65 protein-coding genes, 3 tRNA genes and 1 pseudogene (2 of these 69 only partly in view) are annotated in these 53770 nt (G+C 58.3%); 23 read left to right on the top strand and 46 right to left on the bottom strand.

The window, feature by feature from the left end; translation table 11 throughout:
* Positions 1–592: the 3' portion of a sugar kinase gene (locus ACYZTM_RS02025; protein ID WP_461986717.1), read on the top strand. It extends 344 nt beyond the left edge of the window; 592 of the gene's 936 nt are visible here — the last part of the coding sequence; the start codon falls outside the window, past its left edge; the stop codon is at positions 590–592.
* A 142-nt stretch (positions 593–734) separates the two neighbouring features.
* On the opposite strand, the gene ACYZTM_RS02020 is transcribed toward ACYZTM_RS02025, so the two are convergent.
* Entirely contained in the window at positions 735–1010 is a 276-nt protein-coding gene (locus ACYZTM_RS02020; RefSeq protein ID WP_007898282.1) for a peptidylprolyl isomerase, read from the bottom strand.
* Positions 1011–1076: 66 nt separating this feature from the next.
* Positions 1077–3614, bottom strand: a complete 2538-nt coding sequence (locus tag ACYZTM_RS02015; RefSeq protein ID WP_461986715.1) for a hybrid sensor histidine kinase/response regulator — start codon at positions 3612–3614, stop codon at positions 1077–1079.
* 120 nt (positions 3615–3734) lie between these two features.
* Between ACYZTM_RS02015 and ACYZTM_RS02010 the strand changes: the two genes are divergently transcribed.
* Positions 3735–4844 (top strand): PilT/PilU family type 4a pilus ATPase, encoded by a 1110-nt coding sequence (locus tag ACYZTM_RS02010; RefSeq protein WP_131058743.1) that lies wholly within the window; start codon positions 3735–3737, stop codon positions 4842–4844.
* A 117-nt stretch (positions 4845–4961) separates the two neighbouring features.
* On the opposite strand, the gene ACYZTM_RS02005 is transcribed toward ACYZTM_RS02010, so the two are convergent.
* A complete protein-coding gene (locus tag ACYZTM_RS02005) occupies positions 4962–6917 on the bottom strand; it encodes an acetoacetate--CoA ligase (RefSeq protein ID WP_461986713.1) in 1956 nt (651 codons plus the stop codon).
* Positions 6918–7011: 94 nt separating this feature from the next.
* On the opposite strand from ACYZTM_RS02005, the gene ACYZTM_RS02000 reads away from it, so the two are divergent.
* Complete coding sequence (locus ACYZTM_RS02000) at positions 7012–8394, top strand: IS4 family transposase (RefSeq protein ID WP_461986711.1); 1383 nt, start codon at positions 7012–7014, stop codon at positions 8392–8394.
* Positions 8395–8502: 108 nt separating this feature from the next.
* On the opposite strand, the gene ACYZTM_RS01995 is transcribed toward ACYZTM_RS02000, so the two are convergent.
* From ACYZTM_RS01995 to ACYZTM_RS01950, 10 genes are all read right to left on the bottom strand, one after another.
* Positions 8503–9288, bottom strand: coding sequence for a 3-hydroxybutyrate dehydrogenase (locus ACYZTM_RS01995; protein ID WP_461986709.1), 786 nt, complete (start codon positions 9286–9288; stop codon positions 8503–8505).
* A gap of 7 nt (positions 9289–9295) precedes the next feature.
* Positions 9296–10687 (bottom strand): GntP family permease, encoded by a 1392-nt coding sequence (locus tag ACYZTM_RS01990; RefSeq protein WP_461986707.1) that lies wholly within the window; start codon positions 10685–10687, stop codon positions 9296–9298.
* A gap of 297 nt (positions 10688–10984) precedes the next feature.
* A complete protein-coding gene (locus tag ACYZTM_RS01985; RefSeq protein ID WP_461986705.1) occupies positions 10985–12400 on the bottom strand; it encodes a sigma-54 interaction domain-containing protein in 1416 nt (471 codons plus the stop codon).
* Between the two features lie 169 nt (positions 12401–12569).
* Positions 12570–14144, bottom strand: coding sequence for an ABC transporter ATP-binding protein (locus ACYZTM_RS01980; protein ID WP_461986703.1), 1575 nt, complete (start codon positions 14142–14144; stop codon positions 12570–12572).
* Between the two features lie 27 nt (positions 14145–14171).
* Positions 14172–15194 carry an ABC transporter permease gene (locus ACYZTM_RS01975; RefSeq protein ID WP_131058723.1) on the bottom strand — a complete coding sequence of 341 codons (1023 nt, stop codon included), beginning with the start codon at positions 15192–15194 and terminating at the stop codon, positions 14172–14174.
* On the bottom strand, positions 15194–16255 hold the full coding sequence (locus ACYZTM_RS01970) for a microcin C ABC transporter permease YejB (RefSeq protein WP_131058722.1): 1062 nt from the start codon (positions 16253–16255) through the stop codon (positions 15194–15196). Before ACYZTM_RS01970 ends, ACYZTM_RS01975 begins: the two co-directional genes overlap by 1 nt.
* A complete protein-coding gene (locus ACYZTM_RS01965; RefSeq protein ID WP_461986700.1) occupies positions 16255–18123 on the bottom strand; it encodes an extracellular solute-binding protein in 1869 nt (622 codons plus the stop codon). The genes ACYZTM_RS01970 and ACYZTM_RS01965 overlap by 1 nt, the downstream gene beginning before the upstream one ends.
* 135 nt (positions 18124–18258) lie before the next feature.
* Positions 18259–18540, bottom strand: a complete 282-nt coding sequence (locus tag ACYZTM_RS01960; RefSeq protein ID WP_131058720.1) for a peptidylprolyl isomerase — start codon at positions 18538–18540, stop codon at positions 18259–18261.
* A gap of 83 nt (positions 18541–18623) precedes the next feature.
* Positions 18624–19505: a lipase family alpha/beta hydrolase gene (locus tag ACYZTM_RS01955; RefSeq protein WP_131058719.1), complete on the bottom strand. Its 882-nt coding sequence runs from the start codon at positions 19503–19505 to the stop codon at positions 18624–18626.
* Between the two features lie 289 nt (positions 19506–19794).
* Positions 19795–20883 (bottom strand): 3-deoxy-7-phosphoheptulonate synthase, encoded by a 1089-nt coding sequence (locus ACYZTM_RS01950; RefSeq protein WP_131058718.1) that lies wholly within the window; start codon positions 20881–20883, stop codon positions 19795–19797.
* Between the two features lie 626 nt (positions 20884–21509).
* On the opposite strand from ACYZTM_RS01950, the gene ACYZTM_RS01945 reads away from it, so the two are divergent.
* The 8 genes from ACYZTM_RS01945 to ACYZTM_RS01910 all read left to right on the top strand — a co-directional run bounded on the left by ACYZTM_RS01945 (position 21510) and on the right by ACYZTM_RS01910 (position 26406).
* The gene (locus ACYZTM_RS01945) at positions 21510–22268 is read left to right on the top strand and encodes a carbon-nitrogen hydrolase family protein (protein ID WP_461986697.1); all 759 of its coding nucleotides are present in this window, start codon (positions 21510–21512) and stop codon (positions 22266–22268) included.
* Positions 22268–22711, top strand: a complete 444-nt coding sequence (locus ACYZTM_RS01940; RefSeq protein WP_131058716.1) for a GNAT family N-acetyltransferase — start codon at positions 22268–22270, stop codon at positions 22709–22711. The genes ACYZTM_RS01945 and ACYZTM_RS01940 overlap by 1 nt, the downstream gene beginning before the upstream one ends.
* Before the next feature lie 127 nt (positions 22712–22838).
* The gene (gene gacA, locus ACYZTM_RS01935; RefSeq protein WP_008015884.1) at positions 22839–23480 is read left to right on the top strand and encodes a response regulator transcription factor GacA; all 642 of its coding nucleotides are present in this window, start codon (positions 22839–22841) and stop codon (positions 23478–23480) included.
* A gap of 2 nt (positions 23481–23482) precedes the next feature.
* Positions 23483–25306, top strand: coding sequence for an excinuclease ABC subunit UvrC (uvrC, locus tag ACYZTM_RS01930; RefSeq protein ID WP_131058715.1), 1824 nt, complete (start codon positions 23483–23485; stop codon positions 25304–25306).
* 32 nt (positions 25307–25338) lie between these two features.
* Positions 25339–25899, top strand: coding sequence for a CDP-diacylglycerol--glycerol-3-phosphate 3-phosphatidyltransferase (pgsA, locus tag ACYZTM_RS01925; protein WP_109632018.1), 561 nt, complete (start codon positions 25339–25341; stop codon positions 25897–25899).
* A 63-nt stretch (positions 25900–25962) separates the two neighbouring features.
* A tRNA-Gly gene (locus tag ACYZTM_RS01920) sits at positions 25963–26038 on the top strand.
* Between the two features lie 46 nt (positions 26039–26084).
* Positions 26085–26158, top strand: a tRNA-Cys gene (locus tag ACYZTM_RS01915).
* A 161-nt stretch (positions 26159–26319) separates the two neighbouring features.
* Positions 26320–26406, top strand: a tRNA-Leu gene (locus tag ACYZTM_RS01910).
* 82 nt (positions 26407–26488) lie between these two features.
* Here ACYZTM_RS01910 and ACYZTM_RS01905 read toward each other — a convergent pair.
* From ACYZTM_RS01905 to ACYZTM_RS01875, 7 genes and pseudogenes are all read right to left on the bottom strand, one after another.
* Positions 26489–27520 carry a site-specific integrase gene (locus ACYZTM_RS01905; RefSeq protein WP_461986694.1) on the bottom strand — a complete coding sequence of 344 codons (1032 nt, stop codon included), beginning with the start codon at positions 27518–27520 and terminating at the stop codon, positions 26489–26491.
* A 1-nt stretch (position 27521) separates the two neighbouring features.
* On the bottom strand, positions 27522–27728 hold the full coding sequence (locus tag ACYZTM_RS01900) for a DUF4224 domain-containing protein (protein ID WP_461986692.1): 207 nt from the start codon (positions 27726–27728) through the stop codon (positions 27522–27524).
* A 36-nt stretch (positions 27729–27764) separates the two neighbouring features.
* Positions 27765–28259 carry a hypothetical protein gene (locus ACYZTM_RS01895; RefSeq protein ID WP_461986690.1) on the bottom strand — a complete coding sequence of 165 codons (495 nt, stop codon included), beginning with the start codon at positions 28257–28259 and terminating at the stop codon, positions 27765–27767.
* A 160-nt stretch (positions 28260–28419) separates the two neighbouring features.
* Positions 28420–28569, bottom strand: coding sequence for a hypothetical protein (locus ACYZTM_RS01890; RefSeq protein WP_461986688.1), 150 nt, complete (start codon positions 28567–28569; stop codon positions 28420–28422).
* Positions 28566–28895: a hypothetical protein gene (locus ACYZTM_RS01885; protein WP_461986686.1), complete on the bottom strand. Its 330-nt coding sequence runs from the start codon at positions 28893–28895 to the stop codon at positions 28566–28568. The genes ACYZTM_RS01890 and ACYZTM_RS01885 overlap by 4 nt, the downstream gene beginning before the upstream one ends.
* Positions 28896–28953: 58 nt before the next feature.
* Positions 28954–29660 (bottom strand): annotated as a pseudogene (locus ACYZTM_RS01880) (hypothetical protein).
* A 3-nt stretch (positions 29661–29663) separates the two neighbouring features.
* The gene (locus ACYZTM_RS01875; protein ID WP_461986684.1) at positions 29664–29930 is read right to left on the bottom strand and encodes a hypothetical protein; all 267 of its coding nucleotides are present in this window, start codon (positions 29928–29930) and stop codon (positions 29664–29666) included.
* Between the two features lie 93 nt (positions 29931–30023).
* Here ACYZTM_RS01875 and ACYZTM_RS01870 point away from each other — a divergent pair, with 93 nt between their 5' ends.
* Positions 30024–30620, top strand: coding sequence for a hypothetical protein (locus ACYZTM_RS01870; protein ID WP_461986682.1), 597 nt, complete (start codon positions 30024–30026; stop codon positions 30618–30620).
* Positions 30621–30693: 73 nt separating this feature from the next.
* Here the strand turns inward: ACYZTM_RS01870 and ACYZTM_RS01865 are convergent, their stop codons facing one another.
* The 5 genes from ACYZTM_RS01865 to ACYZTM_RS01845 all read right to left on the bottom strand — a co-directional run bounded on the left by ACYZTM_RS01865 (position 30694) and on the right by ACYZTM_RS01845 (position 34000).
* Entirely contained in the window at positions 30694–31320 is a 627-nt protein-coding gene (locus tag ACYZTM_RS01865) for a hypothetical protein (protein ID WP_461986680.1), read from the bottom strand.
* On the bottom strand, positions 31317–31907 hold the full coding sequence (locus ACYZTM_RS01860; protein WP_461986678.1) for a hypothetical protein: 591 nt from the start codon (positions 31905–31907) through the stop codon (positions 31317–31319). Before ACYZTM_RS01860 ends, ACYZTM_RS01865 begins: the two co-directional genes overlap by 4 nt.
* Before the next feature lie 416 nt (positions 31908–32323).
* Positions 32324–32926: a hypothetical protein gene (locus tag ACYZTM_RS01855; RefSeq protein WP_461986676.1), complete on the bottom strand. Its 603-nt coding sequence runs from the start codon at positions 32924–32926 to the stop codon at positions 32324–32326.
* Between the two features lie 106 nt (positions 32927–33032).
* On the bottom strand, positions 33033–33758 hold the full coding sequence (locus ACYZTM_RS01850; RefSeq protein ID WP_461986674.1) for a hypothetical protein: 726 nt from the start codon (positions 33756–33758) through the stop codon (positions 33033–33035).
* Entirely contained in the window at positions 33755–34000 is a 246-nt protein-coding gene (locus ACYZTM_RS01845) for a hypothetical protein (RefSeq protein WP_461986672.1), read from the bottom strand. The genes ACYZTM_RS01850 and ACYZTM_RS01845 overlap by 4 nt, the downstream gene beginning before the upstream one ends.
* Before the next feature lie 445 nt (positions 34001–34445).
* Here ACYZTM_RS01845 and ACYZTM_RS01840 point away from each other — a divergent pair, with 445 nt between their 5' ends.
* Positions 34446–34688, top strand: a complete 243-nt coding sequence (locus ACYZTM_RS01840; RefSeq protein WP_461986670.1) for a hypothetical protein — start codon at positions 34446–34448, stop codon at positions 34686–34688.
* 65 nt (positions 34689–34753) lie between these two features.
* On the opposite strand, the gene ACYZTM_RS01835 is transcribed toward ACYZTM_RS01840, so the two are convergent.
* The 13 genes from ACYZTM_RS01835 to ACYZTM_RS01775 all read right to left on the bottom strand — a co-directional run bounded on the left by ACYZTM_RS01835 (position 34754) and on the right by ACYZTM_RS01775 (position 41818).
* Complete coding sequence (locus tag ACYZTM_RS01835; protein WP_461986668.1) at positions 34754–35569, bottom strand: YfdQ family protein; 816 nt, start codon at positions 35567–35569, stop codon at positions 34754–34756.
* A 36-nt stretch (positions 35570–35605) separates the two neighbouring features.
* Positions 35606–35953: a hypothetical protein gene (locus ACYZTM_RS01830; protein WP_150748789.1), complete on the bottom strand. Its 348-nt coding sequence runs from the start codon at positions 35951–35953 to the stop codon at positions 35606–35608.
* A gap of 85 nt (positions 35954–36038) precedes the next feature.
* The gene (locus tag ACYZTM_RS01825) at positions 36039–36413 is read right to left on the bottom strand and encodes a hypothetical protein (RefSeq protein WP_461986666.1); all 375 of its coding nucleotides are present in this window, start codon (positions 36411–36413) and stop codon (positions 36039–36041) included.
* 1 nt (position 36414) lies between these two features.
* A complete protein-coding gene (gene ssb, locus ACYZTM_RS01820) occupies positions 36415–36894 on the bottom strand; it encodes a single-stranded DNA-binding protein (RefSeq protein WP_461986664.1) in 480 nt (159 codons plus the stop codon).
* A gap of 9 nt (positions 36895–36903) precedes the next feature.
* Positions 36904–37521, bottom strand: a complete 618-nt coding sequence (locus ACYZTM_RS01815; RefSeq protein ID WP_461986662.1) for a lambda exonuclease family protein — start codon at positions 37519–37521, stop codon at positions 36904–36906.
* Positions 37505–38287: an ERF family protein gene (locus ACYZTM_RS01810; RefSeq protein ID WP_461986660.1), complete on the bottom strand. Its 783-nt coding sequence runs from the start codon at positions 38285–38287 to the stop codon at positions 37505–37507. The genes ACYZTM_RS01815 and ACYZTM_RS01810 overlap by 17 nt, the downstream gene beginning before the upstream one ends.
* Positions 38288–38294: 7 nt before the next feature.
* Complete coding sequence (locus ACYZTM_RS01805; protein WP_461986658.1) at positions 38295–39449, bottom strand: hypothetical protein; 1155 nt, start codon at positions 39447–39449, stop codon at positions 38295–38297.
* 156 nt (positions 39450–39605) lie between these two features.
* Positions 39606–39728 (bottom strand): hypothetical protein, encoded by a 123-nt coding sequence (locus ACYZTM_RS01800; RefSeq protein WP_461986656.1) that lies wholly within the window; start codon positions 39726–39728, stop codon positions 39606–39608.
* Positions 39725–39919: a hypothetical protein gene (locus ACYZTM_RS01795; RefSeq protein ID WP_461986654.1), complete on the bottom strand. Its 195-nt coding sequence runs from the start codon at positions 39917–39919 to the stop codon at positions 39725–39727. Before ACYZTM_RS01795 ends, ACYZTM_RS01800 begins: the two co-directional genes overlap by 4 nt.
* Positions 39916–40107: a hypothetical protein gene (locus tag ACYZTM_RS01790; protein WP_461986652.1), complete on the bottom strand. Its 192-nt coding sequence runs from the start codon at positions 40105–40107 to the stop codon at positions 39916–39918. The genes ACYZTM_RS01795 and ACYZTM_RS01790 overlap by 4 nt, the downstream gene beginning before the upstream one ends.
* Complete coding sequence (locus ACYZTM_RS01785; RefSeq protein ID WP_461986650.1) at positions 40104–40520, bottom strand: hypothetical protein; 417 nt, start codon at positions 40518–40520, stop codon at positions 40104–40106. Before ACYZTM_RS01785 ends, ACYZTM_RS01790 begins: the two co-directional genes overlap by 4 nt.
* Positions 40521–41275: 755 nt before the next feature.
* Entirely contained in the window at positions 41276–41458 is a 183-nt protein-coding gene (locus tag ACYZTM_RS01780; protein WP_461986648.1) for a hypothetical protein, read from the bottom strand.
* A gap of 57 nt (positions 41459–41515) precedes the next feature.
* The gene (locus ACYZTM_RS01775) at positions 41516–41818 is read right to left on the bottom strand and encodes a hypothetical protein (RefSeq protein WP_461986646.1); all 303 of its coding nucleotides are present in this window, start codon (positions 41816–41818) and stop codon (positions 41516–41518) included.
* A gap of 446 nt (positions 41819–42264) precedes the next feature.
* Between ACYZTM_RS01775 and ACYZTM_RS01770 the strand changes: the two genes are divergently transcribed.
* Complete coding sequence (locus ACYZTM_RS01770; RefSeq protein WP_461986644.1) at positions 42265–42564, top strand: DUF1654 domain-containing protein; 300 nt, start codon at positions 42265–42267, stop codon at positions 42562–42564.
* A 52-nt stretch (positions 42565–42616) separates the two neighbouring features.
* On the opposite strand, the gene istB is transcribed toward ACYZTM_RS01770, so the two are convergent.
* The 8 genes from istB to ACYZTM_RS01730 all read right to left on the bottom strand — a co-directional run bounded on the left by istB (position 42617) and on the right by ACYZTM_RS01730 (position 48906).
* Positions 42617–43372, bottom strand: a complete 756-nt coding sequence (istB, locus tag ACYZTM_RS01765; RefSeq protein WP_461984078.1) for an IS21-like element ISPsy14 family helper ATPase IstB — start codon at positions 43370–43372, stop codon at positions 42617–42619.
* A 20-nt stretch (positions 43373–43392) separates the two neighbouring features.
* Positions 43393–44907 (bottom strand): IS21 family transposase, encoded by a 1515-nt coding sequence (istA, locus tag ACYZTM_RS01760; RefSeq protein ID WP_461986642.1) that lies wholly within the window; start codon positions 44905–44907, stop codon positions 43393–43395.
* Between the two features lie 367 nt (positions 44908–45274).
* Positions 45275–45493 carry a hypothetical protein gene (locus ACYZTM_RS01755; RefSeq protein ID WP_461986640.1) on the bottom strand — a complete coding sequence of 73 codons (219 nt, stop codon included), beginning with the start codon at positions 45491–45493 and terminating at the stop codon, positions 45275–45277.
* A gap of 216 nt (positions 45494–45709) precedes the next feature.
* On the bottom strand, positions 45710–46276 hold the full coding sequence (locus ACYZTM_RS01750; protein WP_461986638.1) for a hypothetical protein: 567 nt from the start codon (positions 46274–46276) through the stop codon (positions 45710–45712).
* Positions 46277–46279: 3 nt separating this feature from the next.
* Positions 46280–47272, bottom strand: coding sequence for a hypothetical protein (locus ACYZTM_RS01745; RefSeq protein WP_461986636.1), 993 nt, complete (start codon positions 47270–47272; stop codon positions 46280–46282).
* Positions 47273–47415: 143 nt separating this feature from the next.
* Positions 47416–47655, bottom strand: coding sequence for a hypothetical protein (locus ACYZTM_RS01740; protein ID WP_461986634.1), 240 nt, complete (start codon positions 47653–47655; stop codon positions 47416–47418).
* 57 nt (positions 47656–47712) lie between these two features.
* Positions 47713–47913: a hypothetical protein gene (locus ACYZTM_RS01735; RefSeq protein ID WP_461986632.1), complete on the bottom strand. Its 201-nt coding sequence runs from the start codon at positions 47911–47913 to the stop codon at positions 47713–47715.
* 120 nt (positions 47914–48033) lie between these two features.
* Positions 48034–48906, bottom strand: coding sequence for a S24 family peptidase (locus tag ACYZTM_RS01730; RefSeq protein WP_461986630.1), 873 nt, complete (start codon positions 48904–48906; stop codon positions 48034–48036).
* Between the two features lie 108 nt (positions 48907–49014).
* On the opposite strand from ACYZTM_RS01730, the gene ACYZTM_RS01725 reads away from it, so the two are divergent.
* From ACYZTM_RS01725 to ACYZTM_RS01685, 9 genes are all read left to right on the top strand, one after another.
* Positions 49015–49221, top strand: a complete 207-nt coding sequence (locus tag ACYZTM_RS01725) for a Cro/CI family transcriptional regulator (RefSeq protein WP_461986628.1) — start codon at positions 49015–49017, stop codon at positions 49219–49221.
* Positions 49222–49257: 36 nt separating this feature from the next.
* On the top strand, positions 49258–49602 hold the full coding sequence (locus ACYZTM_RS01720) for a hypothetical protein (RefSeq protein WP_461986626.1): 345 nt from the start codon (positions 49258–49260) through the stop codon (positions 49600–49602).
* Between the two features lie 22 nt (positions 49603–49624).
* Positions 49625–49879 (top strand): hypothetical protein, encoded by a 255-nt coding sequence (locus tag ACYZTM_RS01715; RefSeq protein ID WP_461986624.1) that lies wholly within the window; start codon positions 49625–49627, stop codon positions 49877–49879.
* Positions 49880–50036: 157 nt separating this feature from the next.
* Positions 50037–50654: a hypothetical protein gene (locus tag ACYZTM_RS01710; protein WP_461986622.1), complete on the top strand. Its 618-nt coding sequence runs from the start codon at positions 50037–50039 to the stop codon at positions 50652–50654.
* Positions 50655–50826: 172 nt separating this feature from the next.
* Positions 50827–51693, top strand: coding sequence for a replication protein (locus ACYZTM_RS01705; protein ID WP_461986620.1), 867 nt, complete (start codon positions 50827–50829; stop codon positions 51691–51693).
* The gene (locus ACYZTM_RS01700; protein ID WP_461986618.1) at positions 51683–52489 is read left to right on the top strand and encodes an ATP-binding protein; all 807 of its coding nucleotides are present in this window, start codon (positions 51683–51685) and stop codon (positions 52487–52489) included. The genes ACYZTM_RS01705 and ACYZTM_RS01700 overlap by 11 nt, the downstream gene beginning before the upstream one ends.
* 2 nt (positions 52490–52491) lie before the next feature.
* Positions 52492–52962 (top strand): hypothetical protein, encoded by a 471-nt coding sequence (locus tag ACYZTM_RS01695; RefSeq protein ID WP_461986616.1) that lies wholly within the window; start codon positions 52492–52494, stop codon positions 52960–52962.
* A complete protein-coding gene (locus tag ACYZTM_RS01690; protein ID WP_461986614.1) occupies positions 52959–53537 on the top strand; it encodes a recombination protein NinG in 579 nt (192 codons plus the stop codon). The genes ACYZTM_RS01695 and ACYZTM_RS01690 overlap by 4 nt, the downstream gene beginning before the upstream one ends.
* Positions 53534–53770, top strand: partial view of a hypothetical protein gene (locus ACYZTM_RS01685; protein ID WP_461986612.1) — the 5' portion only. 309 nt of this gene lie beyond the right edge of the window; the window shows 237 of its 546 coding nt (coding positions 1–237); the start codon lies at positions 53534–53536; its stop codon lies off the right edge, out of view. Before ACYZTM_RS01690 ends, ACYZTM_RS01685 begins: the two co-directional genes overlap by 4 nt.

The following is a 53770-nucleotide window of genomic DNA, read 5'->3' as shown; positions in this document are numbered from 1 at the left end:
AGCGGCCGTCCGCGACTGCTTCACCACCCCGGCCGCCGCGCCGATACTGGCCGCGCTGCCGGATTACGACGTGCTGTATTTCAGCGGCATCACCCTGGCGGTGCTCGGCGTACAGGGTCGGGAGAAGTTGCTGGAAACCCTGATCGAAGCCCGGCAGCGGGATGCGCGGATCGTGTTCGACAACAACTACCGGCCACGTTTGTGGGCATCAGTCGAAGAGGCGCGGGCGGCTTATCGCAGTGTCCTGCCCTATGTCGATCTGGCGTTGCTGACCGTCGATGACGAGCAAGCGCTGTTTCATTTTTCCGATTGCGAGGCAGTGTTTGCCGCTTACGAGCAGATTGGCACCCCTGAAGTGGTGCTCAAGCGCGGAGCCGAGGCGTGCTTGATTCGCTGTGATGGCGAGTCGTTCGAGGTGCCGGCACAGAAGGTCGAGCGGGTGGTGGACACGACGGCGGCGGGGGATTCGTTCAGTGCGGCGTATCTGGCCAGTCGGCTGAAAGGCGGGAGTGCGGTTGAGGCGGCTGAAGCGGGGCATCGGTTGGCGAGTCGGGTGATTCAGGTGCTGGGTGCGCTGATCCCCAAAACTTGAAATGCAACCCTGTGGCGAGGGGATTTATCCCCGTTGGACTGCGCAGCAGTCCCATCTTTTGGGGCCGCTGCGCGACCCAACGGGGATAAATCCCCTCGCCACAAATAAATCCTTCACCTCTCGGGCCTTTAAGCCAACCCGATCAATCCCGGTAAAACACCTGCACCAGGTGATACCCAAACTTGCTCTTGATCGGCCCATGCACCACCCGCAGCGGTTTTTTGAAGATCACCGCGTCGATGACCCCGACCATTTGCCCAGGCCGCACTTCACCCAGGTCGCCGCCGCGCTTGCCGGACGGGCAGGTGGAGTACTTCTTGGCCAGCACATCAAAGGCTTCGCCCTTGGCGATGCGTTGTTTGAGCTGCTCGGCTTCTTCCGAGGTTTTCACCAGAATATGGCGGGCTTGAGCTTTCATTGGCAGTACCTTGCAACGGTGGTGGCTATGTTGATGCCAGCGTGAGGCGCGCGATTATGCCTCAACTCACTCCGGTTGGCCGATCATCGTGCGAATCTTGTTGGCCAGCAGGTCGATGGAAAAGGGTTTGGCGACCATGTCCATGCCTTCCTCCAGAAAGCCTTGGCGTTCGGCGGCTTTCTCCGCGTAACCGGTCATGAACAACACCTTGAGCTCAGGGCGGTGCTGACGAGCGATTTCCGCCAGTTGTCGTCCGTTCATCCCCGGCAGACCCACGTCAGTCACCAGCAGATCGACCCGCAAGTCGGACTCCAGCAAGGGCAGGGCGGCCTTTGCATCTTCGGCTTCGTGGGCGTGATAACCCAGCTCATTGAGCAGGTCGAGCACCAGCATGCGTACCGCCGGGTCGTCTTCCACCAGCACCACGGTCTCACCGGCAATTGCCGCCGGTGCCTCCCCCGTCAACGGCAGCAGCACGTTTTCCGGTTCCGTTGCGTACAACCGTGGCAAGTACAAGCGAACGCTGGTGCCCTTGTCCGGCAAACTGAACAGGCTGACGTGCCCGCCCGATTGCTGGGCGAACCCATAAATCATCGACAATCCCAGCCCGGTGCCCTGGCCAATGGGTTTGGTGGTGAAGAACGGGTCAAAAGCCTTAGCCAGCACCGACGGCGTCATGCCGCTGCCGTTATCGCTGACGGCAATCATCACGTAATCCCCGGCCTTGACCGGTTCCAGCGTCGTGATGTCGCTGCCGTCCAGGTAGACGTTGGCGGTTTCGACCAGCAACTCGCCGCCATCGGGCATGGCGTCCCGGGCGTTGATCACCAGATTGAGCAAGGCGTTTTCCAGTTGGCTGACGTCGGTACTCACCCGCCAGACCTCGTCGGCCAGTAACAGTTTGAGCTCGATATGATCGCCCTTGGTGCGGCTGAACAAATCTTCAAGGGAGTGCACCAGGTCATTGGCGTTCAGCGGCTTGCGATCCAGCGACTGACGCCGGGAGAACGCCAGCAGGCGATGGGTCAGGGCGGCGGCGCGATTGGCCGAGGACACCGCGGCTTCGGTGAAGCGACCAATCTCGGCGGCGCGCCCGTCGGCGATATAGCGCTGCATCAGGTCGAGGCTGCCAATAATTCCGGTCAGCATATTGTTGAAATCGTGGGCGATGCCACCGGTGAGCTGCCCGACCGCTTCCATCTTCTGCGCATGGCGCAAGGCGTCTTCCGCGCGCTCCCGCTCGAACATCTCGTTTTGCAGCCGTTGGTTGGCTTCGGCTAGCTGCTGGGTGCGGGCGGCGACCCGTTCCTCAAGGGTTTCGTTGAGATTGCGCAGGGCTTCTTCGGTCTGTTTGCGCTCGGTTTCGTCGATTACGAAGATGTAGAAACCATTCACCGCGCCGTCCGGACCATGCCGTGGCAGGTAATTCATCAGCGCATGCCGAGTGCTGCCATCACGATGGGGAGCATCAATGCTGAAACAACAGGCCTTGCCGGTCAGCGCCTCGGCGATGGGCTCGGCGCGCAGGGCATAAGCGTCCGCGCCCAACACTTCTAGAATGGTTCGCCCGTACAGCTCCTGTGGCGTCAGGCCGTACCAGTCCAGGTACGCGGCGTTGTTGAGGCGAAAACGCTCTTCGCGGTCGACGTAACTGATCAGGATCGGCATGGCGTTGATGATCAGTTGCAGCTCGGTCTGACTCTGGCGCAAGGCCTGCTCGGTGTGCCTGCGCTCGGTGAGGTCCAGTGCGGCGCCGAGGAAACGGATCGGCCGGCCATGGTGGTCCTTGTAGCAACGGCCCCGGGCAAATAGCCAGCGCAGTTGGCCGTCGGGCTGCAGCAACCGATATTCCTCGACGTACTCGGTGCCGTGAGTGATGCAGTGTTTGATGCTGCGGGCGATCATCGCCCGGTCTTCCGGGTGCACGCCCTGGAGGTAATCGCTGATCGGTAACTGGCTGGCCATGGCTGGATCGATGCCGTGCATTTGCGCGAAATGCGCGTCGGCGATGAAGCGGTCTTCGCCGATGTCCCAATCCCAGGTGCCGACGGCGTCGGTGGCCGCCAGTGCCAGTTGCAGGCGCTGTTCGGTTTCGTGCTGAGCCTTGAGGCTGGCGGCCGAACGCTGTTCGAGTTCCAGCGCGATGCGCCGGCGTTCATTGGTTTCGATGGCGGTGACCAGAATGCCGGCGACCAGAGCATTTTCATCGCGGATCGGGCTGTAGGTCAGGTCCAGCCAGAAGTCGGAATCACCCTCGTCGCGCTGCAAGGTAAAGCGTTGTTCGCTGTAGGTTCGCACCTGTCCTTGTAGGACGGCGCTGTAAATGGGGTCGGTAAAGTCCTGGAGTTCTGGCCAGATCTGGTGCGTCGGTTGTCCGAAAGCGTGTGGATGCTTGCTGCCGGCGAGCAGGGCAAAGCCGTCGTTGTAGATCTGCGTGAGCTGCGGACCCCACAGCAACAGCATCGGCATCGGCGAATGAATCACGATGTCCACGGCGGTCCGCAGGCTCTGTGGCCAGGTACCGGCAGCGCCCAGCGGGTTGCGTGTCCAGTCCAGTCTGGCAATCAAGGCCTGGGCATCGCTGCCCGTCGGTGATGCGTTCATCAAGTTGTCCTGCGCTTAAGTCGGTGTGGCGGCGTCTACTATCCTTGCAGGGCGGTAGACGCTGGATGACCCGGCATGGGTCATTTTTTTTCATTGAATGCTTCGCGGGTGCTTTTTGCCATGGAAATCGATGCACTGTTGCAGATACTGGCTAACCAGAATGGATCCGATCTCTATCTCTCTACCGGCGCGCCACCCAGTGCGCGGTTCGACGGCGTGCTCAAACCGCTGAGCGATCAGCCGTTCAAACCCGGAGAAGTCGCGGCCATTGCCGGGTCCATCATGGACGCCGAACAACGTCTGGAGTTCGATCGCGAACTGGAGATGAACCTGGCGATCTCCTTGGCGGGTGTCGGGCGCTTTCGGGTCAACATCTTCAAGCAACGCAACGACGTGTCAATCGTGGCACGCAACATCAAGCTCGACATCCCGCGTTTCGAGGACCTCAAGCTACCGGCGGTGCTGCTCGAAACCGTGATGCTCAAACAAGGGCTGATGCTGTTCGTCGGCGCCACCGATTCCGGCAAGTCGACCTCCCTCGCGGCGCTGATCGATTACCGCAATCGCCACAGCACCGGCCACATCGTCACCATCGAAGACCCCATCGAGTACATTCATCGGCACAAGCAATCGATCATCAACCAGCGCGAGGTCGGCGTCGATACCCGCAGTTTTCATGCCGCGTTGAAAAATACCCTGCGCCAGGCACCGGACGTGGTGCTGATCGGTGAGATCCGCGATCGCGAAACCATGGAGCACGCGCTGGCGTTTGCCGACACAGGCCATTTGGTGATCTCTACGTTGCACGCGCACAACGCCAATCAGGCGCTGGATCGCATCATCAATTTCTTCCCGGAAGAGCGGCGGACGCAGTTGCTGCATGACCTGGGCAACGATCTCAAGGCATTCGTGTCGCAACGGTTGGTGCGTACCGTCGATGGGCAGCGCCGGGCGGCGGTGGAGGTGATGCTGGGAACACCGACCATCAGCGACCTGATCCGGCGCAATGAGTTTGCCGAACTGAAGGGGATCATGGAGAAATCGCTGGAATCGGGGATGCAAACGTTTGACGGTGCGTTGTACGCATTGGTTGTCGAAGGGGCGATCACTGAGGAAGAGGCGTTGAAGCATGCGGATTCGGTGAACAATTTGCGTTTGCGGCTGAAGTTGCACAACGATGCGGTACCGCCCACTCAACCTCCCACTGGAGAATGGGGCTTGATGGACTGACACCGCGCCGGCCCACTGTGGGAGCGAGCTTGCTCGCGATAGCGGTGTTTCAGTCAACATCAATATTGGCTGACCTACCGCTATCGCGAGCAAGCTCGCTCCCACAGGAGATTTTCTTCAGTCGTTGAGTTCGGGGCGGTTTCTGAATTGTTCCAGCGCCTCGGGATTGGCCAGCGCATCGGTGTTCTTCACCTTCTGCCCATGCACTGCATTGCGCACGGCCAGCTCAACCACCTTGCCGCTGAGGGTCCGCGGAATATCGCTCACCGCGACAATCTTCGCCGGTACATGCCGGGGCGTGGTGTTGGCGCGGATGACCTGGCGAATCTGCTGCTGCAATGCCTCATCCAGTTCGACGCCGTCGCGCAACTTCACGAACAGCACCACCCGCACGTCATCCTGCCATTGCTGACCAATGGCCACGCTGTCCACCACCTGCTGCACCTTTTCCACCTGACGATAGATTTCCGCCGTGCCGATGCGCACGCCGCCGGGGTTGAGCACTGCGTCCGAGCGGCCGTGGATCATCATCGCGCCGTGGGGCAGTTGTTCGGCGTAATCGCCCTGGGCCCACACGCCGGGGAACTGACTGAAATACGCGGCGCGCAGCGTTTCCTGCTGAGGGTCGTTCCAGAAACCTATCGGCATCGCCGGGAAGTGCCGGGTACAGACCAGCTCACCTTTCTCGCCCACCACCGGTTTACCGTCGTCGTTCCAGACTTCGACCGCCATGCCCAGGCTCTTGCCCTGGATTTCGCCACGGCGCACGGGTTCAAACGGGTTGCTGTTCACAAAGCACGAAACGATGTCGGTACCGCCAGACATCGAGGCCAGGCACAAGTCGCTCTTGAAGTCGCGATAAACGTAATCGTAACTTTGCGGCGACAACGCGGAACCGGTGCAGAGCAGGGTTTTCAGGCTGCTCAGGTCATGGCTCTCGCACGGTTTGATGCCGTTGGTTTCCAGGGTCGCGAGGAATTTGGGGCTGGTGCCGAAGACGCTGATGCGTTCATCGTCGATCAGGTCGATCAAGCGTTCGGGGGCTGGATGGAATGGCGAGCCGTCGTACATTACTACCGCGCTGCCCACGGCCAGGGCCGAGACCAGCCAGTTCCACATCATCCAGCCGCAGGTGGTGTAGTAGAACAACCGGTCGCCGGGGCCGAGATCGCAATGCAGTCCGTGTTCCTTGACGTGTTGCAGCAGCACGCCGCCGGTGCTGTGGATGATGCATTTCGGCACGCCGGTAGTGCCGCTGGAATAGAGAATGTACAGCGGATGGGCGAAAGGCACCGGGACAAAGTCCGGCTCGCCGCCGACATCGTAGAAATCATCCCAGAGCGTCACGTTGGCCCGGGTGTGGAAATGTTCGATGTGCGCCTGTGGCCGGGCATACGGCACCACGATCAACTGTTGCAAGGACGGCAGGCGTTCAAGGATTTCATTGACCTTGGCGGTCTGGTCGATGTCCTTGCCGGCATAACGGTAGCCGGCGCAGGTGATGAGCACTTTCGGTTCGATTTGGCCGAAGCGGTCGATCACGCCCTGGGTGCCGAAGTCCGGTGACGAACAGGACCAGATCGCCCCCAGGCTGGTGGTGCCGAGCATGGCCACCAGGGTTTGCCAGGTGTTGGGCATGCACGCGGCGACGCGGTCGCCGAGGCCGACTCCGGCGGCGATCAAACTGTGTTGGAAACCGGCAACATGCTCAGCCAGTTCAGCCCAGGTCAAGTGTTCACGCTGGCCGTTCTCGCCAATGGAAATGACCGCGATGGCATCGTCGCGACGGCGCAGCAGGTGTTCGGCGAAGTTCAGGGTGGCGCCAGGGAACCACTGGGCGCTGGGCATGTGCGGGCCTTCCACCAGCACTGCGTCCGGTTGATTGTGGAAGCGGATGTCGAAGCAATCGACGATTGCCTGCCAGAAAGCTTCGCGCTGATCGATGGACCACTGGTGCAGCGCGGGGTAGTCGTCGAGGTGGATGTTGTGCCGCTCGATGATGAAGCGCCGGAAAGCCTCCATGCGGGTTTTGTTGATGCGATTGGCGCTGGGTTGCCAGAGGATGTCGGACATGGCTTGCCTCTCTCGTTCCCACGCTCCGCGCTCATCGTTCTACATAACTCTGTTTTCAAGTATTTTTGAAACTCGGAGAAATGGAGAGCGATGATTGAATTGGGCACAGGACGAAATGAAAACCGCCGACTTGGGTGATGGCCGTTTAAATGCCAGGCTCGCCAGCTTTTTAGGACGCCTAGCCGATCATCCCGGCAACAGCATCCCAACTGCTTGTCGAGGGCTGGCAGAAACGACGGCGGCTTATCGATTTCTTGATAATGAGAAAGTCACGTTCCAGAAGGTGTTGCGGCCCCATCAGGACGCGACCCTGCAACGGATGCAAAGCAGTCCCGTGGTGCTGTTGGCGCAAGACACGACCGAGATGGACAAATGGGTCAATCTCGGTCCCAAAGGGATGGGCACGATCAAGGCGCAGAAGAAGTTTTCTCGACGTCTGCACCCAACTATTGCCTTTACCCCCGAACGTATTTGTCTGGGCGTCGTCGATGCTCAGTGGTGGAGCCGCGATAAACCAAGCCCCCGCCATGAGCGCCGAGATAAAGGGATTGATGAGAAAGAGAGTCAGCGCTGGATTGACAGTTATCAAACCAGTTGCGCGATTCAGGGGCAGCTACCGCAGACCTTGGTGGTCAACCTCGCCGATGCTGAGGGTGATCTGTACGAATGGTTTATTGATTATCAGCAATTCGCTCCAGACACGCAGGCCCAATGGATCGTGCGGGCGGCTCAAGACAGGCGCTTGTCAGGGCCTGACAACGGGAAGTTGTGGTCGGTACTGGATCAGGCACCCTCTTTGGGAACACTCAAGGTTGAAGTCAAAGCGCGCGTCCAACGCCCCGCCCGGCTGGCTGATGTCACATTGCGCGCAGCAACCGTGACCCTGCGCGCCCCCGACAGGTCGGGTTATAAATTGCCCAGTGTCTCGATCAATGCTGTTTTGGCCCGTGAAGAAAACGCCATAGACGGCGTTGAGCCTCTGGAGTGGATGCTGTTGACCAGTCTACCGGTCACCCGCCTGGAACAGGCGAGCACCGTGGTTGAATGGTACGGGGTACGCTGGTCTATCGAAGTGTTTTTCAATGTGCTGAAGAATGGCTGTCAGGTCAGTCGATTGCAGCTGGAAACCGAGGAACGGTTGTTACCCTGCATTGGTTTGTACTTGATCACGACATGGCGCGTGCTTTACGGCCTGATGCTGGGACGTGCTTGTCCGGATTTAAGCTGCGAGATGGTGTTTGAGGCTTCGGAGTGGAAAGCGGCCTATATCGTGGTCAAACGGTGTCAACCGCCCTCTGCACCTCCTTCTTTGGGCGAGATGGTTTTACTGGTCACAAGCCTGGGAGGTTACTTAGGGCGCAAAAATGACGGACCTCCCGGTCCTAAAGCCATGTGGATAGGGATGCAACGAATACGTGAGTTTGTTATCGCATTAGAAGCCCAGCGTGCGCTCATCGAGAGTTGTGTAGAACGATGAGCGCTCCGCGTGGGAATGCCTCAACGGACGCTCCGCGTTCGGCTCTTGGGACGCGGAGCGTCCTGGGGCTGCATTCCCACGCGGAGCGTGGGAACGATCATCTGTGGGTTACTGCGCCAACCACCCACCATCAATATTCCACGCCGCGCCACGCACCTGGCTACCGGCCTCACTGCACAAGAACAACACCAGTTCACCCAATTGCGGCGGTGTGACGAACTCAAGCGACGGCTGCTTTTCGGCCAGCAAATCATGCTGCGCCTGTTGCGGCTCGACCCCGGTGGCGATGCGATCATCAATCTGCTTCTGCACCAGCGGCGTCAACACCCAACCCGGACAAATGGCGTTGCAGGTGACGTTCGTCGTTGCCGTTTCCAGCCCGACCACCTTGGTCAAGCCGATCACACCATGCTTGGCCGCGACGTACGCGGCTTTACCCACAGAACCCACCTGGCCGTGCACCGAGGCGATGTTGATGATCCGCCCCCAGCCTTTGGCGCGCATGCCTGGCAGGCTCAAGCGGGTACTGTGGAACACCGACGACAAGTTGATCGCAATGATCGAATCCCAGCGCTCCAACGGAAACTCTTCCACCGGCGCCACGTGCTGGATGCCGGCGTTGTTCACCAGAATATCGACGCCACCGAACTCACGCTCGGCATAGGCGATCATGTCGGCGATCTGTGCCGGGTCGCTGACGTCGGCCGGATGATGGCCGACCTTGCCACCGCTTTTTTTACTGACCTGCTCAACCTCGGCGATCACCTTGGAAGCATCGCCGAAACCGTTGAGGATTAGATTGGCGCCAGCCTTGGCCAGGCTGAGGGCTATCCCCAGGCCAATGCCGCTGGTGGAACCGGTGACCAGTGCAGTCTTGCCCGAAAGAGTCGTCATGAATACCTCACACAATGCCAGTGGCGTAGAAAGTACCGATCACCACAAAGACCGCCAGGGTCTTGATCAGCGTAATACAAAAAATGTCTTTATAGGCTTCGCGGTGGGTCAGGCCGGTGACCGCCAGCAAGGTAATCACTGCGCCGTTGTGCGGCAGGGTGTCCATGCCGCCACTGGCCATCGCAGCCACCCGGTGCAGCACTTCCAGCGGGATGTCGGCGGCATGGGCCGCGGCGATGAAGTCATTGGCCATGGCCGCCAGCGCAATGCTCATGCCGCCCGACGCCGAACCGGTGATGCCGGCCAGCAGGGTCACGGTTATCGCTTCGTTGACCAGCGGATTGGGAATGCTCTTGAGCCAGTCGGCCAGCACCAGGAAGCCCGGTAGCGAGGCAATCACTGCACCAAAACCGTATTCAGAAGCGGTGTTCATCGCCGCCAGCAACGAACCGCCGACCGCACTGCGACTGCCTTCGGCCAGCTTGCCGCGAATCGCCTGGAAGCCGAACACCAGCACCATGATGATGCCCACCAGCAGGGCGGCCTGCACCGCCCAGATCGCCGTGAGCTTGGCGATTTCGGTGGTGACCGGTGCGGTCATGCCCGGCAGCGCAAGGCTGTGGGTCTTGCCGTACCACTGCGGAATCCACTGGGTAAACAGCAGGTTCATGATGCCCACCGCCAGCAGCGGCGACAGGGCGATCCACGGATTTGGCAGTTTGATGTCGGCAGCGGTTTGCGGCTCGTTGCGCAGATCGGTGCCATACCCTTCACCGGCGTGCTGCGCCTTGTTGCGCTGGCGCTGGAGAAACAGCATGCCGGCGCAGACCACGAAGATCGAGCCGATCAAGCCCAGCCAAGGCGCGGCCCAGGCGGTGGTGTTGAAGAAGGTACTGGGGATGATGTTCTGGATTTGCGGGGTGCCAGGCAGGGCGTCCATGGTGAACGAGAATGCGCCGAGGGCGATGGTCGCCGGGATGAGTCGCTTGGGAATATTACTCTGGCGGAACATTTCAGCAGCAAACGGGTAGACCGCGAACACCACCACGAACAGCGACACGCCGCCGTAAGTCAGCAGGGCGCAGACCAGTACGATCACCAGCATCGCCTGACTCGTGCCGAGGAGGCGAATCGCCGCTGCGACGATGGAGCGCGAAAAGCCCGACAGCTCGATCAGCTTGCCGAACACTGCACCGAGCAGGAACACCGGGAAATACAGTTTGATGAAGCCGACCATTTTTTCCATGAACACCCCGGTGAAGGCAGGGGCGACGGCGGAAGGGTCGGTGAACAAGACGGCGCCAAGGGCGGCAATCGGGGCGAAGAGAATAACGCTGTAGCCACGGTAAGCAGCCAGCATCAGCAGCGCGAGGGCTGCCAAGGCAATGATCACACTCATGGTGTGTCTCCTGGATTGTTATTTTTGTAGGGTGGATCTTTTGTGGGAGAGGGCTTTAGCGAGATTCGTGCCAAGCGTGCAACATGTTGAAATATAAGAATATTTGTTTATTGAAGAGGCAATTTTGAATTATTTGTCTCTGTTTTGAGACTCTTGAGACTGTCCGGATGCCTTCGCGGGCAAGCCTCGCTCCTACAGGTTTTGTGGTTGCCGCTGTATTTCGGCCCGACGCAAACCCTGTAGGAGCGAGGCTTGCCCGCGAAGAGGTCGTATCTACCAACAGAGATTTATGTCTCTTTATGGAGACTCAACAATCCCCAACGCCACCATCTTCTTATACAAAGTAGACCGCCCCAGCCCCAACCGCGCCGCCGCTTCAATCACCTTGCCCCCGCATTGCGCCAGGGCCGATTCAATCAACTGTCGGTCAAACCGCTCCCGCGCCTCACTGAACGTCTCATGCGCAACCGCCTCGATCACCCTCGGCGCCACACGCTCCACCGGCGTAAATGTACCAATCGCCGCGCGGATTTCTCCGGCATTCAACACCTGGTCATCACTGAGCAGCGCCGCGCGTTCCAGTACATTGCGCAGTTCGCGGATATTCCCCGGCCAGGCGTGCTGCCCCAGCAGCTCCAAGGCTTCGGTGTTCAGCTCATGCTGACTGCGCAGTTCCTCAAGGATTGCTTCACTGAGCGCCGGCAAGTCGTCGAGACGATCGCGCAGGGGCGGCACGTTGATGGGCAGGACGTTGAGGCGGTAATACAAATCGGCGCGAAATTCGCCGCGCTTGATCGCCGCTTCCAGATCCGTGGAGGTGGCCGCGATCACTCGTACATCGCTCTGGATCACTTCATTGGAACCTACCGGCTCGAACTCCTTTTCCTGCAACACGCGCAGCAACTTGCTTTGCAGCGGCAGCGGCATGTCGCCGATTTCATCGAGAAACAGCGTGCCGCCCTGAGCGATCTGCAACTTGCCGGCCCGGCCCTTGCGATCGGCGCCGGTAAACGCGCCGGGCGCGGTGCCGAAGAATTCGGCTTCCAGCAACGCCTCGGGAATCGCCGCGCTGTTGATGCTGACGAACGCTTTGCGCGCGCGCGGCGAAGCGCCGTGGATCGCCTGGGCCAGCAACTCCTTGCCGGTGCCGGTTTCGCCGAGCAACAGCACCGGTGACTCGGCACTGGCACTGCGCCGGGCGCGGCGTTTGACTTCCAGGCTGGCGGCGCTGGTCCCGATGAAGTGGGCGAAGTTGTACTTGGTCTGCCGCGCCCGCAGCAACGAGCGGGTCGAGGCCAGTTCTTCCTGCATGCTCAGGTAGCGTTTAAGCATTGGCGACAGGCTGTGCAATTCGTCGAACAGCGCAAAACCAATGGCGCCGATTACGGCACCCGCATCGTCGTGGATTGGCAGGCGCATCACCACCAGCGGTTCTTTGGGTGTGTCTTGCATGTCCAGCAGGATCGGCCGGCCCGTGCGCACGACTTCGCGTAACAGGCTGCCCGGGATCACGCTTTCGCAGGCCTTGCCGATGGCCACTTCGGCTGACTCCAGGCCGAATCGCCGGGCATAGCGCTCGTTCATCCAGACGATGTTCGCATCGCGGTCGACAATCACCGTGCCCTCGCTGGACTGCTCGATGATCTCGAACAGCGAACGGATCGCCAGCAGGCGAACGCGCTGGTAATCCTTGAGGCTTTCGATGGTGTTCATAGGGGCATGTCCAGAATATGTGTTGTCTTGGCGGGCCTCTTCGCGGGCAAGCCTTGCTCCTACAGGGTTTGTGTCGAGCCACACATTCAACGGTAACCACAAAACCTGTAGGAGCGAGGCTTGCCCGCGAAGGCCGCGACGCGGTCATATTGCACGACGCAGATTATGCCTACCGCGGATGCGCCGCAGCCAACAGCTCTTTGGTATACGGATGCTGCGGCGAATCGAACACGTCATGGCTGGCGCCGCTTTCCACCACTTTGCCGTCCTTGATCACGATCATGTCGTGGGCCAGGGCGCGCACCACCGCCAGGTCATGGCTGATGAACAGGTAGGTCAGGCCATGTTTTTCCTGAAGCTGGCGGAGCAGGGCGACCACTTGTTTTTGCACCGTGCGATCCAGCGCCGAGGTCGGTTCGTCCAGCAGGATCAGTGCCGGTTTCAGCACCAGCGCCCGGGCGATGGCGATGCGTTGCCGTTGGCCGCCGGAGAATTCGTGGGGATAGCGATCACGGCTTTGCGGGTCGAGGCCGACTTCTTCCAGCGCGCGAATCACTTCGGCCTTGCACTCTTGCGCCGTCAACTGGCTATGCACTTCAAGCCCTTCGCTGATGATCTGCGCCACGGACATTCGCGGGCTGAGGCTGCCGAAGGGATCCTGGAACACCACCTGCATCTTCTTGCGCCATGGCCGCAGCTGCTTTTGCGTCAGCCCGTCCAGCGCCTCGCCCTGAAAGCGAATGCTGCCTTCGGAATCGAGCAAGCGCAGGATCGCCTGGCCCAGGGTCGACTTGCCCGAGCCGGACTCGCCAACGATACCCAGGGTTTTACCGCGCTGAATGTTGAGGCTGATGCCATCCACCGCTTTCAGGTAAGTCTTGCGCTGGAACAACCCGCCACTGAGGGCAAACTGCACGCTCAAATTGTCCACTTCCAGCACGTTCTCGCGCTCATCCCGAGGCAGGGCTTCGCCTTCCGGTTCGGCGTTCAGCAGCACACAGCTGTAGGGGTGTTTCGGCTCGGTGAAGATCGTCTCGCACGTGGCCTCTTCGACGATTTCCCCGGCCTTCATCACGCACACGCGCTGGGCGATGCTGCGTACCAGATTGAGGTCGTGGCTGATCAACAGCAGCGACATGCCGAGCCGCTGTTGCAGGGACTTGAGCAGAATCAGGATTTTGCGCTGCACCGTCACGTCCAGCGCGGTGGTGGGTTCGTCGGCGATCAGCAACTGCGGCTCGCAAGCCAGGGCCATGGCGATCATCACCCGTTGCCGCTGGCCACCGGACAGTTGATGGGGATAGGCCTTGAGCCGCTCTTTAGGCTTCTGGATACCCACCAGTTGCAGCAACTCCAGAATCCGCGCCTGGGCCATTTTGCCCGTCAGGCCCTTGTGCACCAGCAGGGTTTCGCCGATCTGTTTTTCGATGCTGTGCAACGGATTGAGCGAGGTCATCGGTTCCTGAAAGATCATCGCGATCCGGTTGCCGCGCAACTCACGCAACACCTGGGGCGGGGCGCCGAGCAGTTCCTTGCCGCGATAGCGAATGCTGCCAGTGGTCTGGGTGCCGGTCTCGGGCAGCAGTTGCAGGATCGAGTGCGCCGTCACCGATTTGCCGGAGCCCGATTCACCCACCAACGCCAGGCATTCGCCGGGACGGATGTCCAGGCACAGGTTGCGTACCACCGTCTGGCCATTGAAGGCCACGCTGAGGTCACGGATTTCGATCAGGTTGTTACTCATATCAACATTCCGCGTCAGGATCGGGGTTCAAGACCGAGGGTCGAAGGCATCGCGCAACGCCTCGCCGATAAACACCAATAAGGAAAGAATCAGCGCCAGGGTGAAAAACGCAGTCAACCCCAGCCACGGCGCTTGCAGGTTCTGCTTGCCTTGCCCGATCAACTCGCCCAGCGATGCGCTGCCAGCCGGCATGCCGAAGCCGAGGAAATCCAGGGCCGTCAGGGTGGAGATGGCCCCGGTGAGAATGAACGGCAGGTAGCTCAAGGTCGCGTTCATAGCGTTGGGCAGGATATGCCGGACAATCACTTTTCGATCCGTGAGACCCAGCGCACGGGCGGCCTTGACGTATTCCAGGTTGCGCCCACGCAGGAACTCGGCGCGCACCACGTCGACCAGCGCCAACCAGGAAAACAGCGCCATGATCCCCAGCAGCCACCAGAAATTCGGCTCGACAAAACCCGACAGAATGATCAACAGGTACAGCACCGGGAGCCCGGACCAGACCTCCAGCAAACGTTGACCGATCAGGTCGACCCAGCCGCCGTAATAGCCTTGCAGCGCCCCGGCGGCGATCCCGATCAACGCACTGACAAAGGTCAGCATCAACGCAAACAGGATCGACACCCGCGCACCGAAAATCACCCGGGCCATGACGTCCCGGGACTGATCGTCGGTGCCCAGCCAGTTAACACTTGAGGGAGGGCTCGGAGCCGGTTTATTGAGTTCATAGTTGGGCGTGTCATCGCTGAACGGGATCGGCGGGAACAGCATCCAGCCGCCGTCCTTGTTAATCAGCTTCTGCACGTAGTCGCTGCGATAGTCGGCTTGAAACGGCAGTTGCCCGCCGAACTCCTGCTCGGTGTGACGTTTGAACACCGGGAAGTACCATTGGCCCTGATAACTGACCATCAGTGGTTTGTCGTTGGCGATCAACTCGCCGCCCAACGTCAGCAGAAACAGGCCAATGAACAACCACAGCGACCACCAGCCCCGGCGGTTTTTCTTGAAACGCTCAAAGCGGCGACGGCCTAACGGAGAGAGCTTGAACATCAGGCATTCCTCGCGGCGAAGTCGATACGCGGGTCGACCAAGGTGTAGCAGAGGTCACCGATCAGTTTTATCAGCAGTCCGAACAGCGTGAAGATAAACAGCGAGCCGAACACCACCGGGTAGTCCCGCGACACGGCGGCCTCATAACTCATGCGCCCAAGGCCATCGAGGGAGAAAATCACCTCGATCAGCAGCGAGCCGGCGAAGAATACGCTGATGAACGCCTGGGGAATCCCGGACACCACCAGCAGCATCGCATTGCGAAACACGTGACCGTAAAGCACGCGTCGTTCGCTCAAGCCTTTGGCCCGTGCAGTGACCACGTACTGGCGCGTGATCTCATTGAGGAACGAGTTCTTGGTGAGAATCGTCAGGGTGGCGAAACCGCCGATCACCAGCGCCGTCACCGGCAGCACGAGGTGCCAGAAGTAGTCGGCGATCTTGCCCACGGTCGAGAGCGATTCGAAGTTGTCCGAGACCAGCCCGCGCACCGGGAACCAGTTCAGCGAGGTGCCACCGGCAAAGACCACGATCAGGAACATCGCGAACAGGAACGCCGGCATCGCGTAACCGATGATGATCGCGGTGCTGCTCCAGATATCGAAATGGCTGCCATGATGAACGGCCTTGCGGATGCCCAGCGGGATCGAAACCAGGTACGTGATCAGCGTCGCCCAGAGCCCGAGGGAAATGGTCACCGGCATTTTTTCCAGGATCAGGTCGGTGACGGTCGCACCGCGGAAAAAGCTCTTGCCGAAGTCCAGGCGCGCGTAGCTGGTGAGCATCAGCCACAGACGTTCGTGCGCGGGCTTGTCGAAGCCGTATTGCTTTTCGATGTCCTTGATCAATTGCGGGTCGAGGCCGCGACTGGCCCGGGAGGTGCCAGACAGGGTTTCACCGGAGCCGCCGCCGACACTCGCGCCGCCGATACCTTGCAAGTGAGCGATGGCCTGTTCCACCGGACCGCCCGGCGCGGCCTGGACGATGATGAAGTTGACCAGAAGAATGATCACCAGCGTCGGGATGATCAGCAGCAGACGCCGCAGTATATAAGCCCACATCAATGCGGCCCTCTGGGTGTGCCACGGCGGATTTTCTCGGCAGTCATCTGCTGGTTGGTCAGCGGCGTGGTGCTCACTTCCCACCAGCTCTCAATGGCTTCGTCGTTACTGGCCTGCTCGTTGGGCATGCCGAACCGGTTCCACCACACCGTCGAAGTGCCCGGCGGGTAATAGTTGGGAATCCAGTAGTAGTTCCATTGCAGCACCCGGTCCAGCGCGTGGGCGTAACGCAGCATTTCCGGTTGGGTGTTGGCGCGGACCAGCCCGTTGATCAGGGTGTCGACCGCCGGGTTCTTCAGCACCATGTAGTTATTGGCGCCGGGGTCGTTGGCCGAGATCGAGCCAAAGTAGTTGAGTAGCTCGCCACCCGGTGAAGTGGTGACCGGGTAGCCGGTGACGATCATGTCGTAGTCACGGCTCATCAGGCGATTCACGTACTGGGACGAGTCGATGCGGCGAATGTTCAGGTCGATGCCGATCTGCTTCAAGGTGCGCTTATACGGCAGTAGCAATCGGTCCATGCCGTTCTGGCTGACCAGAAAGGTGAAACTCAGCGGCGTGCCTTCAGCGTTGACCAGCTGATCGCCATCGGGTTTCCAGCCCGCCTGCTCAAGCAGGTCCAGCGCTTGCAGCTGTTTGTCGCGAATCAAGCCGCTGCCATCGGTTTTCGGCGCTTCGAAGACTTTGGTGAACACCTCGTCGGGAATCTGCCCGCGCAGCGGTTCGAGGATGGCCAGCTCGCCCGCATCCGGCAGTTGGCGGGCGGCGAGGTCGGTGTTGGAAAAGAAACTCTGCTGGCGGATGTACATGTCTCGCATCATCTGCCGATTGCTCCACTCGAAATCCCAGAGCATCGCCAGGGCCTGGCGCACTCGGCGGTCCTGGAATATCGGGTTTTGCAGATTGAAGACAAAACCCTGGGCCGATTGCGGTGCTTGCGTTGCCAGATGCGCTTTTTGCAGGCGACCGTCGCTTAGGGCCGGGCTCTCGTAGCCGATGGAATAGCCGGTCGCGGAGAATTCGCGGTTGTAGTCGTAGGCGCCGCCACGCAGGACTTGGCGCGCGACGTCGGTATCGCCGAAGTACTCGATGCTGAAGCGATCGAAGTTGTAGAGGCCGCGGCTGACCGGTAAATCCTTGCCCCACCAGGCGGCGTTGCGCTCGAAGGTGATGCTGCGACCGGAATCGACCTTTCCTACCTTGTAAGGACCGCTACCCAGTGGCGCCTCGTAACCACCGCCATTGGCGAAGTCGCGAGTCTTCCACCAGTGCTCCGGAAAGACCGGCAAGGTGGCAATGTCGAGGGGCAGGGTGCGGTTTTCGTTGCTTTTAAAGTCGAACCGAACCGTCAGGGGCGCTTCGACTTCGACGTCTTTGACGTCGGCGAACTGGGTGCGATAGCGCAGGCTGCCCTGGGTCATCAGCAGGTCGAAGGTGTAGCGCACGTCTTGGGCGGTGATCGGTGTGCCGTCGGCGAAACGCGCCTTCGGGTTCAAATAGAAGCGCAGGGACATGCCGTCGTCCGAGCGTTCCATCTTTTGCGCCACCAGGCCGTACACGGTGTAGGGTTCATCCAGCGAACGCTGGGCCAGAGGAGAGTAGAGCAAACCGTCGATTTGCGTGACGCCAATGCCCTTGTCGATGTACGGCAAGATATGGTCGAAATGCCCGATTTCGATGGCCGAGCGACGCATCGTGCCGCCCTTGGGGGCTTGCGGGTTGGCGTAGGTTAAATGACTGAAGCCGGCGGGATACTTCGCCGGTTCGCCGTACACGGTCAACGCATGTTGCGGTGCTGCATTCACACCAGCGGCACTTAATAGCAGGGCCACGGCAGTGAACAACAAAGTAGGGAACGCCAGTCGCATTGTCAGCCTTAGAGCCGGGTGGTCGATAACCGCAATTTGTACGCTAGCGGCGCGTCCCTCGCCAGCCGTATCACGTATCCGAAACACAACGGCCCACCAAAAGGCGGGCCGTCATGCACAAAACCAGGGTGTCGATCAGTCCTGGCGGCTGGTCACTTCCAGCAAGTGATAGCCAAACTGGGTCTTGACCGGGCCTTGCACCACGTTGATCGGTGCGCTGAAGACAACGGCGTCGAACTCCTTGACCATCTGGCCTGGACCGAACGAACCCAGGTCACCGCCCTGGCGGCTGGATGGGCAAGTCGAGTTGTCTTTGGCAACTTGGGCGAAATCAGCGCCGCCTTCGATCTGGGCTTTTAGTTCGTTGCACTTGGCTTCCGAGGCAACCAGGATGTGACGGGCAGTGGCTTTAGCCATGGAAAAATACTCCTTTCAATGTTCAGTAAAGTGCGGAGCCTACCGGATTCAGTGGTCTATTTCTCGTCAAAGTTCCGGACGGATTATAGGCCGGCATTTCTCAGGCGCTCGGCATGCTGCACATACAAGGCAATCGGGTCGATGCCCTTGCCCAGTGGTCCGGCGGTTTGACTGAGGCTGTCCAAATGATCCAGCGGATAGTCGGAACGGATAACTTTGCCTAAATGGGAGCTGTAGCGGCCAACCATGCCGTCATTCTGCTCTGCTTCGGTGGTGAAGTAGCGGGAAAAGGCCTGGAGGAAACCGTGCAGCGGATTGACTGCATTCAGGCCTTTGTCGAGGAGGTCGCCCTGCAATGTCCCACTCCAGGAGTAATAGCGCACGCCGTTAACCAGTTCACGGCCCTTTCCACCCCAGGTCTTCGGCAATCCTTGCGGGAACTTGTCGTTGAAAGCGCCTACACCTTCGGTGGTCAATGCGTTGAGCGCGGCAATGGCGTTCTGCGGCAGGTGCTGGTGACCGCTGAGCAACGACAGAAAGTCGGCAAACAGCGTGGCAATCGTTGCCGCGACGTGCTCCGGCAGGCGTCCGGGCGTCATGGCCTTGCGCAGAAAGTCGGCCAGCTCCGAGCCGTGATTCGGGCCGCTGACCGAAGTTACCGACGCAATGATCTCTGGTGCGATTGCCGCGGCGTAACGTGCCGCGAGAGCACCTTGGCTGTGACCGATCAGGTTGACCTGTTGGGCGCCGGTTCCTTCCAGCACCCGTTCAATCTGTGCCAACAGTTGGTCGCCGCGCACTTCGTTGCTTTGGGTAGCCGAGAGGTGGGGGATAAACACTCTTGCGCCGGCACTTCTGAGGGCCTGCTTGACGTCATGGAAGAGTTCGACTTTGCCAATGCGATCAAAGCCGAAGAGCCCGTGGATCAGCAGGATTGGATACTGAGTGGTTGCATTCCGTAGCATGTTCATTCCTTTTTTGCGGTGGTTCAGAGGTGTGGATATGGGCTCACTCTAAAGCACACCGCCAGCTCGGCGGTGTATGAGGAATCCGCTGTAAGCTGATGAAAAAGGTATAGAGAATGTAGGAAAGTTCGAAAGAGAATGAGGTCCTGTTCGGAATATTTGGACATCTTTTTGTCGTTTGCGGAGCGCATCGTTGCAACGGCCTACTATGCGAACGCCGTTTACCTGTAAACCGATTCACTTTTTTCAAACGCCAGCCCTCGATCGAGGGCTGGAAGGTCGGCAGTGGTTATGCCGGTCGTTGAACGCTGTTCTGTGATCGCAGCCGGTCGGCAGCCTGGCGCAACAGTTGTTCGGTTCCGGTCCAGCCAAGGCAGCCATCTGTTACCGATACGCCGTAGCGCAACGATGGGCTCAAGGGCTGGCAGCCTTCGAACAAATGGCTCTCGATCATCATGCCGATCAGCGATCGATTACCTTGCAGGCGTTGCTCAAGCACATCGTTGAACACGGCCGGCTGTCGTGCCGGGTCTTTGCCGCTGTTGGCGTGGCTGCAGTCGACCATGATCCGGGCCGGGATCTTGAGTCGGGTCAAGTCGCTGTTCACCTGGGCGACGCTGTCGCGATCGTAGTTCGGTCCGCGATGACCGCCGCGCAAAACCAGATGGGTGTCGGGATTGCCCGGGGTTTGAATCACCGCAGGATGCCCTTGGCTGTCGACACCGAAATGGCGATGCGGGTGGGCGGCCGAACGCATGGCGTCGCTGGCGACGGCGACACCGCCATCGGTGCCGTTCTTGAAACCGACCGGCATGCTCAAGCCACTGGCCATTTCCCGGTGAATTTGCGACTCGGTGGTGCGGGCGCCGATGGCGACCCAGCTCAACAGATCGTCGAAGTAGCCCGCCGCCATGGGTTGCAGCAGTTCGGTGGCAATCGGCAAGCCGAGGCGCAGCATTTCGCGCATCAGTTCGCGCGACAGCGTCAAACCGCCGGCCATGTCATCGCTGCCGTCAAGCCGCGGGTCGTAGGCCAGGCCTTTCCAGCCGACCGTGGTGCGGGGTTTTTCGACGTAGGCGCGCATTACCAGCAACATTTCATCGCTGACTTCGGTGGCGAGGCGAGCGAGATTGGCGGCGTATTCGAGGGCGGACTGGGGATCGTGTATCGAGCAAGGGCCGACGATGACCAGCAGACGGGAATCTTCACCGTTGAGGATCGCGCGGACCGCGTCGCGGTGAGCGGCGACTTGCCGGGTCAGGGCATTGTCGAGGGGCAGTTGCTGTTTGAGCTGCAATGAGCTGGGCAGACGCAGGGTCAGCGCTTCATTGGCGGGGCTCAAGGTGGACAGCGGCAGAGCAGAGACGGACGAGTTCATAGTCAGGCTTCCTGGGCTGGCGGCGGGTTCGTTCCCGCGTGCTCGGCCCTACTGGGGTGTTCGACAATTGGCCGGATTGGCTGCGTGTGTGTGCTTGCCACCTGTGGGTGACCGATCGGAGGCGGCAGGCTGTCCCGAGCGGAGGCTGGTAAATCGCCAGGCGGTAAAACTGTCGTAACGGCAATAAGTGGCGTAGTTCATTTTCTGAATCCTCAAGTTGTCTGGTGTGTCGCTAAAAATTGGGGGCTGAAAAAAACAAAACCCCCGGTCGGGAGGCCGACCGGGGGTTGAGAATTCTCTGGTGGCGACCCGTTTAAAGTGGGCGCCGTGTGGGTATCAGGCGCGCCAGTGGCTAAACCAATACCCAAAATAAAAGCTGACCGGAGCACAAACGTCAGTCGCCCGGGCAGCCAAAACCGAGCGCGAGGCGCTGGCGGTACGAAGCTGTGAGAGGGCGTTGAACATGGTCTGTCTCCGATGAATGCGCCGAGCTTACTAGAGGCCGGTGCGCGGTTTCAATCAGAAAATGCTATCGGTCACTGGTGACGTTTTCTATCGCTTGAGTGCGTCAGGGTTTATGACACACTTCGCGTTCCGCTTAACCAGTCACATCACAAGGACGAAACATGACGACACTGACCATCGCCGCTGCTCAATCGATCTCCATTGCGGGTGATCTGGCCGCCAATATCGCCTGGCATCAGCGCTTCATGCAGGTTGCCGCGGAGCAGGGCGTCCAGTTGCTTGTCTTTCCTGAATTGTCGCTGACCGGGTACGAGCGCGGGTTGGCGGCTGAGCTGGCAATTGACCCGAATGACGAGGTGCTGCGACCGCTGCGAGATTTCGCGCGGGAACTGGGCGTGACGAGTGTGGTCGGAATGCCGATTCGTCTGTCGGACGATTCGCCGGTACTGATCGGTGCGTTGGTTCTGGGCGCCGATGGTTCGCTCGGGGTGTACAGCAAGCAGCATCTGCATCCGGGCGAGGAGGTGGCGTTTGCGCCGGGAACGGGTGGTTCGACGTTGAAGATTGGTACTGAAACGATCGCGTTGGCGGTGTGCGCCGATTTTTCTCACGCCAGCCACGCAGCAGCGGCGGCAGAACAGCGCGCCGACCTTTATGCCGCCGGGGTACTGATCACCGAAGACGGCTATGCGCCGGATACTGCCCTCTTGCAAGGTTATGCTTGCACCCATTCGATGGCGGTGCTGATGGCTAACCATGGCGGGGTGACGGGAGGTTGGGAATCGGCTGGGCGCAGTGCAATCTGGGCGGCGGACGGATCGCTTATTTCCGCAGCCCCCGGCACGGGCAAGCTACTGGTCGTTGCTCGCCGGGACGCTGACGGCTGGAACGGGCAAATCGTCAATGTCGCGGAGGCTTGATGGGCTTCGAATTACGTCCGGCAACCGCCCAGGATCTGGATTTCGCTCGCGAGCTGACCTGTCGAACCATGCTCAGCTACTACATTCAGCATGATTTGTTATGGCAGGACGAAGCCTTCGATGTTGCCTGGGCCGGGCGCGAGAACTGGTTGATCGTCCGTGACGATGTCTTGCAGGGCTATGTGAGCCTCAGTCGCGACCCGAGAGCTTTATATATCCGCGAGTTGCACGTGCTCGAAGCGTTTCAGGGGCAGGGTGCCGGTTCCTGGGCGGTCGATCAGGTATTTGCCATGGCGTGCAAGGAGCGGCGTCCGGCGCTACGCCTGACAGTTTTTGAAACGAATCCGGCCAAAGCACTGTACGAGAGAAAAGGGCTGAAGGTGGTCGGTCAAGACGAGTGTTTCCTGAGAATGCAGCGCGATGTCGATGAGCCGCATCGCTGAAACACGCTTGCGACAGGCCTTTCAAGATGTAATGAAACTTTTTATATAGCGCTTGCCGCTAGGTCTGCCAGTCGCTTTTTGCTAAGGTGTCCGGCAACCCAATAAGACCATATCGCGAGGTGTCTGCTTGATTAGGGTGCTAGTAGTCGATGACCATGATCTCGTTCGTACAGGCATTACACGAATGCTGGCTGACATCGATGGCCTGCAAGTAGTCGGCCAGGCTGAGTCGGGGGAGGAATCCCTGCTTAAAGCGCGTGAGTTGAAACCCGATGTGGTGCTGATGGACGTCAAGATGCCCGGGATCGGCGGTCTTGAAGCCACGCGCAAGTTATTGCGCAGTCATCCGGACATCAAAGTCGTCGCGGTCACCGTGTGCGAGGAAGATCCGTTTCCTACGCGGCTGTTGCAGGCCGGTGCCGCGGGTTATCTGACCAAGGGCGCCGGGTTGCCGGAAATGGTCCAGGCAATTCGCCTGGTATTTGCCGGGCAACGCTACATCAGCCCGCAGATTGCACAGCAACTGGCGATCAAATCCTTTCAGCCAACCAACGACTCGCCCTTCGACGCGCTGTCGGAACGCGAGATCCAGATCGCACTGATGATTGTCGGGTGTCAGAAAGTCCAGATCATTTCCGACAAGCTCTGCCTGTCGCCAAAAACGGTCAACACGTACCGTTACCGCATTTTCGAGAAGCTTTCGATCAGCAGTGATGTCGAGCTGACGCTGTTGGCGGTGCGTCACGGCATGGTCGATGCCAGCCTCTGAAAATGACTGAAGTCTTCGATCCAGGCGCTTTTCTGTCGACCGTCAGTGGGCGCCCTGGCGTCTACCGCATGTTCGACAGCGATGCACGCCTGCTGTACGTCGGCAAAGCCAAGAATCTGAAAAAGCGTTTGGCCAGCTACTTCCGCAAAACCGGTCTTGCGCCCAAGACCGCGGCGCTGGTGGGGCGCATCGCGCAGGTCGAAACCACCATCACGGCCAACGAAACGGAAGCTTTGTTACTTGAACAGACGCTGATCAAGGAATGGCGCCCGCCGTATAACATTCTGCTGCGCGACGACAAATCCTACCCATACGTCTTTCTCTCGGATGGGCAGTTTCCTCGCTTGAGCATCCATCGCGGCGCGAAGAAGGCCAAGGGCAAGTATTTCGGTCCGTATCCCAGCGCGGGCGCCATTCGCGAAAGCCTGAGCCTGCTGCAAAAGACCTTTTTTGTTCGCCAGTGCGAAGAGAGCTATTACAAGAATCGTACGCGCCCTTGTCTGCAATACCAGATCAAACGCTGCAAGGCCCCGTGCGTCGGGCTGGTGGAGCCCGAGGTATATGCCGAGGACGTTCGCCACTCGGTCATGTTCCTTGAAGGCCGCAGCAATGCGCTGACGGACGAGTTGTCCGCCGGCATGGAAGAGGCGGCGATCAACCTCGAGTTCGAGCGCGCCGCCGAGTTGCGTGACCAGATATCGTTGCTGCGCCGGGTACAGGACCAGCAAAGCATGGAAGGCGGTACGGGCGATATCGATGTGATCGCCGCGTTCGTCAATCCGGGCGGCGCCTGTGTTCACTTGATCAGCGTGCGCGGTGGGCGGGTGCTGGGTAGCAAGAACTTCTTCCCTCAGGTCGGAATCGACGAAGACGTTTCCGAGGTCATGGCTGCATTTCTTGGTCAGTATTTCATTACCAGTCCCGAGCGCGACCTGCCGAGCGAGCTGATCGTCAACGTGGTTCACGAAGACTTTCCGACCCTGATTACGGCCATTGAAGAGCTGCGCGGTCGCGAGTTGACCATCAGCCATCGAGTACGCGGCACGCGAGCGCGCTGGCAACAACTGGCGGTCACCAATGCCGAGCAGGCGTTGGGCGCGAGGCTGGCCAACCGTCAACACGTCGCCGCACGTTTCGAGGCCCTGGCAGAAGTGTTGAACCTGGACGAGTCGCCGCAGCGTCTTGAGTGCTACGACATCAGCCATTCCAGCGGCGAAGCCACCGTTGCCTCTTGCGTGGTGTTCGGTCCGGAAGGCCCGATCAAGTCCGACTATCGTCGTTACAACATCGAAGGCGTCACTCCGGGCGACGACTATGCGGCCATGCACCAGGCCCTGACCCGACGCTTCAGCAAATTGAAAGACGGGGAGGGCAAGCTGCCGGACATTCTGTTGGTGGACGGCGGCAAGGGGCAGCTGTCGATGGCCCGCGACGTGCTCAATGAACTGGCGGTCCCTGACCTGATTCTGCTGGGCGTGGCCAAGGGCGCGACACGCAAGGCCGGTTTTGAAACCCTGTACCTCAATGACGCAGCCCACGAATTTACGTTGCGTGGCGATTCCCCCGCGCTGCATCTGATTCAACAGATACGCGATGAAGCCCACCGTTTTGCAATTACCGGGCACCGCGCGCGCCGTGGCAAAACCCGGCGCACATCGACGCTTGAGGGCGTTGCGGGCGTCGGACCGACACGTCGGCGCGATTTGTTAAAACATTTTGGTGGATTGCAGGAGCTGTCTCGTGCCAGCATCGAAGAGATCGCCAAAGCACCCGGGATCAGTAAAAAGCTCGCAGAGTTGATTTATGCAAATCTGCACAGCGAGTAGAATGCCACCTCACCTCGTAGCCAGTTGTGCCGATGAATATCCCTAATCTGATTACCGTTCTACGCGTCCTGCTCATCCCGATCTTCATTTTACTGTTCTACCTGCCTTACCAATGGAGCTACCTGGCCTCCGCCTCGGTCTTCGCATTTGCCGCCGCCACTGACTGGCTGGACGGTTATCTGGCCCGTCGTCTGGAACAAAGCACGCCGTTCGGGGCTTTTCTCGATCCCGTGGCGGACAAGCTGATGGTTGCCGTGGCGCTGGTATTGCTGGTGCAAGAGCACGGTAATCTGTGGCTCACATTGCCTGCCGCAGTCATCATCGGTCGCGAGATTGTCGTCTCGGCACTGCGCGAGTGGATGGCCGAACTCGGCGCCCGCGCTCACGTCGCCGTGTCGAACCTGGGTAAATGGAAAACCGCCGCGCAAATGCTCGCGCTGGTGATCCTGCTGGCCAATCCCTCGGACTTCACCTTCTGGGTCTTGATCGGTTACGCCTTGTTGCTGGTGTCTGCCGGCCTGACATTGTGGTCGATGGTCCAATACCTGCGGGCTGCTTGGCCGCATCTGAAGACCGACGTGGAAAAGAAATAAAACTTTTTTGAATCAAAGGGTTGACGGGGCTTCTGGATTCTATAGAATGCGCCACACCAAGACGCGGGAATAGCTCAGTTGGTAGAGCACGACCTTGCCAAGGTCGGGGTCGCGAGTTCGAGTCTCGTTTCCCGCTCCAAGTTTGTACACATTTGATGTTGCGCTACATGACAGCAAATGTTTGAGGCCGAGTAGCAAAATGGTTATGCAGTGGATTGCAAATCCACCTACGCCGGTTCGATTCCGACCTCGGCCTCCACTATAAACAAGCTCCGTAGATCTATGATTTACGGAGCTTTTTTATTTCCGCAGCCTTGCAAGATTTTGTCTTGAAAAGGGTATCTGCGAACTTGCTTCACCGGGACGGGATGTATATATTTCGTCCTCTGTTGCACAAGCAGACAGCTTCACCGCGCTACCGCCCGAATGGCGAAACTGGTAGACGCATGGGACTTAAAATCCCCCGCTCGTAAGGGCGTGCCGGTTCGATTCCGGCTTCGGGCACCATCTAAAATCAAGGGTTTGCGGGCGAAAGCTAATGCAAACCCTTGTTTGTTTCTGGTCCGCTATTTTAGAGTTGGTCCGCAATTCACTTAGTTGGTGAGACTTTCTTGCCCTTGCGGTTGCGGATGTACTGCTCCGTCATAACAACGGTGGTATGCCCAAGTTGATCCTTGGCCTGCATGATGTCGCCACTGGATTCTGCTTTGTCGGTACCGGCCTTTGCGCGCAAATCACGCAATTGGAACTCCGGCTTGGATACTCCTGCGGCCTCCCTGGCCATGTCAAAACGTCTGCGCAACATCGCCACCGTCATCGGTGCGCCATCTTCTGACACGATCAGCCGCGTCGAGCGGACCTTGTGCCCGGACTTTCGGGACATGATTCGATCAATCAAAACCTTCAGCTCACCGGTTACCTCTATTCGCCGCTTGGCCTTTGTTTTTCCCTGAAGCACCCAAATTTGGCCGTCGCGGACATCCCGTTCGTCCATCATTCGAGTGTCGGTCACTCGCTGGCCGGTCAAATAGGCCAGGTCCATGGCGTCTTGAAGGCCGGTATCGGCTTTATCGTGAACGCGCTTGAACAGTTCATCCTCAACGTACGTGTCCCGGCCCGTCTCTTTATTGCCCTTGATGCCAGCGCATGGGTTGGCCAGCGATGTGTAGCCCTTATCCCTGGCGTAGTTCCATATAGCGCTGAGCAGCGCCTTTTCTCGATTTGCTCGGACCGGCGCCGCCTTACGCCAGGTGAGATACTGGCGAACATGTACCGGCTCGATCGTTTCCAGTGGTGCTGGCGGGTCATCGAAGAAAGCGATCAGGTTCTTCAGTTCGCGCTTATTGTCGAGCTGAGTTGCGGCGCCTTTTGTGGGCACGATATCGACCATGTACTTTTCAGCGACGTAGCGAAAGGTGATCACCTTCGCGACCAGGTCGGTCGCGGTACGATCCCGCTCCAGTTTGGCGTACTCCATGATTGCCAGTCCATAGTCGCTGCCCAGCGGAATCTCTTTGCGGTCCTTTCCGCCAGTGTCGTAGTAGTAGAAAACCCGGCCACTGGCTTTCTTGCGCTCTCGCAGCCGGGCTATAGAGCCGGGTTTACTTGGTCGTCTTCCCATTTCAGCTTGCCTTGCGTGATTTCCATGCGGTTTTTTCTGGTTCGAACATGCCAACAGCGGTAACGGCCATCACAGTTACGCTTGGCCAACCGTTCATCTTGATGGTGTGCCTGACGCCGTTTTTCTTGAGGTTAAGAATCTGTCCTGCCTTGGTCCGCGCGCCGGTCAGCTCGCAAACCTCCTGGTGCGATAAAAATTGAATGCTCATGAGCTGTTCCATGCCGCGCGTGGCGGCAGAAGGTGGTTAGTGGGTGGCTTTGGCGATGGCTGCGTCGATCTTTTGTACGGTGGTGTGCTGTGCAACCTTTTCATCGGTATCAAACCAGTCGGGCGCGCCAACCTTGAGCGCCGTAGCGATCACTTGGCGTGATTCAATCAGCACTGCGACCAACTCTTCGCACTGGGCACGCTCCTCTCGCCCTATATCCCAGAAGCGCTGACCCCAGTGACCGGACGGCGGCGGGTTCCGGTTCTGCACGCCGAAGGCCATCGCTCCCACGGCCGAATCAAGCAAGTCGCGTTTATAGGCGTTGTCGCCATCGATGCTCAGGCCCTGGCGGCGGAGCGCGTCGAGGGCGTTGTTCAGGTTCGCCTCGGGCGATGGCAGCACCAGGTCGAACTCCGTTTTGCCCGGTCGGCAGGCAATGAGGAACATTTCACAGTCGAGCGGCAGGTGCTGGGCGATATCCGAGATCGCGTCGATAGCGGCCTCGCGGAGTTGGCGTTTTTCGTCAGGCATAGCGATTCCTCGCCCGCCGTTCACCGGCAGGCTGGTAGGTGAAATATGGAAATCAGATGGGAGGTGTGAGGCAGATTTAGTGGATGAACTAAGGTTTGTTTGTCCACTTCGTCAGCTGCATGACACTCACCTTCACCTGAGGCGCTGACGGGGTGGACTCTTACTTGCGGCGCTGGAATTCAGTGCAGCGGACGATCACGGTCTGAGCGTCCCGGGCGAGCGCCGGCATGGTGCTGAAGGGGAGGTGGCTGCAATTGCGGTGGACGTGGACGCAGGTGCGACACATGCCACCTTTGGGTTGGTGGGTCATGGCGCAATCTCCTTCACCCAGTCAGCAAATCCAGCCAGCACCGGCTGGATGTTCTTCTCGTCAGCCCAGCCAGCGAACCCGATGAAGCCGTCGGTGTTGAAGGTGACCGCCTCGCGATTATCGAAGTAGAACGACCGGCACCGAATCTCGGCGTAGCCTTCGCGGATCTTGGCTCGCTGGTGGCAGTTGAAGGTGCCTTTGATTAGGCCGCTATCCTTCATCTGTTTGTTGATCAGCGTCCGAAGCCGCTGTATGTTTTTCTGGGTGATAACCGAGTAGTTGAGGTTTGCGCCGGAGAACAGAGCGCGAGCTTCATTGCTGTTCATCGCCGTGGCCCCGTGTAGATGAGCCAGGCCATGTAAGCGAGGGCGGCGACAGGGATGATCATGGCTGCACCTTCTTGAATTCGATGACCCAGACCCACGGGTTGGAATCCCAATTTCCGCCGGTTGAGTTCCAGAGATTGGCGAACGCCCAGCGCGGTGCACCCAGGCATTGTTCATGACTGGTTGTCTTGTCCCACATCCAGCCATCGCGCTGCTGGTGGGTGGAATCAGGCATAGGGCATGTGCCTATGTCGGACCAGCCGTTGCCGTAGTGCCCGCACTTGCGCCCGTAGTCGGTGAAGAAACATCCCTCGGCAATTGACTGCTCATCACTGATGTCCTGCAGCCGCTCGACCCTGACATCGGTGATCTCCAGCAGGATGCGGCTGTCACGCCTGAACATATGAATCGCAGGCGTCACTTCTTGACCTGACAGTGGGCGCCGTCGTACTGGTCGGCGCGGTAGGTGAGCCGTGGGCCGATATCGGCGTGCGTCTCCCGCACCCACAGCCGGTCACCTTCCTGCCCAAAAGGACACTTCAACGACCACTCTCCGTCGAATGTGATGGCCCCAAACAGCTCAGGACCGGGCTGCTCAACACCGCTGCGGTCGATCTTGATCGGGTTGAACGTGCTCACCGCTACAGGCGTGCTGCCAGAAGGCTGAACCTTGAACGCTCGACGCGTGACCGTCTTCCTGCCTTCCAGGATGGCGCGCACCATCGGGGCCGAAAACAAGATCGGCCGTTCTTTTATGTCGGTCATGTGTCACTCCGTACCGGCAAGCCAGGTTGGTTCAGTCGCCGCTGCCAGCCATTCGCGAAGAGTGCCGACGATTTTGGTGCGGTCATCCTCGTCGCACCACGGTTTATCGAGCTGGTCCTCATCAACCAGCCCGACATCCCAATCTGCATAGTTGATCGGTTCATCACCGTTCGTGTTGGCCAGCACAGCAATGGCGCCGTCTTCGTCGAAGGCTGCGACAAAATCGCAATCACCGACTGCGTAACACTTCAGTGCGTTTTCTTCAGGCATGACTGTTCCTTTGCCGCTATAGCGGCTGACTTTGAAGGGGGAGTGAGTTACTGCGGGGTGATATGCTGGAGGCATTTGCATTAGGAGCGATTTATGGATTTACAGTTAAAAGATTGGTTGACTATTGGGGTTTCGGCACTTGCACTTTTGGTCGCGGCGACGAGTTTTTATTACGCTAATGTTCATAAGCCTGCTGCTGCAAAGCTTACTCTTTTAGGTCGTTCACAAGATGCTGAAGTAGTAGCTGTAAAAATTGATGAGAAAAATCTCTATATTCAACACCGTAAAATAATAAGTAAGGCTAGAACAAATCTTAGTTACAGTCTTAGCAATACAGGGAAGCAAGCTCTTTGCGTTAAAAGCGTAGAGGTTCTGCGGGGGCCAAGTAAAAGTGGGAATTTGAGGGATTCTAGGCCTTTTTTGCCTATTTCTAGTCCTGGTATTTCAAGTTTTGTGCTCGAGCCCGGCGATATTAAGATTCTGGAAGTTGGTTATGATGATGAAAGTGACAGCCAAGGACTTGCTGAAAATAAGTATCGTTTGCTTAGTCTGGAGCTGGTCTCGGCAGATGGCTCTCGATACCAAGTGTGCCACGACATTACAAATGTTATGTCGATAGTCTCGCTTCATGATCCATTATGGGACGGTGTTTCGCTTGGCGGACCAGTTCGCTCTGAAGGGTATATTTAATATGCCGCCGAGATGATTTTCACCGGCATCGTCGAGTGTTGAGCGCAATAGTGAGAATGAGTCAGGTGCCCGCCTACTGCTGCTCCTGACGCAGCGCCGCCTGCACCGCATCAACTACTCGCCGCAGGTACGTGAACTTGTGGTTTTCTTCGGTGGCGCGGTCACCGACGGGGTAGTGCCACTCTTCTCCGAACAGCTCTGTGAGCAGCTCGCTTTGATGCCAACACTCGTTGGTGGATTCGATGTTGCGAAGTTCGTCGACTCGATTGAACAGGCGACGCGCGTCTTCCGCATCGAGGCTGCCTTCCTCCCAGTCCGACTTGTTGCGGCCGCGCCGCCGTTCAAGGATGCACTTGCGGGCCAATGCCTCGAGCGCATCACCGGTGAACTGTGTATCGCTGATCCCTCTGTCCAGGCAGTTCAAAACATAGTGCCAGTCGCAGTCGGCAACGAACTCAGCAACGGTGCGCGGCCCCATGCCGCCCCAGTAGGCGTTCCAGCTATTGTCCCAGCAGTTGATGGTGATCTTGCCCTGGGCGGTCTGGTAGTTCGGGTTCGATTCTATCGGGCAGTCGCGGCGGCCAAAGTCTTCGAGGAATACGGTGATCGGGTCAAGCCTTGGCGCGCCGGTGATGACCAGCTTCGTCACTGTCGAGCGCTCAACCTTCAGCGGCTCAGCGATTACGTTTTGAGTGGTCATGCTGCCTCCTTCGGCATGTAGGTCAGCGTGCCGTCGAGGATCGCTTCCTTGATGGCGTTGAACTCCCACGCGTAGTACTGGGAATCGACGTAGACGCGCATGCCCTTGCGGTAGTCGTGCTTCTTGCGCCGGATAAATGCTTCTGCCGCGTCTTTCGTGAAGTGAGCGTTGACGTACTCCCACTCGTCCCGGATGCCGGTCACATAGTGGTTTTCGCGCTTTTCAAGAATCTCCCACTGGTCATCCTCATCAGCTTTCATGAACTGATGCTCGCACCAGGCTTGCGCCTCACGGTTCAGGTCGGCCCGACCATCTTCGTCCAGATCTTCCCAGTATTCCTTTGGGGTTCTCCATTCCGTCTCGTCGCAGATGACGACCTTCTCTTCGGCGTAATCCATATCCAAACCGTAGATGGTGGTGCGCTTTTGGACGATGAAGATGGCGCAGGAGGTGCAGTGATCACGGACACCAGCGCCGACACAGTCGTGGCGCAGGCGCTGAACGAAGTCAGCCCAGGTATCGGCGTCGAGAGTGCTGGCCGTGGCCAGACTGCGAACTGGCTCGGTGATTTTGTTTTCTGTGGGCATGGGGCGTCCTTGGCCGGGTCATGCCCGGGCGGTGGCGTGATAGGTATTTTTGGGCTATTGGTTGACGGCCTGGTATGGGGCCGGATCAAATGATTCGAGATGACAAGCCAACCTGTCCGAAGTGCGGCGGAATCAACTTCATGGCGGTCAACAATGGCCACGTGCAGCGGACTGGCTATGCTATCCCGATGATTGTTTATGCTGACTCAAACTGTCTGGTGGTTATTGGCGCTCTTCCGCCGAGTGCTGTGTGGGAGGAGAAGCATTCTGTGAAAGGGCAATAGAACCAAGCCCACTCGGTCTGCGCATCGGGCAAGGGCGGTGGCTGTAGGGTGGGTTAGGTGCACTTTCCCTCAACTATCCCACCCAAGGTGTGAATCCACAAAATACGTGCTCCACGAACCGACACGCCGCGCTCAGCAGCCACCCAGTTTCGGTTCTTCCGCGCGGTCTGCCGTGGGCATTCCATTACCGACCTGGATAGCGTTGTATTCACTCAATATCTGGTTAGAGAGTGACTTGGCTTCGTCGTAGGTGCCCACATGCACATTCTTTGAATACACTCCTCTCCAGCCTTCTGAAGTTAAGCGAGACAATCGGATGCACCAGGTTTGATCTCCTGCTACCCATCGATAAAGCGGTGCGGTGTCGGGAATCCCAGGCGGAAATACGTAGCAGGCAATGCCTTCAGCAACGTAACCCGAGGATGGAGCAAGTTCGCCGTTCTGGTCCAGAGTGTAGAGGTGGTCCCCCGTATTGGGGTTGAACCAACGATACAGCGGGATGGCGCCCTGAAAGCTTGAGTTCGGCACATAACACTCGATCTTCTCGAACACGTAGCCCGCTATTGGCGCGGGGTCCGTAGTGTAGAAGTGATGATTGCTTACCGGATGTCGCCAACGATATAAAGGGGAGGCCCCTTCCTCGGGGTGATCAAATATGTAGCAGGTGATACCTTCAGAAACATAGCCGGAACTCGGCTCATCGGTGCGTGTTGTGTAGAAATGCATGATGCTCATTATTTACTCCTTGAGACAGGTAACGCCAAAACAGTTCGGCGGAACTCTTTTCACGCTGTCTGCGTGGCTCTTTAGTCTAGACAAGCCACAAGGCGCTCGCCGCCAGTTAGAGCGCCATCTCGATTTGATTTTCTCGTTGCCAGACCGGCGAACTGTTGTGTGATTCAATCCGGTCAGCGATTACGTTGGCGCGTTGGCCAGCGGTCGGCGGCACGTACATGCCGAAGCGACTGATACTTCCACCGTTCACCGCGGCGTTCGTGGAGTCCGCAGAGGTGAATGGCATTTGCTGGAAAATGGCCGGGTCGAGCATTCGCAGACCGTGAAGGCGACACGCGGGACGGCCTTGATCGTCACAGATGGCGTCCATGGCTGCGCCCATCCGCTTCCACCAGGCGGCGGTGCCTGGCGACCGCCACTGACCTGAGCTGCCGAAGGCCACGGTCGACCATTCGCTGGCCAGGCGCTGCAGTCGCTCCAGCGACTCATGCAGGTGCCAGACCGGTACCCCGCGCAGCTCCACCGGCCAGGCCGCAAGTAATGCATCGTTTGCCGCCTCATCGCCGTCGATGACGTCTGGTATTAGCGCCCAATCAAAGCCTGGGTGCCGGTGCCACTGCTCAACCCAACGGATATAACCGTCAACGTCCAGCTTTCCGCCCTTGTTCCAGATCGAGAATGCGCCATTGTCGAACACGAACGACTGACAGACCTCAGCGACGATGCCCAAGTCGTCTTGGCGTGGGAAGGGAACCAGTGCGTGCCGACCAGTAAGGAACCTGGCGCCGTCCTGCCGAGTGCCGCCGACCGGAGTGCCGTGATAGTGGATCATCCGCTTAGCCTCACGGTTTCGATCTCCACGCCCTGGTGCACAGCCTTGATGAACTGGTCCCCACCAAAGCGATCGGCCAGTTCATCAGCTATCTGCTCATGCCAGCCAGACTTGATCAAAGCCGCGGCTGTCTTGATATGCTCGACGCGGATCATCGTGAGGCTGCGGATCTCCAGGCTGTAGACGATCGTTTCCCCATCGCCAGGGCAGACGGCGGTGAATGTGTGCCGATAGATGTTCATAGGGGATCCTCGCCGGCTGGCGTGATTTGAGTTTGTGGGCTATTGCTTGATATCTCGGCGCAACGCCGGATAACAGCGAGGTCGGAATGACGCTATTCGTAGAGAGGCCTTATCCTGTGGATTACGTCCACCCAAACGGTAAAAGAGCGAAAATTGATTTCATCTGGGGTGAGCCGAAAAACCTCGCACCAGTTGGAATTCGTGTATGGGGAAGAGACGGTAGTGACGATGTGCTGCTAGCCAAAGAAAGCTGGCCCTGGAGAAGCTTCGATGAAGCAATGAGGCGTGGGATTGGACTCGCTACGAAATGGTGCGAGCGATAAATGTTATTAGCGGCTCACCCTCGCTTTCAACGCGATAGGTGAGGGTGAATTAGTCGATTGGCGTCATCCGAATTTATGGGCTATTGCTTGAGTGCCCACATCCGGGCATCAGGGAGACAGACATGCGCTTGGCGACTAACCGTCCAGGACCGGTGGATTACGTCCATTCAAGTGGGGAGCAGGCGACGATCGATTTCTTTTGGGGTGAGGCTTCAAACGCAGCCCCCATCGGGATCGTTATTTTGCTGCAGGGCAGGGATAAGCCGATAAAGCTCGGTGAGGAAATCGGCACATGGAGCACGTTTGGCGAAGCCAGGCGACGCGGTATCGAGCTGGCTACCAGATGGATTCAGCGCGACAGTTAATTGCTGTCCGACGACGTACGGCGCAATAGGTGATGATGGGTTAGGCCGGTTACCCGGCCTAATGATTACTTCGGATCGAACGCGCCCAGCGACAGCACCGCGGCATCGCCGATCTGATCATGAAGCACCGACTTGAACTCCTGCGCGATTTCTTCGCGCTGGACCTCTTCACCCACCCAACGCAATTTCAGCGCCGGCTGTACACCGCTGGTGATAACCGAAATGCGCAGGATGATCTCGCGCAACTGCAGGCCTTCGAACGGCACTACCGAGAAGATCAGCGAAGTCGGCAGCGTTTCTTTACTGGTCGCCTCGATGGAATCCATGGCGCTGCGGCTGGCGCGAGTCTCGCTGACGGCGTGATCGCTCTCGGACGATGCCTTAACCGTAATAGTGCGCACCGCTGCAATGGCTTTCACCAAGCTGATGTTCTGGTTGTCTTCGTCGACGGCCGACAGGGTGCTGTGCCAGTCCTCGATCCAATCGCTCATGTCTTTCTGCGACATGGCCCGTCCACTGATTGCCTGCACCGCCTGGTAACCGGCCGTTGCCTTCAGCTTTAGCACGGCCCGATCATCGGCATGGCCAGGAGCCTCTTCGGTGCCGAGGTTAAACAGCACTGAGCAGGTCATCTCGTCTTGATTGATAAAGCCCTGGGCATTTGCGACCGTTCGGTCGGTGACGTATTTGCCGAAATCCAACAGGGAGTTGGTGGAGAAGGTGCCACGGAAGCGGCTGCGGAATGCGCCGAAGGCTTCCAGACTGATTACCTTTGCGCCTTCAGGAAGCACCGCGGTTGGCATGTCAGTATCGAGCGCTTTTGCCGTGGCAATCAGCGCAGTATCGGTGATCAGTTGAATTGCTTCTTTCGTGAGGGACATATTTCAGGTCTCTATGGGGAAGGGGGCTGCGTGGGATCAAGTGCGGCGCGGGATTGGCGCCTCGTCCCGGGTGAACATTTGGTCGTGCTTCTCAGCAAACAGCGAGATCTTGCCGCCGCTCCCAACGTGCATGGGAGTGTCGAGGCTGGTGTTCTCGCTGCGGGTGCCGCGCTTGGTCGGAACCTTGTAGTCGAGCTTGTGTTTGATCTTTACCTGGCTGGATTCGCCGATCTGGCTGAAGTCCAGGGTGATCACCAATTTGCCGACCTTGCCGTGATCCACTACGCCGGCGGCGACTTCGGAAAGGGCGTGGCCGATCTGGCTGGCGAACGCGCCGCCGTTCAGTTCTTCAAGGAACTCTGCGGTGTCTGTTGCGATTGGCATGGTGCTTTCTCCGATGGTGTTTTTATCCCACTGGCCGGCACCGCCAGCCAGGTTTGTCGTTTGCGTTGCTGCACGCGGAAGCGTCTCAAGTCAGCTTCCCGCCTTCTGCGAGTTCGATCCGGTACCGCGCGGCGATCTGCTCGACCTGCGGAGTCGTCAACTTCTCGCCCAGAGCGCGCAGCTTGTTGCGCACCTCGATGGGCGTTCGCCGGACCGTGCCGAACTCGGTGACGATGGCGGCAGCGTCGCGAATCAGCTTCGCCAGCTCGCCTTCCTTCTTGGTGAAATCTCGGCGCGCATCCTTGCGACGGGTGATCGCTGAGTTCCACATGCTGATCGGCTTGGGCTGGGTTTCGCTGAGCCCGCACTGGCGAACCCGGCCTCCAGATGCAAGGAAGGCCGCAGTTGCGGCCTCAATGGGTGCCTGGCGTTCGTAGCCAAGCTGAATGAGTGTGTTCATATCAGGCACCGTTCAGATGGTGGTGAGGGGCGAAAGGGATGTCGTCGTCGAAGCTGTCGAAGTCCGGCCCGTTTGTGCCTTGCTGATTTTGTGCTGGGCGGGCCGCAGCCTGCGGCCGGGATTGCTGCGGCCTGGCCTGCTGTGCCGGCTGGCTGGCCGCTTGAGGTGGAGAGCCGGCGAACTTGATCACTATGATTCGCCCCGTGAGCTTGTAGCCTTCACCGCCGCCAGTCTTGGCGTAGGTTTCAATGTGGGCGTCGTCCATGGTGAAGTGGACTTGCTGCCCTTTGAGCAGGTAAGGCGCCATCCCTTCGGCCTGCTTTCCCCAGAGAGTGGCGTCAACCCATTGGGTCGGGCGCTTGCCGTCGACCTTGCGACCGTAGTCGCAAGCCAGTGCCAGATTGATCACGGCGTCACCGCCGGGGGTGTAGCGAAGCTCAGCGTCACGGCCAATGCGGCCGACGTCGGTAAGTGTGGGCATGGGGTTTCCTTAAGCGGCGATGCCGAGCACGCGATTCATGCGTTCGTCGAGGATTTCGTAGAAGGTTTTGACTCGTTCGCTCATCTTGCGAATCATCACTTCGTCGCGGTAGGCGCGTTTCACGAACAGCTTCATGCCCGGCCAGTAGCTGACGAAGTCGATCCACTCGCGATCCGACACCCACAAGCCACCCTGGCACTGCGCGACGTGTTCCTTCGGGATATCACCGGAGAGAATCACTTCGACCTGAAACTTTGGCAGTTTGGTTTTGATCTCGCAGAGCCCGTCTTCACCGATCAGTGAGTCAGGCGAGTAGCCGATCCCATGGTTCAGGATTATCCCGACCTGATTCGTTGTGACGTCCACCTGAGACTGATACAAGCCACGAGCCACGCCTTCGTACTCATGTCCGCGTTCCGTGTGACGGTTACCCTGGAATGGGTCGGCAGCCTCGCCGGTGATGCGCTCACCAATCAGCGTGTTCATGTACGTATAAGCACCGGCGCCGAAGCCGGCTTCGCCCTTGCCGTTTACCAACAGGCTATCCAGCTCCGAGCAGGTGACGATGCCCAGGCGCAGATCCAGCCATTCTTGCGTGCCTTGCTCCACATTACTGATGATTCGCATCGTCTTTCCCCTCGGTGGTTTTGCTGTTTTGAGTTGCTGACTTGGTGAGCATTGCGAGCACCTGGTCGAACACCGCTTTCTCGACAGCGGTCGGTGTCCCGTGAATTCCTGCGAACGCCGCTTTCGCTTTGTCGCTGCACTTTTCCAACAGCATGGCGATCTGCGCAGCCTGGGCGGACGTGACTCGCGGCGTTACTTGCGCGCCCGGCCCATTACCGTCGTCGTCTTCACCAGTTGTGGTGATGTTCAGCAGTAGGCCCGCGGTGTACCGCTTGCCGTAGCTGACGCTGGAGGCAACTGCCTGCACGCCGTTCTTGCTGCCCGAGGCGTCGACTGGCAAAACGATCGATGTCATTTCGCGATGTCCGGCCCGGTGACTCAGCACGCCTTCAACCTCGATACCTCGCTCGTTGCGTGGCGTACGGAAGGTGATGGCAAAGCCATACTTGGCCATCACCGGTTTGATCATCTCGTTGACGTCTTCCCAGAGTGCGTAGGTGCTCTGGATGCGGCCGCTCTTGTCCTTGATCCCGCCACGCTCGCCGATCACCGGCATCTCTTCCTGCAATTGGGCCAAGGCGTCGTCGTACTGCTGTTTCGCCTGCTGTGCCTGAAAGCGTTCGTGCATCGCCATCAGGCGTTCCATCTTGTCGATGTCAGCGTCCGGCGACATCGCCACCTGCTGGATGATCGACATGATCGTCGCGGATTCGGTTTGTACGGCCGGCAAGCGCTCGACCTTGTCTGTCACTGCAAGATTGCTCATGGCGACCTCAGTACTGAATTGAAATGGCGGGTATCACGCGACTGGCGATCAAAGTGATTGCCTGTTTGGCGCACTCTTCGGTCATGCCACCTTTTACAAAAGCTTCCAGGGCAGAGAGGTTGATTGCGCGGCGGTGTTCTTTGTTAGCCTCTCGCAAACGCTCCTGACGCAGGATCTCGTCAGCTGCATCGTTCTGGCGCTTAATCTCGGCCTTGCGTGCATCTTCGGCTGCCTGTATGGCGCGCTGTTCGGCAGCGATACGTGCTTGCTGGGCGCGCTGTTCCGCTGCAAGCCGGTTGGCTTCGGCCTGCTCAGCAGCCAGTTGTGCCTGTTCGGCCTGAAGCTTGAGCTGGCGACGCTGAAGTTCGGCTGCTGCTTCAGCGTCTGCTGCGGCTTTCTCAGCTACGCGCTTGGCGTTGGCGGCGCTGTCGATCAACTCCCGCTCGCGGCGGGCGGCGGCTTCTCGCTCGGCCTGAGCACGCTGCTCGGCTTCGCGCAGAGCTCGTTCCTCGGCTTCCTGTGCGATACGAGCCTCACGCTCTTGCTGTTCGCGCAGTTCATCTTCAGCGCGGCGGCGGGCCAGCTCTGCCTGATCGGCTTCGTATTGCCGGCGAGCGGTGAGGGCGGCGCGCAGGATGACAAGGGCTTTGTCCTTGGCGCGGGCGGCTTCCGCCTCAAACTCTTCCCATCCTTCGCACAGGGCGATCGCCTCAAGCTGTGCGACTCGATCGGCCAGGTCTTCGGCGATGATTCCGTCCAGGTCGATGGCTGTCAGCCTGATTTTCTCGATCGCAGAGTTGTGCTTGTCGATCCGCGCATCCTCGGCAGCCTGCCATTCATTGAGCGGGCGACGGACTTCTTCCTGCCATGCCTCCAGAGTGTCGCGAACGCGCTTGCGCTCGGCGTCGATCTTCTTCGGCACTTCCTTCAGATCAGCCACCAGCTTCTTGCCGACCTCATCTAGCGCCGTCTTGGAGCGGGCGACCTTGTACGCCATCGAGGCGATCGCATCACGGCCCTTGCGGGTGCTGATGTCCGGCGTGAAACCGTCAATCTCGGCGCGGATCTGCTGCAACCAAGGCTCAAGACCTTTTACAGCGGTGAAGACGACGAGGGCGGTTTCTTGCGGCGGCGCAACGGCCAATTCAGTAGTAGCGGACACGGGGAATCCTTGCCGCGATGTACGCAGCGTTCGAAGATGTGGGTTATTGAGTTGCGCGATCAGCGAGAGCGCTGAGCAACATCAGAAAGGCAAAAACGGTGAGGGCGGGGAATGAGCCGCGCCAAAGCAGCAGGCGGCGTGCCCGCTGGTGCCGGGTCACGTCAGGACCCTGTGGGCGACCTGCGGCGGCTGGCAGGTGTTGGTGCGATCCTTCGAAGTGCTATAGGCCATCAGCACAAGCACCAGGCCGGCGGTGAGAATCCAGTAGAAGGTCTTCACGGCCGAACCCTCACCGCAATCCGACCACCCTTCATTGTTGCCGCCAAACGCTGAGGCAGGCTGGCGACCAGGACTTCGCGGGGACGGCCGATCACCTCGTTGAAGGGCAGGCCGAAACCCAGCAGGACCAGCTTCGATTCGATCTCATCGAGCTGCTCATCGATGAGCGTTTTAACCGGTGCAGTACTCATGACAACTCCTTGCGCTGCCGACAGACTTTCAGCAGGCGCTTGCAGTAGTGACTGAATTCTTCAAGGGTGATCAGCTGGTCGGTCATCAGGTTGGTGATGATCTGCTGCACCAGAATGCTGTTGCCTCGCGGGCTGTCTGGATGCTCAAGGCTATCCAGCGCTTCGTCGATCAGGATGTAAGGGCTCACAGCTCGTCGTCCTCGGCGTCAGCGATCAGCCCGTCATGGACATAAGGCTCAAGCAGCGCCTCGGCGATCTCGAAAATCTTGCCGCTGACGTGGTTGCTCGGACCCAACAGATTCTTGGCGAAGGTTTTGACGTTGCCACCGGCGTACGCGGCCGCCACCAGCTGCGCAAACCAGTCTTCATCGTCGGCGCCGTCAATCTGCCGCTGCACCAGGTGTTCTTGGATCTTCGCGATGAACTGCGCCTGAGTGACCCCCTGCCAATGCCCGTGGCGGCGCAGGAACAGAACGTCACAACCCAACACCAGCTGCTCGGCGTTGTTCTCGATCCAGCGGGTCGCGGCTTCCTGATAACTCGAATCGTCTTCAGGCTCCGCGTTGTCGTGGCGAAGCTGGCATTTGAGTAGTGCGTTCATGGTCGCCTCCAGAGTGGCGGGTGTTGATCCAACAAAACTCGGCTGCACTCATCCGTTCCGCTGGTTGCCGTTGGGCGCGGAGGGGAGTGCATGCGGGTGGTGTCGGGGTGTTAGATTTGTTGAAACATGACAGCTCAGAGGTTGGTACATGCCACTTTCATCGATAACGCAGCGAGCCTTTGATGCGTGGATGGCTCATGACTCTTGGGCAAAGGGCAGCGATCAAGATGCGGCTCGGTTTTACAATTTCGTCTGGATGGTTTTCCGGTACTCGAGAAAACCGATATCTCCCGCTGAGCTTCGAGAACTCATAAGAGATAAGTGGTCTAGTCGACTGGACGAGCCTTATTTGGAACGCGCGATGACTGAGCACTCTTCTCGATATGAGGATCTGCTCGATTTCGCGAGAGCAAGAAACGCCAAACAGTTGATACTTCCGTCGGAGTACGGTTACTGAAGGCCCAGGCCCGCTACTGGCGACGGCCTGGGTTGCAGCATCAAGTTGTCTTCGTGCGCTGGGGTTGCCTACCGGAATTCCGGCCGATGCGCGGTGACATCGACGACCTACTGTCCGCTGCCTGAATGAGTGTTGGGCGCAGCCTTCAGGCTTGCTGCGCCACGCGGGTGGATCGCTTACTGGTGCATGGGTGCAAATCCTCCGTACTGGGTTTTTTGATGTGCAGGGGGCCGCGTTGCGCGGTGCAGAATTCGTCCGCATCCGTCTGCCCACTCAGCGAATGGACAGAGGTGATGCTTCAGCCTTCGCAAGACCATTGGTGATGGTTTGCGTGTTCCTCGCTGCAGAACGGCAGGGATTGCTGCCGAACATATTTTTTCTTGCGCACCGGGTCGTAGGCCTGATCGATGATGGTTTTGTAAATCACGGGGTCGGCGGGCTTTCCACAGCGGGTGCATTTCGTTGGCGCTGGTTGATCCATGGCTGTTGCTCCGGTTGATTTCCCGTCTGGCCCTGTCGCCAAGGCCAGCCAGTGAAATCAGATAACCGCCGTCATGGTCTTGGAGCCGTCACCATGTTCGGTGGTGAACATCATCGGTGCGGGCCGGCCGCCGCGACGGATGAGGGCGTTAGCTTGGGCAAATACTGGGTTTGGCTCGTCGTTGCCATCGGGCAGTAAAGTGCTGCAGACCAAGCTGGAGCAGTCCTCTCCGTTCGGGCCTTCGCCGTCGTGGGCAATGTCGAAGCTCGCCACCATTGCGATGCCCTGTTCCTTGCAGATGCCGATGATCTGCTGCATGAGCGGGCTGATCTGATCGTCGTAAACCTGTTCTTTGTTCATGGTCATGCTCCGGTTGTTTTCCCAATGCACCCGTTACCAGGTGCATCAGTGAAAAATTCCGTTTCTCCACCGCGCGCATCGCCGGATTCATATCTCTGGCCGTCGTCGCACATTTCGTGTTCGGTGCTGGTACGGCTGGCTTGCGTGGTTTCGCGTACTCACATCTGGTGAGCACGGCCAGTTCCAGAGCTGGCGTGGCATCGACTATTTGTTGCTCGCACTTACCGGCTGAAACCCGGGGTAGTCGATGGCGAGGATCCTGAGCTGTTAAAGAGCGGCGGATCTCTCGACCCTTCGCAGCTGGCCCCTGATTGGGTGCCGGTTGCGATGGAACTAAATTAACCGGCGGTTTATGCTTAGTCAACACCGGCGGTTAATTTATTTTTCAGTGCGATGGCGTATGCTTCTTCTAAACCTGTATGGATATACAGCTATAGGAGGGTGATGTGGCAAAGGCGAAGAAGCAGGCAAAACAAACAATCCGCGAGGAAGTCAGCGGCGTGCAGCGGCTCGGGATGCGCGTCTCATCGATGATCAATCACCCCGTGGCGCAGACTCAGCGCTGGGTGACGATCCATCGTTTGGATACGGATGGGGATCGCGAGTGGGATGAGGTGATGGGCTTGCTACACGAGACGGACGGCATAGACATGACGTTCAACGACGATGAGTGCGGATTCCACGACACTTGGACACTCAGCCCACGATCATTTGGACACTCGTTCCACGCTCACTTGGACACCTGATCCACGTCCACTTGGGCAGGCAGTCGGAGCGCAGCGACGCAGGCTTGCATTGTTAGTCTGAAGTCTCTGTCGCCGTCAATTTCGTTGCGCGTCTGCGCATCGATTCGCCCTTCAGTTCGATCCGATAAGCGTTGTGCACCAGCCGGTCGAGGATCGCATCGCCCAAGGTCGGATCGCCGATCAGTGCGTGCCATTTGTCCACTGGCATCTGGCTGGTCACTAGCGTCGAGCGGTTGCCGTAGCGGTCGTCCAGCAGTTCAAGCATGTCGCGCCGTTGCGCAGCGGTAAACGGCGCCAGGCCCCAGTCGTCCAGGATCAGCAAGTCGGTCTTGGCATAACCCGCCATCAGTTTCGCGAAGCGGCCGTCGCCGTGGGCCAGGCCTAGTTCTTCCATCAAGCGCGGCAAGCGCAGATAACGCACGCTGTAACCGTCGCGGCAGGCCTTATGAGCCAGCGCGCAGGCGAGCCAGGTTTTGCCTACGCCAGTTGGGCCGCCGATGATCAGGTTCAGGCCGTCGCGCAGCCACTGGCCGCTGCCCAGTTGCAGGATCAAGGCCTTGTCCAAGCCACGCGGACTGCGATAGTCGATGTCTTCCAGGCAGGCGTTATGGCGCAGTCGTGCGGCCTTGAGGCGAGTAGTCAGGCGGGCGTCTTCGCGCTCGGTCAGCTCGCGGTCGACCATCAGACCGAAGCGTTCGTCGAAGCTGAGATCGTTGATGTCAGGCGTTGCGTGTTGTTCGCCAAGCGCCTTGATCATGCCGTGCAGGCGCAGGGTTTGCAGCTTGTCGAGTGTCGGGTTGGGCAGCATTTTGGTGCTCCTTTTTCAGGTCAGTGGTAGTAGCCAGGGCCGCGCAGGTTGATGTGTTCTTCAGGCAGTAACGGCAGGTTTTGCTGGGCCAGCGGCAGCCGTTCCAGCCCTTGGCGCAGGATCGATTCAAGGCTTTTGTAGCTGCACGCGCCCAGTGCCAGCGCTCGCTGGCAAGCGGCTTCCAGCCGCTCTTCGCCGTGCTGTTTGCTCAGGCGCAGGATGCCCAGGCAGGCGCGGAAGCCGTGCTGCGGATGGATCCGGCGTTCGAGGATGTAGGCGATGACGCCGGCCGTATTCGGGCCTGTCTGCTCTGCCCAGTGGATCAGTCGCTGGGGCGTCCATTCGGCGTGTTCGCGGTGACTTTTGGGCATGTGCTCAGTTTGGGTGGTGTGGCGGCCTTTATGTGCTGAGCGCAGATGGCTGGCCACGCGCTGGTTGGCGTGGAAGCACTCGACGGTTTGCGCAGTCAGCCGCACTTCGAGTTGGTGCTTCACCAGCTGATACGGCACCGAGTAGTAATGGCCGTCGACCTCGACGTGGTAGTCGATGTGTACCCGCACCTTTTTCCATTCGGCGTAGACGTAAGGGTGTTCCGGCAGCGGTTGCAACGCAGGTTGGTCGATGGTCTCGAAGGCTGACCGGCGTGAGCCGGGCAGCTTCTTGAAGGGCTTCTGATTGAGGCGATCCAGCAGCAGCGCGATGGCTGTGTTGAGTTCGCCCAAGGAGAAGAACTGGCGGTTGCGCAGCACCGCCAGGATCCACCGCTCGACGACCTGGACGCCGACTTCAACCTTGGCTTTGTCCCGAGGTTTGCGAGATCTGGCAGGCAACACGGCCACGCCGTAATGCTCGGCGAGGTCGCGGTAACTGGGGTTGATGTCGGGCTCGTAACGATGCGCTTTGGTAACGCCGCTGCGCAGATTGTCCGGTACCAGGATCTGCGATGTACCGCCGAGAAAGGCGAAGCAGCGCACGTGCGAGCCCAGCCAGTCGGGCAGTTTCTGCGACCAGGTGGCCTCGGCGAAGGTGTAGCTGGACGCGCCGAGGACGGCGACGAAGATCTGCGTTTGGCGGATCTCGCCGGTTCGCCGATCAATGACCGGCACGGTCTGGCCGGCGTAATCAACGAACAGCTTCTCGCCGGCACGGTGTTCCTGGCGCATGACCACGTCGACCTTGGCGGCCCAGAGGCGGTAGTGCTCGCAGAACCAGCTGTACTGGAAACCTTGCGGGTGGCTGAGCCGATACTCTTGCCAAAGCAGGGCCAGGGTGACGCCGGGGCGACGTAACTCGGCATGGACATGAGCCCAGTCCGGTATCGGACGTTGATCACTGGGCACCGTCGGCGCTGGCGGGAATAGACGTCGCTCCAGTTCGGCGTCCGACAACTGCGTGGGCCAAGTCAGCCCGCAAGCGTTGAAGCGGTGCAGGTAATTGCCGGCACTGCCGCTGCTAATGCGCAGGCTGGTAGCAATTTTGCGCACGGACAGGCCGGCGTCGAACTTTAGGCGTAGTACCTCTCGGATTTTACGCATGGATATACGCTCCACGACGACCTCTTCGCTTCGAGAAAAGAGGTCGATGGTAGTGAATAATCCTGCGTTGCTGCCTGCCTGAGCTTGGGTCGGATCAGTGAGAGATCACTGTCCAAGTGCTCGTGGAATGAGTGTCCAAGTCAGCGTGGAATCGCTGTCCAAGTGTTCGTGGACTGGGTGTCCAAGTGCGCATGGAATCCCCAACGATGAGTCGGTGACGCTGAAGTGGGAGGCGTGTGCCGAGGAGGATCGGCCGGCAGAAGTCTTCGAGCCAATAGAGGAGCCGGTGCCTTTCTGACAGACAATAAAAAGCCCGCGCTTGGGCGGGCTCAATTTTGTTGCGTATATCCAGAGGAGGGTGCTGCGATCAATCCGGCCCTTGAGCTTTCAACCTGGCCAAACCTTGGTGAATATGTCCGGCGTTCTCACCTATGGCGCCCAGGGCGCCGCGGACGTTGTCGCCAGTCTCGGCATGACCTTGGTTCTCAACCAATAAGGTCAGCTCCATCAGCGCAGCCTCTAGGGCGAGTTGATTGTGATGCAGGCGTTCAAGTACATCGGGGAGAGAGTATTCGGGGGAGGGCATGGCTTCGACTCCGTTCGAGGGAATGGACAGCGTAGCCCAGGGGAATCTCTGACGCGATCATCAAATCACAGACAAAGAAAAGCCCGCGTGGGGAGCGCGGGCTAAAGGTTTCATTAGGAGCTGAAATCACCATAGGCTGCAGCCCGTGAAAAACTTGTGAAAGGTCGGAACGAAAAAGCCCGGCGCTGGGCCGGACTTGGGGGCAGAGTAAACGCGTTACTCCATCAGTTTGTACCCCAGATAGTAGAGCCCCCAGAAAGTAGCAACGATCATTTGATAAAATACTAAGAAGTAAACAAAGAGGAGGATTCCGCTGAAATACATCCCGGCAGGAAACCCAAGGTAAGAGTATGTGCAAATGGCTTTTCCAAAGCTGAGTAGGAATATTGAAAGTATTACTACTACGATGCTCTGCGCGGTTAAGAAGGCGAAAAGCATTGCAAGAAATTTTCTTCTTGTTAAATCAATTATGTTTGTTAATCCTCTGAATCTCACTATTACTTTTGGCGTCGGCTCTGGAATTACATTGTCGATATCCGATCTTCCAAATGTAGCAATTGCCGCAAGTGCCGCTATGTAAAATCCAGGCAGGGATTGAACAAATGAAAGTACTAAAGAAATCAAACTACCAGGGGCGTATGTAATCGTTTGATTGCTTGCAATGCATATGGTGGCGACGGTTATAAGAGACAGAATGGTCGGGTATAGCCAGTCCACAATCCACTTATATGGGTGCTGTATAGCCAGGTAGCCGAAAGGGCGAAGTAGCTGTCCTAGTAACATTGTCTACTCCATTAGTTTGGTGATTTCCCTAAGTATAAATGTATTTATCTTTTCAAAGCTACTGGTATTTACTAGCGGGGTGCTTATTGGGTGACGTTTGACATACTTTTCGCTTGCGACAAGATTGCCGGTGCTAGTGGCAATAGTGGCATCCTTCTGCACTCCTGACTCTGTCTTGAACTTTATTCTAATATGCTTATATTCAACGTCAGATTTGGTTACTGTTGCCCTAAGCTGGCGGAGAGATGATGCGAGCGTCCCAATCATATCAGGCTTGGGTCTAAGATCGACAGTTCGTTGTCGCTCAATTATGCCTCCTTGCTCGTCCCATACAGCGCCTTCCTTGGAAAAATTTAGTAGCTGAATGGCAGATAATGTTCCGCCATCCAAATCCTTCTTGAAATCGTCTGACGGGTGACCCTGAAGTTCAATGTCGTGCATCAAATGAACTAGCAAGGCGTTTCCTGACGTGTCGCGTGCGCCATTATTGTTGGCAATCAAGTATTCGCTTGGGAATTCTTTTTTGCATTTTCTGATTAGGTGCTTTAAGAATTTTAATACGCTGGTCAGATGAAGTCCGGAGCCATAAACGGCTTCAACGACGCAAAGGTAGTAGTCGTCGCCTTTCTCAGGGCTTAAATTAAGCACAACATGCGCTGAGTGCTCGCCTCCGTGACCAGGAGGTTTAGCGTGGACAACTCGACTCTTGTTTTCTGGGTCAGAGGAAACCGAGTCTGGAGCGGTCGGGTCGCTAATGTTAATCAATAGTACAAGCTGTTTTTCAGTTAGTCTTAAGTCGGACAAAAAATACTTTGGAGAGGTGCTTACTCTGCCTTTTAATAGCAGTCTGTCGCCAGTCTCGAAAAGCTGTTTTAGTTGTAAAGATATTGCGGTTAAGGATTTCGGAGTTGCTACGAAATGCGCAGTGTTTCCCTCTGCTCTAGACATTCCGAAGGCGCTAATTTTAAGATCGTAAAATGTTGCATTCCTGTGCACTACAGTACTCCTAGCGATGAATCTAAAATTAAGAGAAAGTCGATTTATTAGATTGATTTGCTACCAATTAACTGTTTTCAATTTTTAGCTATACCTTCCGAGCATTCCAAGCCAGCATAACCTTCGTGGAGATGATGCCCCCGTTACTCAGCCTTGCTCCGAACAATCCTCCCGGCCCCGATCTCCGCCGCATAAGCAGTCAGCCGATCCTCGTCCGCATGAAACACGGCGCACATCCTCAGCACGGCCTGGGCATCTGCTTCGTTCCCGGCCAGGCTCAGCCGTTCGGCGACTCGCATCAGCTCGACGGCTGACCACTTCAGATCGGACGCGACACCCTGTAGGTCGCGCTTTAGGTCTTGATTTGGCTTGGTCAGTGTCATCTATGCCTCATACATATTTTGGCCGCTTTAGGCCTTTTAATGAGTCCATGGCGGTCGTCAATGAAGAACCTTGCGGCTCTCTCCAATTCTGATCCGATCGAGCGCCCGGTTTAGAGAATCCAAGGCATCGAGGAGGGCTTTCGCCTCAGTCTCCCGACCATCGCCCCAGAGGCGTTCCGCCATTTTGTTCAGCGCTTGGATAGAGCGCTCAATGTCAGCAGCAGTCGCTGCTTTGCTTTCCTGATGTTTCTTTGGCATTGATCAACCCTTCTTCAGGGCATTGCTCTGTCTTTCAATTGTTGGCGCGAATACATCGCCCACCAGAACACAATTCTTACAATCCCTCGCCGCGCCGAAGAAGTTTTCAATGGCGCGACATCAAACCAGATGAGCATTCCAAACCAGCAGAACCCGCGCCTGGATGAACATCTCTTCCGCTCGGATGGTCTCGGGTGGATGTCGGGTGTTATCAGAAATCATTTTGACCCGATCTTCCCCCATCCACTGGAGGCGCTTGATGTACAGGTGCCCATCCCAAGAAAACATGTAAATTCCGTCGCCTGCGAACTCTCGAACGCTGATGTCGACGAGCAGGGGGTCGCGGTGCTTGATCGTTGGCGCCATTGACTGACCCCACCCTGTCACCATCTTGAGATGGAAGTGTTCCTTGAACTCAACTCCCATTTCGCGCAGATGCTGGGGGCTTACACGAACATCCTGGAGCATCTCTGGATAGTCGTGAGGGATTTGCCCACCACCCATTGCGGCGCGAACGTCGTAATGCGCAATCCACACCTCATCACCGGCCACGCCCGGGCGATAGTAGTCGACCTCTATGACGCCACCGCCATCATCGGCTTCAGCAGCTGCAAGTAACCGCCTACGAGCCTCATCAGACAATCCTTTCCCTTGCTTGGAAAGCATTTGGCGAACCATGTCTGCGGCAGACGTGCTCTCCGATGAGGCGTTGATTTGATCGGCAGCGCTTGTAAGCCCGCTGATTTCAGCCGCCAGCCTCTTGCTGAATTTCTCAATAGGCACGTCAAGTAAACGCGACAGCACGGCCGCAAACTTTACATTCAGCGGATTGGTGCCGTTCAGGTACATCGCGACAGCTGCTGCAGAGATATCAGCTGCTTCTGCAAGACTTGCTTGTGTGAGACCGAGGGCGTTCTTTTTCGATACGAAAAGCGCCTTCGCGGCGTCGCACTCGGCTTTCAGCTCTGGGGAAAGTTCTTTCTTTTTACTCATCCGTGAAATTTAACCGTTGGTTAATTTATTTGCGGCAACCGGCGGTGTTGCTAGAAACCTAACCGGCGGTTAATATTGATCTCGAGAACACCATTCGAGATTTCCAGAATGAAGCAGATCCCACTTACAGAACTGGTTGCTACGAAAGGGCAGGCCTTTGCGGCCAAGGCTCTTCTGGTCAGCCCTGCTGCGATCAGCAAGGCCATCGCGGCCCAGCGAAATATTTCCGTCACCTGCAATCAGGACGGGACTTATGAAGCGCACGAGCTCAAGTCCTTCCCGGCGCAGACGACCCCAAAGAAATCTGCCGCCTAACCCAGCCCCGTCACCCCTGAATGCGGAAGCGAATCCATGGCCTACGGCAATAAGACGCATCGCAACACCCACCAGCTGAAGTCGCGCCTGAATGACGACGCTTACGCCGCTCTCCAGGTGGAAGCGCTGGCGCGTGAGATTCAGCCGGGCGCCTTGGTTCGTGACCTCACTCTGGCGGCTCTGCGGTTCAAAGATGATTACGGCTACTTCCCGTTGATCGACGACAACGAGCTGGACGGCTTTCCGGCGCTGGGCGAGCTGGCCCGCGAAATGAAAATGCAGCCTAGCGCACTAGTCCACGAGCTCATTCGATCAGCGCTGCAAGCCAAGCGAGAGCAGGACGCTATTACCCAGGTCAACGACAAGAAACTCAGCGCCTGACTAGGCCATGGAGGAGGCACCAATGCCTGCAATAACGGAAGTAGGGCAGTACACGCAGGACGAGAAAGACGGGCTTGAGCAGTGGGCTGACGAGGTCGGTATCGGCATGGATCAGCTGGCTGATCGGATCTTGCAAATAACAGAGCAACGCGTAGTCGAGCGGCGAAGTGCCGCACGCCTTGCAGCAGATAACGCAGCCTTGCGAAGCCGCCTCGCTGCTCAGTGTGCGCAAGAGGCTCAGGCACAAAACGTGGTTTCGATTTTCCCTGAGAGGTAACGGTCCGGCCCCTTATTAGGGGCCATTGCAGCAGGAATTGGACCAGGCGGGGCTGGCACCTAATAAGGGGCCAAGAAGAAGAAAAGTAGGTCATGGGTTCGTCCCTGATCAGTAGTAGCGATTTGGCATGAACCCAGAATACGAACGAGAGAGCCTTATGAATACGTCCAGTTCAAGACACAGCGTTCAAACCCGTGACCAAGTGTTGGTCGCTCACGCGGCGAACCAGATCGCTCGTACCAGCTTGAGCCAGGACGACTTCGCCCAGGCGCTGAGCCGCGAGTTGCACCTGTCGTGCCCGGAAAAAGCGACAACCAAAGAGGTACCGGACTTCGCCGCACTCACAGCGCGGAACGACGTGGGCGAGTTCGTGAAGGCAACCGGCCGCTGGCTGAAGCGCGTGCAGCGCTGGCTCTCCGGCGACCAAGACATGCCGTCGTGGCTGGAAGAGTCGTGGGTGAATGCCTTGGAGCCTGAATTCCGTGATCACTGCATCAACGAACTGGCTGGTCGCCACGGACTTATCGGCGCCCGCCAGATGCAAAGCGAGCAGTGCGCGAACAAAAGCTTCGGTGCGCTGATCCGCGCCCTGGGCGATGTGATCGATACCGGCAGCGAAGTGTTCGACGACCAGGTGATGTGCGAAGCGGACTTGCCGCATCTGCCGGCGTTTGCCAAGCAATGCCGCCAAGTTGAAGCGAGGGCAGGGGAGTTGGGCCGAAAGGCTGACGCCCTGCTTGTGAAGCATCGCCCGAATTTGAAATCCATAGCCTGAATTTAAGGCACAAAAAAGCCGGGATTGCGCCCCGGCTAATTCATTACCACTTGATGAGGTCGATTATGCAGAGCCAACTCAATTCAAGCAATACCCCGAACCATGTCGCGACACGTTTTGTTCAAACGCAAAACGTGTCGCGCGTCAAATCTCGTTCTCCGGGAGCCCAGCAATGACCCCCGACAACATCATCCAGCTGAACAGCAGCAGGGGATTCACCCGCATGGACAACAGCCTGATGGAGGCTTTGGCTACGGTTGACCTGCCAGCGCGCGAACTGCGCGTTCTCATGGCCATTGCACGGCAGACCATCGGCTATCAACTCGAAACCAAGCGCCTGACCGCCGACGATATCGGCAAGCAGACCAACATGCGCCGAGACGTCACGTCGAAAGCGATCAGTCATCTCCTTGAGCGTCGAATCATTTTCCGTGTAGGGGGAAGCCGAGGTGATATCGGGATTTCCCCTATTCGCGAGTGGTCCTTCTACGAGGAAAAACCTTCCAATCTCACTGAGACCAAAACGTCTCACTCAGCCCAAATCGTCTCACTGAGACCTGATGCGAGTGAGACCAAAACGGCAACTTGCCTTCTTTATACAAAGAAAGAACCCCTATTAACTCTTCCTTCGGAAGAGATTAATCCGCCCCAAGAACAACCGGAACCGCCGAAGTCTGATCGCAAGGCTCCGTTCGGCATGACCCAGCTGATGGCCGACAATCCGCACAACGTCCCTGAGCAACTGCTGGCCGATTGGCTTACCCAACGCAAGGCCAAGCGCGCCGCCGTCACTGCCACCGTCTGGTCAACCGTCAACGCTGAGCTGGCCAAGTGCGTCGAAGCCGGAATCACCGCATCCGACGCAATCACCGAAGCGCTGACTTCTGGGTGGCAGGGATTCAAAGCGTCCTGGGTGATCAAACGTCTGGCTGAATCGGTGCCGCCGGAACCATCTGCGCCGTCACGCCACTCCGGCTTCGCTGATCGCGACTACACCGCCGGCCTGATCCAGCGGGAGGACGGTAGCTATGCGTTCTGAGCCAGTACAACCGACCCCTGAGTTTCCGCCGGGAACCCGCATCCAGCCCGCCGATTGCGAAACCCATGGTGAGTTCGAGCAGAAGATTTTCTCGGTCATCGGCCGCGAGCTGAAGACTGGTTGCCCTGAGTGCTCCCGGATTGTTCAGGAGCAGACAGACGAGTCTGAGCGCCAAAGCAAGGTGCTGATGCTTCGAATGGCCATGGAGCGCAAGCTCGGCTCGGCGCTGATCCCCAAGCGCTTCGCTGGCAAGACCTTCGAGGGCTACGTGGCCACCACCGCCGAGCAGCACAAGGCGTTGAACACTTGCCGTCGATACGCCGCCGAGTTCTCGCAGATCGCCGAGTCGGGCCGCTGCCTGTTGCTGCTGGGCAAGCCTGGCACCGGCAAGACGCACCTGTCCGTGGCGATCGCCAACGAGATCATGGCCCGATCGAGCGCCACCGCCGTGTATCGCACCGTAGGCGCCGTGTTGCAGGCCATTCGCGCCACCTACGACCGAACCAGTGAGCAGAGCGAAAGCCAGATTTTGGCGAGCCTGATCAGCCCCTCGCTGCTGATCCTGGACGAGATCGGAGTCAGCAAGGAAAAGCCCGGCGACTTCGAGCTGACCACGCTGTTCGCAATCATCAATGGCCGGTACGAGGAGCAGCGCCCGACGGTCATTGTTTCGAACCTGGATGCCAAGGCATTGCCGGCCGCCATCGGAGAGCGCTGCGCGGATCGTCTGCGGGAGGGAGGGGTGATCGTCATCCCGTTCGAGTGGGAATCTCAGCGCGGCAAGGAGGGGTTTTGATCATGACCGACAAGATCAGCGTCAACAGCCAGGCCAAGCTCTCCGAGGCAATCACCAGCCTGACCACGATGTACCGCGACAAGAAGTTCGTCGTCGTTTCCCTGCGTCCAGGCAAGGACCGAACCCTTGATCAAAATTCATTGTGGTTTGGGATGTACAAGCGCATCGCCGAGATGACCCAGATCGGCGACGCGGCCGATGCCCGACGCTACTGCAAGCTGCACTTCGGCGTGCAGATCCTGCTGAACGAGGACTCAGGATTCCAAGCAGCGTGGTACCGGGTAATGCGCCATCTGCCCTACGAGGAGAAGCTGGCCATGATGGGCGAATGCAAGCTGTTCGGCCCTGACGGCTTCCCAGTTACCAGCCTGTTCAACCGCGCCCAAGGCGTGGCGTACACCGACCGCATCGCCGGGTTCTTCACCGGCCAGGGTGTGGTGTTCACCGATTTGCTCAGCAAGGAAGCCGCATGATCGCCAAACAACCCAAGCCGAAGAAGTGCAAGAACCCGGCGTGCGGTATCAGCTTCCCGCCGCAGCGACTGGGTCAGGCCGTGTGCAGCCCTAAGTGCGGACTGGCCATCAAGGACGTGAATCAGGAGAAGGCGCGCAAGTCGCTGGCCCAGATCGAGCGCAAAGAGATCAAGGTTCGCAAGGAGAAGCTGAAGAGCAGGGCGGATCACCTCAAGGACACACAGGTCGCTTTCAATGCCTGGGTGCGCGCACGGGACGATGGGAGTCCATGCATCTCATGCGGAACGACAGCAAACGTCCAGTTCTGCGCTGGCCACTATCGAACAGTTGGATCATGCCCAGAGCTTCGATTCGAGCCGCTGAACGTACATATCCAATGCAACAAGAACTGCAACTTGGAGAAGTCCGGGAACATCGTTTCCTATCGTCCGCGACTGCTGGAAAAGATCGGAGCGGAAAGGCTTGATTGGCTCGAAGGTCCACATGAGCCGAAGAAGTACACCATCGAAGAGCTGAAGGCGATGACCGCCGACTACCGGGCAAAAACAAGAGAGCTGAAGGGGAGAGCGGCATGACATATCGCAATGTGGTATCCGCAGTAGTCCGGGCGCTCGCCGCCGAAACCATCAACTCCGCCGGCGGCTGCGACTTCGAGCCGAAGGTTCAATGCGCAAAGCAGAAGGGGGAGATCGTCGGTAAGGAGGCTGCATTCCTCACTGACTGTTGGGTGTTCGGTCGACTGCACAAGTCGCTGTCTGCTGCGCACTGGCGTGCCTTGGTCGCGAAGTTCTCGACGCACACAGATCGC

The sequence above is a fragment of the Pseudomonas sp. MDT2-39-1 genome (genome assembly GCF_054898085.1).
This window is presented reverse-complemented; position numbering and strand designations above follow the sequence as displayed.

Excerpts from the sequence above, each read along its gene's own strand:
- ACYZTM_RS02020 (WP_007898282.1), bottom strand. The coding sequence starts at position 1,010 with ATGAAAGCTCAAGCCCGCCATATTCTGGTGAAAACCTCGGAAGAAGCC.
- ACYZTM_RS02015 (WP_461986715.1), bottom strand. The coding sequence starts at position 3,614 with ATGAACGCATCACCGACGGGCAGCGATGCCCAGGCCTTGATTGCCAGA.
- ACYZTM_RS02010 (WP_131058743.1), top strand. The coding sequence starts at position 3,735 with ATGGAAATCGATGCACTGTTGCAGATACTGGCTAACCAGAATGGATCC.
- ACYZTM_RS02005 (WP_461986713.1), bottom strand. The coding sequence starts at position 6,917 with ATGTCCGACATCCTCTGGCAACCCAGCGCCAATCGCATCAACAAAACC.
- ACYZTM_RS01995 (WP_461986709.1), bottom strand. The coding sequence starts at position 9,288 with ATGACGACTCTTTCGGGCAAGACTGCACTGGTCACCGGTTCCACCAGC.
- ACYZTM_RS01990 (WP_461986707.1), bottom strand. The coding sequence starts at position 10,687 with ATGAGTGTGATCATTGCCTTGGCAGCCCTCGCGCTGCTGATGCTGGCT.
- ACYZTM_RS01985 (WP_461986705.1), bottom strand. The coding sequence starts at position 12,400 with ATGAACACCATCGAAAGCCTCAAGGATTACCAGCGCGTTCGCCTGCTG.
- ACYZTM_RS01980 (WP_461986703.1), bottom strand. The coding sequence starts at position 14,144 with ATGAGTAACAACCTGATCGAAATCCGTGACCTCAGCGTGGCCTTCAAT.
- ACYZTM_RS01975 (WP_131058723.1), bottom strand. The coding sequence starts at position 15,194 with ATGTTCAAGCTCTCTCCGTTAGGCCGTCGCCGCTTTGAGCGTTTCAAG.
- ACYZTM_RS01970 (WP_131058722.1), bottom strand. The coding sequence starts at position 16,255 with ATGTGGGCTTATATACTGCGGCGTCTGCTGCTGATCATCCCGACGCTG.
- ACYZTM_RS01965 (WP_461986700.1), bottom strand. The coding sequence starts at position 18,123 with ATGCGACTGGCGTTCCCTACTTTGTTGTTCACTGCCGTGGCCCTGCTA.
- ACYZTM_RS01960 (WP_131058720.1), bottom strand. The coding sequence starts at position 18,540 with ATGGCTAAAGCCACTGCCCGTCACATCCTGGTTGCCTCGGAAGCCAAG.
- ACYZTM_RS01955 (WP_131058719.1), bottom strand. The coding sequence starts at position 19,505 with ATGCTACGGAATGCAACCACTCAGTATCCAATCCTGCTGATCCACGGG.
- ACYZTM_RS01950 (WP_131058718.1), bottom strand. The coding sequence starts at position 20,883 with ATGAACTCGTCCGTCTCTGCTCTGCCGCTGTCCACCTTGAGCCCCGCC.
- ACYZTM_RS01945 (WP_461986697.1), top strand. The coding sequence starts at position 21,510 with ATGACGACACTGACCATCGCCGCTGCTCAATCGATCTCCATTGCGGGT.
- ACYZTM_RS01940 (WP_131058716.1), top strand. The coding sequence starts at position 22,268 with ATGGGCTTCGAATTACGTCCGGCAACCGCCCAGGATCTGGATTTCGCT.
- uvrC (WP_131058715.1), top strand. The coding sequence starts at position 23,483 with ATGACTGAAGTCTTCGATCCAGGCGCTTTTCTGTCGACCGTCAGTGGG.
- pgsA (WP_109632018.1), top strand. The coding sequence starts at position 25,339 with ATGAATATCCCTAATCTGATTACCGTTCTACGCGTCCTGCTCATCCCG.
- ACYZTM_RS01905 (WP_461986694.1), bottom strand. The coding sequence starts at position 27,520 with ATGGGAAGACGACCAAGTAAACCCGGCTCTATAGCCCGGCTGCGAGAG.
- ACYZTM_RS01900 (WP_461986692.1), bottom strand. The coding sequence starts at position 27,728 with ATGAGCATTCAATTTTTATCGCACCAGGAGGTTTGCGAGCTGACCGGC.
- ACYZTM_RS01895 (WP_461986690.1), bottom strand. The coding sequence starts at position 28,259 with ATGCCTGACGAAAAACGCCAACTCCGCGAGGCCGCTATCGACGCGATC.
- ACYZTM_RS01890 (WP_461986688.1), bottom strand. The coding sequence starts at position 28,569 with ATGACCCACCAACCCAAAGGTGGCATGTGTCGCACCTGCGTCCACGTC.
- ACYZTM_RS01885 (WP_461986686.1), bottom strand. The coding sequence starts at position 28,895 with ATGAACAGCAATGAAGCTCGCGCTCTGTTCTCCGGCGCAAACCTCAAC.
- ACYZTM_RS01875 (WP_461986684.1), bottom strand. The coding sequence starts at position 29,930 with ATGCCTGAAGAAAACGCACTGAAGTGTTACGCAGTCGGTGATTGCGAT.
- ACYZTM_RS01870 (WP_461986682.1), top strand. The coding sequence starts at position 30,024 with ATGGATTTACAGTTAAAAGATTGGTTGACTATTGGGGTTTCGGCACTT.
- ACYZTM_RS01865 (WP_461986680.1), bottom strand. The coding sequence starts at position 31,320 with ATGACCACTCAAAACGTAATCGCTGAGCCGCTGAAGGTTGAGCGCTCG.
- ACYZTM_RS01860 (WP_461986678.1), bottom strand. The coding sequence starts at position 31,907 with ATGCCCACAGAAAACAAAATCACCGAGCCAGTTCGCAGTCTGGCCACG.
- ACYZTM_RS01855 (WP_461986676.1), bottom strand. The coding sequence starts at position 32,926 with ATGAGCATCATGCATTTCTACACAACACGCACCGATGAGCCGAGTTCC.
- ACYZTM_RS01850 (WP_461986674.1), bottom strand. The coding sequence starts at position 33,758 with ATGATCCACTATCACGGCACTCCGGTCGGCGGCACTCGGCAGGACGGC.
- ACYZTM_RS01845 (WP_461986672.1), bottom strand. The coding sequence starts at position 34,000 with ATGAACATCTATCGGCACACATTCACCGCCGTCTGCCCTGGCGATGGG.
- ACYZTM_RS01840 (WP_461986670.1), top strand. The coding sequence starts at position 34,446 with ATGCGCTTGGCGACTAACCGTCCAGGACCGGTGGATTACGTCCATTCA.
- ACYZTM_RS01835 (WP_461986668.1), bottom strand. The coding sequence starts at position 35,569 with ATGTCCCTCACGAAAGAAGCAATTCAACTGATCACCGATACTGCGCTG.
- ACYZTM_RS01830 (WP_150748789.1), bottom strand. The coding sequence starts at position 35,953 with ATGCCAATCGCAACAGACACCGCAGAGTTCCTTGAAGAACTGAACGGC.
- ACYZTM_RS01825 (WP_461986666.1), bottom strand. The coding sequence starts at position 36,413 with ATGAACACACTCATTCAGCTTGGCTACGAACGCCAGGCACCCATTGAG.
- ssb (WP_461986664.1), bottom strand. The coding sequence starts at position 36,894 with ATGCCCACACTTACCGACGTCGGCCGCATTGGCCGTGACGCTGAGCTT.
- ACYZTM_RS01815 (WP_461986662.1), bottom strand. The coding sequence starts at position 37,521 with ATGCGAATCATCAGTAATGTGGAGCAAGGCACGCAAGAATGGCTGGAT.
- ACYZTM_RS01810 (WP_461986660.1), bottom strand. The coding sequence starts at position 38,287 with ATGAGCAATCTTGCAGTGACAGACAAGGTCGAGCGCTTGCCGGCCGTA.
- ACYZTM_RS01795 (WP_461986654.1), bottom strand. The coding sequence starts at position 39,919 with ATGAGTACTGCACCGGTTAAAACGCTCATCGATGAGCAGCTCGATGAG.
- ACYZTM_RS01785 (WP_461986650.1), bottom strand. The coding sequence starts at position 40,520 with ATGAACGCACTACTCAAATGCCAGCTTCGCCACGACAACGCGGAGCCT.
- ACYZTM_RS01780 (WP_461986648.1), bottom strand. The coding sequence starts at position 41,458 with ATGGATCAACCAGCGCCAACGAAATGCACCCGCTGTGGAAAGCCCGCC.
- ACYZTM_RS01775 (WP_461986646.1), bottom strand. The coding sequence starts at position 41,818 with ATGAACAAAGAACAGGTTTACGACGATCAGATCAGCCCGCTCATGCAG.
- istB (WP_461984078.1), bottom strand. The coding sequence starts at position 43,372 with ATGCTGCCCAACCCGACACTCGACAAGCTGCAAACCCTGCGCCTGCAC.
- istA (WP_461986642.1), bottom strand. The coding sequence starts at position 44,907 with ATGCGTAAAATCCGAGAGGTACTACGCCTAAAGTTCGACGCCGGCCTG.
- ACYZTM_RS01755 (WP_461986640.1), bottom strand. The coding sequence starts at position 45,493 with ATGCCCTCCCCCGAATACTCTCTCCCCGATGTACTTGAACGCCTGCAT.
- ACYZTM_RS01750 (WP_461986638.1), bottom strand. The coding sequence starts at position 46,276 with ATGTTACTAGGACAGCTACTTCGCCCTTTCGGCTACCTGGCTATACAG.
- ACYZTM_RS01740 (WP_461986634.1), bottom strand. The coding sequence starts at position 47,655 with ATGACACTGACCAAGCCAAATCAAGACCTAAAGCGCGACCTACAGGGT.
- ACYZTM_RS01735 (WP_461986632.1), bottom strand. The coding sequence starts at position 47,913 with ATGCCAAAGAAACATCAGGAAAGCAAAGCAGCGACTGCTGCTGACATT.
- ACYZTM_RS01730 (WP_461986630.1), bottom strand. The coding sequence starts at position 48,906 with ATGAGTAAAAAGAAAGAACTTTCCCCAGAGCTGAAAGCCGAGTGCGAC.
- ACYZTM_RS01725 (WP_461986628.1), top strand. The coding sequence starts at position 49,015 with ATGAAGCAGATCCCACTTACAGAACTGGTTGCTACGAAAGGGCAGGCC.
- ACYZTM_RS01720 (WP_461986626.1), top strand. The coding sequence starts at position 49,258 with ATGGCCTACGGCAATAAGACGCATCGCAACACCCACCAGCTGAAGTCG.
- ACYZTM_RS01715 (WP_461986624.1), top strand. The coding sequence starts at position 49,625 with ATGCCTGCAATAACGGAAGTAGGGCAGTACACGCAGGACGAGAAAGAC.
- ACYZTM_RS01710 (WP_461986622.1), top strand. The coding sequence starts at position 50,037 with ATGAATACGTCCAGTTCAAGACACAGCGTTCAAACCCGTGACCAAGTG.
- ACYZTM_RS01705 (WP_461986620.1), top strand. The coding sequence starts at position 50,827 with ATGACCCCCGACAACATCATCCAGCTGAACAGCAGCAGGGGATTCACC.
- ACYZTM_RS01700 (WP_461986618.1), top strand. The coding sequence starts at position 51,683 with ATGCGTTCTGAGCCAGTACAACCGACCCCTGAGTTTCCGCCGGGAACC.
- ACYZTM_RS01695 (WP_461986616.1), top strand. The coding sequence starts at position 52,492 with ATGACCGACAAGATCAGCGTCAACAGCCAGGCCAAGCTCTCCGAGGCA.
- ACYZTM_RS01690 (WP_461986614.1), top strand. The coding sequence starts at position 52,959 with ATGATCGCCAAACAACCCAAGCCGAAGAAGTGCAAGAACCCGGCGTGC.